At 64.5% G+C, this 55,572-nt stretch carries 53 protein-coding genes and 5 pseudogenes (1 of these 58 only partly in view); 27 read left to right on the top strand and 31 right to left on the bottom strand.

The genetic code is table 11. The annotated features are described in order from the left end of the window. Positions 1-239: 239 nt before the first annotated feature. Positions 240-494 carry a hypothetical protein gene (locus MPPM_RS26855; protein WP_041359208.1) on the top strand — a complete coding sequence of 85 codons (255 nt, stop codon included), beginning with the start codon at positions 240-242 and terminating at the stop codon, positions 492-494. Between the two features lie 16 nt (positions 495-510). Here MPPM_RS26855 and MPPM_RS26860 read toward each other — a convergent pair whose 3' ends face one another. Next, entirely contained in the window at positions 511-813 is a 303-nt protein-coding gene (locus MPPM_RS26860) for a hypothetical protein (RefSeq protein ID WP_041359206.1), read from the bottom strand. 256 nt (positions 814-1,069) lie between these two features. Next, positions 1,070-1,240, bottom strand: coding sequence for a hypothetical protein (locus MPPM_RS26865; RefSeq protein WP_197536996.1), 171 nt, complete (start codon positions 1,238-1,240; stop codon positions 1,070-1,072). 51 nt (positions 1,241-1,291) lie between these two features. On the opposite strand from MPPM_RS26865, the pseudogene MPPM_RS26870 reads away from it, so the two are divergent. The 5 genes and pseudogenes from MPPM_RS26870 to MPPM_RS28735 all read left to right on the top strand — a co-directional run. Beyond that, positions 1,292-1,608 (top strand): annotated as a pseudogene (locus MPPM_RS26870) (transposase); the annotation flags it as partial. Between the two features lie 87 nt (positions 1,609-1,695). Then, positions 1,696-2,787, top strand: a complete 1,092-nt coding sequence (locus MPPM_RS26875) for an IS630-like element ISMex18 family transposase (RefSeq protein ID WP_003597561.1) — start codon at positions 1,696-1,698, stop codon at positions 2,785-2,787. A 77-nt stretch (positions 2,788-2,864) separates the two neighbouring features. Further along, positions 2,865-3,956, top strand: a complete 1,092-nt coding sequence (locus MPPM_RS26880; protein WP_003597561.1) for an IS630-like element ISMex18 family transposase — start codon at positions 2,865-2,867, stop codon at positions 3,954-3,956. Continuing rightward, positions 3,953-4,807: pseudogene (locus tag MPPM_RS26885) on the top strand (IS3-like element ISMex5 family transposase); the annotation flags it as partial. The gene MPPM_RS26880 and the pseudogene MPPM_RS26885, both read left to right, overlap by 4 nt. 148 nt (positions 4,808-4,955) lie before the next feature. Next, positions 4,956-5,177 carry a hypothetical protein gene (locus MPPM_RS28735; protein ID WP_428829492.1) on the top strand — a complete coding sequence of 74 codons (222 nt, stop codon included), beginning with the start codon at positions 4,956-4,958 and terminating at the stop codon, positions 5,175-5,177. Positions 5,178-6,017: 840 nt separating this feature from the next. Here MPPM_RS28735 and MPPM_RS26900 read toward each other — a convergent pair. Further along, positions 6,018-7,457 carry an IS1182 family transposase gene (locus tag MPPM_RS26900; protein WP_096486419.1) on the bottom strand — a complete coding sequence of 480 codons (1,440 nt, stop codon included), beginning with the start codon at positions 7,455-7,457 and terminating at the stop codon, positions 6,018-6,020. Between the two features lie 248 nt (positions 7,458-7,705). Further along, on the bottom strand, positions 7,706-8,452 hold the full coding sequence (gene arsH / locus MPPM_RS26905; protein WP_012779298.1) for an arsenical resistance protein ArsH: 747 nt from the start codon (positions 8,450-8,452) through the stop codon (positions 7,706-7,708). Positions 8,453-8,502: 50 nt separating this feature from the next. On the opposite strand from arsH, the gene MPPM_RS26910 reads away from it, so the two are divergent. Genes MPPM_RS26910 through MPPM_RS26925 form a run of 4 tightly spaced genes read left to right on the top strand, consistent with a single transcriptional unit; the run spans position 8,503 to position 11,137 of the window. Further along, the gene (locus MPPM_RS26910) at positions 8,503-8,862 is read left to right on the top strand and encodes an ArsR/SmtB family transcription factor (RefSeq protein WP_173390193.1); all 360 of its coding nucleotides are present in this window, start codon (positions 8,503-8,505) and stop codon (positions 8,860-8,862) included. Next, positions 8,855-9,382 carry an arsenate reductase ArsC gene (locus MPPM_RS26915; protein ID WP_012779296.1) on the top strand — a complete coding sequence of 176 codons (528 nt, stop codon included), beginning with the start codon at positions 8,855-8,857 and terminating at the stop codon, positions 9,380-9,382. The genes MPPM_RS26910 and MPPM_RS26915 overlap by 8 nt, the downstream gene beginning before the upstream one ends. Then, complete coding sequence (gene arsC / locus MPPM_RS26920; protein WP_012779295.1) at positions 9,382-9,807, top strand: arsenate reductase (glutaredoxin); 426 nt, start codon at positions 9,382-9,384, stop codon at positions 9,805-9,807. Before MPPM_RS26915 ends, arsC begins: the two co-directional genes overlap by 1 nt. Before the next feature lie 34 nt (positions 9,808-9,841). Then, on the top strand, positions 9,842-11,137 hold the full coding sequence (locus MPPM_RS26925; RefSeq protein WP_012779294.1) for an arsenic transporter: 1,296 nt from the start codon (positions 9,842-9,844) through the stop codon (positions 11,135-11,137). A 152-nt stretch (positions 11,138-11,289) separates the two neighbouring features. Here the strand turns inward: MPPM_RS26925 and MPPM_RS26930 are convergent. Then, positions 11,290-12,219: pseudogene (locus MPPM_RS26930) on the bottom strand (endonuclease/exonuclease/phosphatase family protein); the annotation flags it as partial. 203 nt (positions 12,220-12,422) lie between these two features. On the opposite strand from MPPM_RS26930, the gene MPPM_RS26935 reads away from it, so the two are divergent. Then, positions 12,423-13,774 (top strand): IS3 family transposase gene (locus MPPM_RS26935; RefSeq protein ID WP_096488058.1). Its coding sequence is split into 2 segments (ribosomal slippage): positions 12,423-12,759 and positions 12,759-13,774, totalling 1,353 coding nucleotides; the frame shifts between segments, so codons are not numbered across the junction. A gap of 73 nt (positions 13,775-13,847) precedes the next feature. On the opposite strand, the pseudogene msrA reads toward MPPM_RS26935, so the two are convergent. The 4 genes and pseudogenes from msrA to MPPM_RS26955 all read right to left on the bottom strand — a co-directional run. Beyond that, positions 13,848-14,144, bottom strand: a pseudogene (gene msrA, locus MPPM_RS26940) (peptide-methionine (S)-S-oxide reductase MsrA); the annotation flags it as partial. After that, positions 14,141-14,608: a peptide-methionine (R)-S-oxide reductase MsrB gene (gene msrB, locus MPPM_RS26945; protein WP_096488060.1), complete on the bottom strand. Its 468-nt coding sequence runs from the start codon at positions 14,606-14,608 to the stop codon at positions 14,141-14,143. The pseudogene msrA and the gene msrB, both read right to left, overlap by 4 nt. Before the next feature lie 248 nt (positions 14,609-14,856). Next, complete coding sequence (locus MPPM_RS26950) at positions 14,857-16,293, bottom strand: dihydrolipoyl dehydrogenase (protein WP_096488069.1); 1,437 nt, start codon at positions 16,291-16,293, stop codon at positions 14,857-14,859. 367 nt (positions 16,294-16,660) lie between these two features. Further along, positions 16,661-17,203 carry a carboxymuconolactone decarboxylase family protein gene (locus MPPM_RS26955; protein WP_096488061.1) on the bottom strand — a complete coding sequence of 181 codons (543 nt, stop codon included), beginning with the start codon at positions 17,201-17,203 and terminating at the stop codon, positions 16,661-16,663. 215 nt (positions 17,204-17,418) lie between these two features. Between MPPM_RS26955 and MPPM_RS26960 the strand changes: the two are divergent. From MPPM_RS26960 to MPPM_RS26975, 4 genes and pseudogenes are all read left to right on the top strand, one after another. Next, positions 17,419-18,503 (top strand): annotated as a pseudogene (locus MPPM_RS26960) (IS5 family transposase). A gap of 56 nt (positions 18,504-18,559) precedes the next feature. Beyond that, on the top strand, positions 18,560-18,847 hold the full coding sequence (locus tag MPPM_RS26965) for a hypothetical protein (RefSeq protein ID WP_096488070.1): 288 nt from the start codon (positions 18,560-18,562) through the stop codon (positions 18,845-18,847). Between the two features lie 133 nt (positions 18,848-18,980). After that, on the top strand, positions 18,981-20,003 hold the full coding sequence (locus tag MPPM_RS26970; RefSeq protein WP_096488062.1) for an IS481 family transposase: 1,023 nt from the start codon (positions 18,981-18,983) through the stop codon (positions 20,001-20,003). 594 nt (positions 20,004-20,597) lie between these two features. After that, on the top strand, positions 20,598-21,455 hold the full coding sequence (locus MPPM_RS26975) for an IS5 family transposase (RefSeq protein WP_096488063.1): 858 nt from the start codon (positions 20,598-20,600) through the stop codon (positions 21,453-21,455). Positions 21,456-21,614: 159 nt separating this feature from the next. On the opposite strand, the gene MPPM_RS26980 is transcribed toward MPPM_RS26975, so the two are convergent. The 3 genes from MPPM_RS26980 to MPPM_RS28325 form a co-directional block, all read right to left on the bottom strand. Then, on the bottom strand, positions 21,615-22,166 hold the full coding sequence (locus MPPM_RS26980; protein ID WP_096488064.1) for a carboxymuconolactone decarboxylase family protein: 552 nt from the start codon (positions 22,164-22,166) through the stop codon (positions 21,615-21,617). A gap of 44 nt (positions 22,167-22,210) precedes the next feature. Then, on the bottom strand, positions 22,211-22,738 hold the full coding sequence (locus MPPM_RS26985) for a YkgB family protein (RefSeq protein WP_096488065.1): 528 nt from the start codon (positions 22,736-22,738) through the stop codon (positions 22,211-22,213). Positions 22,739-22,814: 76 nt separating this feature from the next. After that, a complete protein-coding gene (locus tag MPPM_RS28325; protein ID WP_157914320.1) occupies positions 22,815-23,129 on the bottom strand; it encodes a hypothetical protein in 315 nt (104 codons plus the stop codon). A gap of 243 nt (positions 23,130-23,372) precedes the next feature. Between MPPM_RS28325 and MPPM_RS26990 the strand changes: the two genes are divergently transcribed. After that, on the top strand, positions 23,373-23,828 hold the full coding sequence (locus MPPM_RS26990) for a MarR family winged helix-turn-helix transcriptional regulator (protein WP_096488071.1): 456 nt from the start codon (positions 23,373-23,375) through the stop codon (positions 23,826-23,828). Positions 23,829-24,045: 217 nt separating this feature from the next. On the opposite strand, the gene tnpC is transcribed toward MPPM_RS26990, so the two are convergent. The 4 genes from tnpC to MPPM_RS27005 all read right to left on the bottom strand — a co-directional run bounded on the left by tnpC (position 24,046) and on the right by MPPM_RS27005 (position 30,014). Beyond that, entirely contained in the window at positions 24,046-25,326 is a 1,281-nt protein-coding gene (tnpC, locus tag MPPM_RS26995; RefSeq protein ID WP_096488066.1) for an IS66 family transposase, read from the bottom strand. 74 nt (positions 25,327-25,400) lie between these two features. Continuing rightward, a complete protein-coding gene (locus MPPM_RS28330) occupies positions 25,401-25,556 on the bottom strand; it encodes a hypothetical protein (protein ID WP_244573602.1) in 156 nt (51 codons plus the stop codon). A 784-nt stretch (positions 25,557-26,340) separates the two neighbouring features. After that, positions 26,341-29,694 carry a MobF family relaxase gene (gene mobF, locus MPPM_RS27000; protein ID WP_012779291.1) on the bottom strand — a complete coding sequence of 1,118 codons (3,354 nt, stop codon included), beginning with the start codon at positions 29,692-29,694 and terminating at the stop codon, positions 26,341-26,343. Positions 29,695-29,714: 20 nt separating this feature from the next. After that, a complete protein-coding gene (locus tag MPPM_RS27005; RefSeq protein WP_012779290.1) occupies positions 29,715-30,014 on the bottom strand; it encodes a hypothetical protein in 300 nt (99 codons plus the stop codon). A 284-nt stretch (positions 30,015-30,298) separates the two neighbouring features. Between MPPM_RS27005 and MPPM_RS27010 the strand changes: the two genes are divergently transcribed. The 5 genes from MPPM_RS27010 to MPPM_RS27030 all read left to right on the top strand — a co-directional run bounded on the left by MPPM_RS27010 (position 30,299) and on the right by MPPM_RS27030 (position 35,087). Further along, on the top strand, positions 30,299-30,736 hold the full coding sequence (locus MPPM_RS27010; protein WP_012779289.1) for a hypothetical protein: 438 nt from the start codon (positions 30,299-30,301) through the stop codon (positions 30,734-30,736). Between the two features lie 50 nt (positions 30,737-30,786). Next, entirely contained in the window at positions 30,787-31,617 is an 831-nt protein-coding gene (locus MPPM_RS27015) for a nucleotide-binding protein (RefSeq protein WP_012779288.1), read from the top strand. Between the two features lie 20 nt (positions 31,618-31,637). Further along, complete coding sequence (locus tag MPPM_RS27020; RefSeq protein WP_041359201.1) at positions 31,638-32,441, top strand: hypothetical protein; 804 nt, start codon at positions 31,638-31,640, stop codon at positions 32,439-32,441. A 163-nt stretch (positions 32,442-32,604) separates the two neighbouring features. Next, positions 32,605-33,684: an SAVED domain-containing protein gene (locus tag MPPM_RS27025; RefSeq protein WP_012779286.1), complete on the top strand. Its 1,080-nt coding sequence runs from the start codon at positions 32,605-32,607 to the stop codon at positions 33,682-33,684. Positions 33,685-33,704: 20 nt separating this feature from the next. Next, on the top strand, positions 33,705-35,087 hold the full coding sequence (locus MPPM_RS27030) for a nucleotide-binding domain-containing protein (protein ID WP_244414154.1): 1,383 nt from the start codon (positions 33,705-33,707) through the stop codon (positions 35,085-35,087). A 2-nt stretch (positions 35,088-35,089) separates the two neighbouring features. Here the strand turns inward: MPPM_RS27030 and MPPM_RS27035 are convergent, their stop codons facing one another. Continuing rightward, entirely contained in the window at positions 35,090-35,425 is a 336-nt protein-coding gene (locus MPPM_RS27035; protein ID WP_050983445.1) for a DUF4113 domain-containing protein, read from the bottom strand. A 150-nt stretch (positions 35,426-35,575) separates the two neighbouring features. Between MPPM_RS27035 and istA the strand changes: the two genes are divergently transcribed. Beyond that, on the top strand, positions 35,576-36,799 hold the full coding sequence (gene istA, locus MPPM_RS27040; protein ID WP_432419869.1) for an IS21 family transposase: 1,224 nt from the start codon (positions 35,576-35,578) through the stop codon (positions 36,797-36,799). Here istA and MPPM_RS27045 read toward each other — a convergent pair. Next, entirely contained in the window at positions 36,780-38,003 is a 1,224-nt protein-coding gene (locus tag MPPM_RS27045; protein WP_044663225.1) for an IS256-like element ISSpwi2 family transposase, read from the bottom strand. The genes istA and MPPM_RS27045 overlap by 20 nt on opposite strands. A 200-nt stretch (positions 38,004-38,203) precedes the next feature. On the opposite strand from MPPM_RS27045, the gene istB reads away from it, so the two are divergent. Then, the gene (gene istB, locus MPPM_RS27050) at positions 38,204-39,022 is read left to right on the top strand and encodes an IS21-like element helper ATPase IstB (RefSeq protein ID WP_096488067.1); all 819 of its coding nucleotides are present in this window, start codon (positions 38,204-38,206) and stop codon (positions 39,020-39,022) included. Here istB and MPPM_RS27055 read toward each other — a convergent pair. From MPPM_RS27055 to MPPM_RS27100, 9 genes are all read right to left on the bottom strand, one after another. Further along, complete coding sequence (locus tag MPPM_RS27055) at positions 38,980-39,459, bottom strand: DNA polymerase Y subunit UmuC family protein (RefSeq protein ID WP_197705085.1); 480 nt, start codon at positions 39,457-39,459, stop codon at positions 38,980-38,982. The two genes, istB and MPPM_RS27055, sit on opposite strands and share 43 nt — an antisense overlap. A 1,029-nt stretch (positions 39,460-40,488) precedes the next feature. Beyond that, positions 40,489-41,757 carry an IS256-like element ISMex3 family transposase gene (locus MPPM_RS27060; RefSeq protein WP_009867550.1) on the bottom strand — a complete coding sequence of 423 codons (1,269 nt, stop codon included), beginning with the start codon at positions 41,755-41,757 and terminating at the stop codon, positions 40,489-40,491. Between the two features lie 209 nt (positions 41,758-41,966). Then, positions 41,967-42,977 carry a hypothetical protein gene (locus MPPM_RS27065; RefSeq protein ID WP_017482500.1) on the bottom strand — a complete coding sequence of 337 codons (1,011 nt, stop codon included), beginning with the start codon at positions 42,975-42,977 and terminating at the stop codon, positions 41,967-41,969. Positions 42,978-43,151: 174 nt separating this feature from the next. Further along, positions 43,152-43,451, bottom strand: coding sequence for a ribbon-helix-helix domain-containing protein (locus MPPM_RS27070; RefSeq protein ID WP_041359198.1), 300 nt, complete (start codon positions 43,449-43,451; stop codon positions 43,152-43,154). Next, positions 43,423-44,079, bottom strand: a complete 657-nt coding sequence (locus MPPM_RS27075) for a nucleotide-binding protein (protein ID WP_012779281.1) — start codon at positions 44,077-44,079, stop codon at positions 43,423-43,425. Before MPPM_RS27075 ends, MPPM_RS27070 begins: the two co-directional genes overlap by 29 nt. 553 nt (positions 44,080-44,632) lie before the next feature. Beyond that, positions 44,633-45,409: a DUF3800 domain-containing protein gene (locus MPPM_RS27080; protein ID WP_012779280.1), complete on the bottom strand. Its 777-nt coding sequence runs from the start codon at positions 45,407-45,409 to the stop codon at positions 44,633-44,635. 360 nt (positions 45,410-45,769) lie between these two features. Next, positions 45,770-46,435 carry a hypothetical protein gene (locus MPPM_RS27090; protein WP_041359196.1) on the bottom strand — a complete coding sequence of 222 codons (666 nt, stop codon included), beginning with the start codon at positions 46,433-46,435 and terminating at the stop codon, positions 45,770-45,772. A gap of 170 nt (positions 46,436-46,605) precedes the next feature. Further along, positions 46,606-47,046, bottom strand: a complete 441-nt coding sequence (locus MPPM_RS27095; protein ID WP_012779277.1) for a hypothetical protein — start codon at positions 47,044-47,046, stop codon at positions 46,606-46,608. A 4-nt stretch (positions 47,047-47,050) separates the two neighbouring features. Continuing rightward, positions 47,051-47,635, bottom strand: a complete 585-nt coding sequence (locus MPPM_RS27100) for a recombinase family protein (protein WP_041359194.1) — start codon at positions 47,633-47,635, stop codon at positions 47,051-47,053. Between the two features lie 214 nt (positions 47,636-47,849). Here MPPM_RS27100 and MPPM_RS27105 point away from each other — a divergent pair, with 214 nt between their 5' ends. Beyond that, positions 47,850-49,289 carry an IS1182 family transposase gene (locus MPPM_RS27105; RefSeq protein WP_096486419.1) on the top strand — a complete coding sequence of 480 codons (1,440 nt, stop codon included), beginning with the start codon at positions 47,850-47,852 and terminating at the stop codon, positions 49,287-49,289. A 238-nt stretch (positions 49,290-49,527) separates the two neighbouring features. Continuing rightward, positions 49,528-50,439 (top strand): homoserine kinase, encoded by a 912-nt coding sequence (locus tag MPPM_RS27110; protein WP_012779275.1) that lies wholly within the window; start codon positions 49,528-49,530, stop codon positions 50,437-50,439. A gap of 266 nt (positions 50,440-50,705) precedes the next feature. Here MPPM_RS27110 and MPPM_RS27115 read toward each other — a convergent pair whose 3' ends face one another. Then, positions 50,706-51,302: a DUF2380 domain-containing protein gene (locus tag MPPM_RS27115; protein WP_012779274.1), complete on the bottom strand. Its 597-nt coding sequence runs from the start codon at positions 51,300-51,302 to the stop codon at positions 50,706-50,708. After that, positions 51,302-51,763, bottom strand: coding sequence for a cupin domain-containing protein (locus MPPM_RS27120; RefSeq protein ID WP_012779273.1), 462 nt, complete (start codon positions 51,761-51,763; stop codon positions 51,302-51,304). The genes MPPM_RS27115 and MPPM_RS27120 overlap by 1 nt, the downstream gene beginning before the upstream one ends. A gap of 184 nt (positions 51,764-51,947) precedes the next feature. Here MPPM_RS27120 and MPPM_RS27125 point away from each other — a divergent pair, with 184 nt between their 5' ends. Together MPPM_RS27125 and MPPM_RS28335 are read left to right on the top strand one after the other, a co-directional pair. Further along, positions 51,948-52,913, top strand: a complete 966-nt coding sequence (locus MPPM_RS27125) for an AraC family transcriptional regulator (protein WP_244414150.1) — start codon at positions 51,948-51,950, stop codon at positions 52,911-52,913. 366 nt (positions 52,914-53,279) lie between these two features. After that, the gene (locus tag MPPM_RS28335) at positions 53,280-53,666 is read left to right on the top strand and encodes a hypothetical protein (RefSeq protein WP_133091956.1); all 387 of its coding nucleotides are present in this window, start codon (positions 53,280-53,282) and stop codon (positions 53,664-53,666) included. 172 nt (positions 53,667-53,838) lie between these two features. On the opposite strand, the gene MPPM_RS27130 is transcribed toward MPPM_RS28335, so the two are convergent. Together MPPM_RS27130 and MPPM_RS27135 are read right to left on the bottom strand one after the other, a co-directional pair. Continuing rightward, entirely contained in the window at positions 53,839-55,014 is a 1,176-nt protein-coding gene (locus MPPM_RS27130) for an acetate/propionate family kinase (protein ID WP_012779271.1), read from the bottom strand. After that, positions 55,011-55,572: the 3' portion of a bifunctional enoyl-CoA hydratase/phosphate acetyltransferase gene (locus tag MPPM_RS27135; protein ID WP_041359192.1), read on the bottom strand. It continues 848 nt past the right edge of the window; only the last 562 of its 1,410 coding nucleotides appear in the window; its start codon lies off the right edge, out of view; the stop codon is at positions 55,011-55,013. Before MPPM_RS27135 ends, MPPM_RS27130 begins: the two co-directional genes overlap by 4 nt.

Genomic DNA, 55,572 nt, shown 5'->3' on the forward strand with positions numbered 1-55,572 from the left:
GAAGCCGTCCGCGCAACAAAAAACCCCGCGCCGATGAAGGCACGGGGTAAGAGAGAACTGGGTATGCTCCTTGGGAGGAGTGATGCGCACGGTGCATAATGAATGCCAAGCTGCAACAGGCTCAGGTCTCATTTCCTAGCGTAATTCCAAAATAGTGTGCGCCACCACACCTGCGTGAAAAGAATTTTAAGCTGGCAAAGTATACTAGACGCGGAAGAACATGCGCCTATGACAGGGGCATGACGCCCGTGAGCCGCTGCCTTCACAAGGTTGATCATCTCTCCGCCGTGCCGGACAGCACCGTCGCGGAGCGCATCAACGCCGCACTTGATGAGTTGGAAGGGGCCTACCGCAAACCCTGCGAGCGCATCGTGGCGCTGGAAATGGTTCTGCACGAGGTCCGTCAGAACCGAAGGATCGGCGGCACGCCCTTCGCCCGCTTTGTCCATGTGAGCGTCGAGCGTCGTCAGGAGAAGCTGTCGCGCTGCGCCTGACGACGCTCGCAAGCTATCAGTGGGCGGGCTGCTCCGCTGCCCCTGCCTTCCGGTCCTTCTTTTTCTTGCGCAGTTTGGTGGCCTTCACCGGCTCGTCATCGTCTGGCGCACGCTCAGTGATGGCAAAGCCGTGCAGGTCCCGAAGGTGCTCGGAGGCATCGCCATGGCTCTCAGTCAGCGCGTAGAAGGCCGCGCGGACGACTTCCTTCTTGGTCGCCTCCGGGTGCTGCTCGCGGACAGCGGCGAGGAGCGCCTTGGGTTTCATGCCGCTGGCGGCGACGCCGCGCAGGGTGTTCGCGAGTTCTTCAATCGAGGCCATATCGCACCTGTTGCCCCTTGTGCCGATCCGCGGGGTTGGTCTTCGATGGCCCTCTGTAGCATGACAAACAAATGACGGTCTGCCCCTGCGGATTGTGGCGGGAGAGGCACGCTCTTGTGTGGTCTGTTCCTCTATGAGGGCGCCAGTTCCTTTGTGAGACCGGGAACCTACTTGCGGCGCGTTGCGGCCTCTGCCGCACGCGTCGTTTTCATACGCCAAGCCTCTCCGTACCCGCCCTTTCCGGGACTGCGAGCGGTCAGCAGTCAAGGTTCTTGAGCGGGTCGGGCTTCTGTCCGTCCGGCAGGATCTCTTTGATGTGCCGGTGCACCAGCTCGGCCGAGAAGGGCTTGCCGATGAAGCGGGCCCCCTCCGGCATGTCGTCGGGCCCCGGCTTGACGTTGCCGGAGGCAATATGATCCGCCCCCACTGAAGTGGTCCGCCCTGAGGTATGGCTTTTGAGCCAGATGAGGACGGACAGATGGGAACGAAGCGGCACAAGCCGGAAGACGTGGTCGCCAAGCTGCGGCAGGTGGATGTTCTGGTCTCGCAGGGCCAGAGCGTGGCGGAGGCGATCCGGGCCATCGGCGTGACGGAAGTGACCTACTATCGCTGGCGCAAGGAGTACGGCGGCCTGAAGAGCGATCAGGTTCGACGGATGAAGGACTTGGAGGTTGAGAACCAGCGGCTGCGCAAGGCGATTGCGGATCTCACCCTCGACAAGCTGATCCTGCAGGAGGCCGCTCGGGGAAACTGACCAGCCCCGCGCGCCGACGCGCCTGCATCGCGCATGTCATGAACGTCCTAGTGGCCTGAGTTGGAAGTTTCCTTGCGGTTTTGGCGCGCGAGCACCATGTGGCGGCCTTCTACGAGGAGGTCGCTACGATGGCCCGTGGTCCCAAGCCAGCGCACCTTGATCTGACCGGGGATGAGCGCACGCGGCTGCAAGGCCTGGTGCGCCGTCGCAATGTCGGCCAGGCTCTCGCCCAGCGTGCGCGCATCGTGCTGGCCTGCGCTGAGCCGGGTTCGACCAACAGCGGCATCGCTCGTGCGCTCGGCGTCAGCCGCATGAGCGTCACGACATGGCGCGCCCGTTTCCTGGCGCACCGCCTCGACGGTCTCGTCGACCTGCCCCGGTCCGGCGCTCCGCGCCAGGTCGCGGATACCGAGATCGAACAGATGATCACGCGCACCCTGGAGAGCCAGCCGGAGAACGCCACCCACTGGTCGACACGCGCCATGGCCCGGCGGGTCGGCATGAGCCAGACCATGGTCTCGCGGATCTGGCGTGCCTTCGGGCTGCAGCCGCACAAGATCGAGGCCTTCAAACTGTCGACCGACCCGGCTTTCGTCGACAAGGTCCGGGATGTCGTCGGCCTCTACATGGCCCCACCGCACCGCGCCGTGGTGCTGTGTGTCGATGAGAAGCCGCAGATCCAGGCGCTGACCGGCACCGCGCCGGTGATGCCGATGCGCCCCGGCCAGCCCGAGCGCCAGACCCACGACTACCGACGGGCTGGTACGACCGACCTGTTCGCGGCGCTCGACGTACAGGCCGGTCGCGTCATCGGCCATTGCGCACGGCGTCATCGCTCCATCGAGTTCCGCGCCTTTCTCGATCAGGTCGAGGCCGATGTGCCGAAGGATCTCGATGTGCACCTGGTTCTCGACAACGCGGCCACACACAAGACCAAGCTCATCCACGACTGGCTGCTGAAGCGTCCGCGCTGGCACCTGCACTTCACGCCGACCTCGGCCTCTTGGCTCAACCTCGTCGAGGGCTGGTTCGCGCTGCTGACGCGGCGCCAGCTTCAACGCGGCGTGTTCGAGACCACGGGCGATCTTGAAGCCGCCATCCACGCCTACATCGACCAGACCAACGCCGAGCCGAAGCCGTTCGTCTGGACCAAGTCAGCCGACGCCATCCTCGCCAGCATCAAACGCTTCTGCCAACGAACTTCCAACTCAGACCACTAGTGGCCTGAGTTGGAAGTTTCCTTGCGGTTTTGGCGCGCGAGCACCATGTGGCGGCCTTCTACGAGGAGGTCGCTACGATGGCCCGTGGTCCCAAGCCAGCGCACCTTGATCTGACCGGGGATGAGCGCACGCGGCTGCAAGGCCTGGTGCGCCGTCGCAATGTCGGCCAGGCTCTCGCCCAGCGTGCGCGCATCGTGCTGGCCTGCGCTGAGCCGGGTTCGACCAACAGCGGCATCGCTCGTGCGCTCGGCGTCAGCCGCATGAGCGTCACGACATGGCGCGCCCGTTTCCTGGCGCACCGCCTCGACGGTCTCGTCGACCTGCCCCGGTCCGGCGCTCCGCGCCAGGTCGCGGATACCGAGATCGAACAGATGATCACGCGCACCCTGGAGAGCCAGCCGGAGAACGCCACCCACTGGTCGACACGCGCCATGGCCCGGCGGGTCGGCATGAGCCAGACCATGGTCTCGCGGATCTGGCGTGCCTTCGGGCTGCAGCCGCACAAGATCGAGGCCTTCAAACTGTCGACCGACCCGGCTTTCGTCGACAAGGTCCGGGATGTCGTCGGCCTCTACATGGCCCCACCGCACCGCGCCGTGGTGCTGTGTGTCGATGAGAAGCCGCAGATCCAGGCGCTGACCGGCACCGCGCCGGTGATGCCGATGCGCCCCGGCCAGCCCGAGCGCCAGACCCACGACTACCGACGGGCTGGTACGACCGACCTGTTCGCGGCGCTCGACGTACAGGCCGGTCGCGTCATCGGCCATTGCGCACGGCGTCATCGCTCCATCGAGTTCCGCGCCTTTCTCGATCAGGTCGAGGCCGATGTGCCGAAGGATCTCGATGTGCACCTGGTTCTCGACAACGCGGCCACACACAAGACCAAGCTCATCCACGACTGGCTGCTGAAGCGTCCGCGCTGGCACCTGCACTTCACGCCGACCTCGGCCTCTTGGCTCAACCTCGTCGAGGGCTGGTTCGCGCTGCTGACGCGGCGCCAGCTTCAACGCGGCGTGTTCGAGACCACGGGCGATCTTGAAGCCGCCATCCACGCCTACATCGACCAGACCAACGCCGAGCCGAAGCCGTTCGTCTGGACCAAGTCAGCCGACGCCATCCTCGCCAGCATCAAACGCTTCTGCCAACGAACTTCCAACTCAGACCACTAGACGTCTCCGAGCGCCGCGCCTGTCGGGCGCTCGGGCAGCATCGCTCGACGCAGCGCAAGGTGCCGCGGGGAAGAGAGGATGAGGCCGCGCTGACAGCCGACCTCGTGGAACTGGCTCGCCAGTACGGGCGCTACGGCTACCGGAAGATCGGTGCATTGCTGAAGGCGGCGGGCTGGTTCGTCAACGACAAGCGGGTCGAACGGATCTGGCGGCGCGAGGGGCTGAAGGTCCCGTCTCGGCAGCCCAAGCGCGGCCGCATCTGGGACGGGGATGGTTCCTGCCTGCGATTGCAGGCGGAGCGTCGCGATCACGTCTGGTCCTACGACTTTGTCGAAGCCCGCACGCACGAGGGCCGCAAGTTCCGGATGCTGAACGTGGTCGATGAGTTCACGCGGGAGTGCCTGGCGATCCGCGTCGCACGCAAGCTGAAGGCGGCGGACGTGATCGACGTGCTGTCCGACCTGTTCATCCTGCGCGGCGTGCCCGGCCATATTCGCTACGGTCCGGAGTTCATCGCCAAGTCCGTGCAGGCCTGGATCACCGGTGTCGGCGCCAGAACAGCCTACATCGCACCCGGCTCGCCATGGGAGAACGGTTACGTCGAGAGCTTCAACGCACGACTACGGGACGAGCTTTTGAACGGTGAGATCTTCTACACGCTCAAGGAGGCGCAGATCGTGATCGAGAGTTGGCGTCTACACTACAACAGCGTGCGCCCGCACGCCTCGCTCGGCTACCGACCACCGGCCCCGGAGGTGTTCGTGCCGGCCTTCACCGCTTGGCCGGCTGCGCTCACCCGGTCGGCTCCGCCGGCCAAGCGACCCGTGGAGCAAAGGCCGACCCTGCACTAACTTAGAACTTGGACCACCGCGTGGGGGCCGATCAGCCTTCTCTTGGAAGACAAACGGCATTGTAGCAGACTTCATCCTGCCAGGAGATGAAGCACATGCGCTCCGCGTGTCGTTCGATCGGCCCTGCATCGTTCGTCTATTAGATGAAATGTCCTTGAGTACTGAGGACGACGACGCACCAAGCGAAGGTTTGATACCCGAGAACTTTGCTTACCGAGTGGAGGGTGCACAGTTCGCCCGTATTCAATCGGATGCATGGAAGGAAATCTACAAGCCGGTCTCGCACTATCTGTTTGTGACGGGCTGGGGATGTATGGACGTTTTAAGCGGCGGTGTGCCCGTGTTTTTGCTGGTAGACCGGCCGGGCTAAACATCCGCAGTGGGTCGGTTGCAGCTGCACCCCGATGCAAGGAAAACCGTCCTTCTTCTCACATGCATGATCGCACAACCAGAAGACCGCTCGGGGTTGGAAGCAGTCATCGCAATAAAGTTACGGTAAGTTCGGGCTATAAGGCGCTGATGCAGCTTGTCTCAAACCTCCCGCCCAGGTCTGCCGCTTTGATGCTGGCCTGTCTGAGCCTTCTAGCAACGGTGGTCCATTCCTCTGCATTGGATACGGCGACACCCTACCGTGCCAAGCGCCTGTTCTACGGATGCTGGACGCGAACCACCACGTATCCCAAGCGCACGCGTTGGCCGACCTCAACCTCGACGTGGTGCTTCGAACGTGGCCGGATGCTCGGCGGCCTGTCGTTCGATGCAGGTGATGGTTGGGATTACTGCGAACGCTGGCATGTGCGTGGACAGCGCCTCGCGGCTCCCAGTGCATATGACGACGAGAGGGAATGTACCTACGCTTTCTCGGGGGATCGACGGACGCTGATCCTCAAAGATTGCACTGGGGCTGGGGATTGGCAGCGAGATGACGCCAGCACCGAGACCAACAGAGGTTCATGGAAATGCCGAATGCAGGGGCGCCCTGAGGCCAACGAGCAGCCGTAGCGCGCGATCGCCTCACGACCGCTATGGGTCCAGGCCGTGTCAAAACTCTGGGATTGGGACTTTGCGGTCGGGTGACGTCCCGGTCTCTTGAGAATGGGCTGTTCATCGCGTCGAACGGGTTTTTGCGGTCGGGAGACGACCAGTTTTTGATTGAAAGCGCCTCCTGGACGGTTTCCCGGCCTCTTCGGCGAGCGATCCATGCTCCCGCTCAGGTGGGGATCGCCGCCAGGAGCTTCCGGCTTCCCAGGATGTTGAGAACCCGCGTCAGATTGTAGGCGAGGACATGGAGCGCCATCTCGGTCGAGACGCGCGGCAGGGTCTTGGTGAGGAAGTGCGTGGCCCCCATCCGCGCCTTCAGCGTACCGAAAGGATGCTCGACCGTCTCACGCCGGACCCGCATGGCCAGCGGATCGGCGTCCAATCGGCGCTGCACCGTCTCCAGCACATCCTCGTGCTCCCAACGTGTCACCCGGCGCTCCTTGCCCGTCGTGCATTCCGCCTTCATCGGGCAGGCCGAGCACACGTTCGTCCAGTACCGATGCAGCGTCAGGCCGTTCTCCACCGTGGTGCATCGGTGGGGCAGCGTCTCGCCCGCCGGGCACAGGTAGGCATTCTCCTGAGGGCGATAGAGAAAATCCTCCTTGCCGAAGCGGCCGGCGGCCTTGGCGCCCGAGGTCATCGGCCGGGGCAGCGTGACCGAGATGCCGGCGCGTTCGCAAGCCAGAATCTGTTCACCGGAATAATAGCCCCGGTCGGCCACCGCATCGAGCGTGTCCGTCTCCAGAGCCTGCTTGGCCCGTACTGCCATACCACGGAGCTGCGCCCGGTCCGAGCCGGCATTGGTCACCGCGTGCGCCACGATCAGATGATGCTCGGTCTCGACCGCCACCTGGACGTTGTAGCCCACCACGCCCGACCCGCGCCCGCTGGTTGCCATCGATCGCGCGTCGGGATCGGTCAGCGAGATCTGCCGGTCGGGCGCCGCCTTCATCTGCTCCTCCAGGCCGGCCAACCGCTCCATCTCCTGCCCGAGGCGGGCGATCTTCTCCTTCAGCCGCACCACCTTGGCGGCCAGTTCGGGTGTGGGATCCTGACGATCGGCCGTGTCGAGCTGCGAGAGGTAGCGCGACACGCTCTCCTCGATCTGCTGGCGGCGCCGGTCGAGCTTGCCTTGCGTGAAGTTGCGGTCGCGGTTGTTGACCGCCTTGAACTTCGAGCCGTCGATCGCGACGCGTGTGCCGGTCAGCAGGCCCATCTCGCGGCACAAACCGACGAAGCGGGCACAGACGCGCCCGATGGCCGGTCCGTTCTGACGGCGGAACTCAGCAATGGTCTTGTGATCGGGCGACAGCTGACCCGTCAGCCACATGACCTCGACGTTGCGGCCCGCTTCACGCTCCAGACGCCGGCTCGACGGGACCCGGTTGAGGTATCCGTAGACGTAGAGCTTCAGGAGAGCGGCCGGATGGTAGCCCGGTCGCCCCGTCCGTGCCGCATCGACGCCCGCGAAGCCGAGCGCCCCAAGATCCAGCGCATCCACGAAGGCATCGACCACGCGGACCGGATTGTCCTCGGCGATCCAGTCTTCAAGACACGGCGGAAACAGCGTCGTCTGATCACGCTCGGCACCGACAACAAACCGTCCCATGCCAGCCTCCGGTCGACCCGGAGAAAGATACCATCATGGGAGTTTTGACACAGCCAGGGTCGATAGCAGCGGCCCCCGGCTGTAAGGAAAACGGTCGTTTTTCTCACATGCATGATCACACCTGAGACCCGGAACCCACTCACGGCGCGTCGTGGCCTCTGCCGCACGCGCCGTTTTCATGTCTCAGGCGCAGCCGCCGGACGCTCTTTCTAAGCTGATGTCGGCTGCCACGACCCCGCTCCGATCGATTACCGCTTCACGAAGCCGATGTCGGCGGCCACAGCCTTGAGCCGGTCCGGTTCCCGCTCTCTCCGTTCGCTGTAGCGGTCGACGAGGTAGTCGGCCCGCTCGCGGGTCAGCAGCGTGAACTTCATCAGCTCCTCGCACACGTCCACCACGCGCTCGTAGAGCGGCCCCGGCTTCATCCGGCCGGCGTCGTCAAACTCCTTGTAGGCCATCGGCACCGACGACTGGTTCGGGATCGCGATCATCCGCATCCAGCGGCCGAGCACGCGAAGGGCGTTCACCGCGTTGAAGCTCTGCGAGCCGCCGGACACCTGCATCACAGCCAAGGTGCGGCCCTGGGTCGGGCGCACGCTGCCCTCAGACAGCGGCAGCCAGTCGATCTGGCTCTTCATCACGCCAGTGAGGTTGCCGTGCCGCTCCGGCGAGACCCAGACCTGGCCTTCGGACCAGATCGAAAGCTGCCGCAGTTCCTGCACCTTCGGATGGTCCGCCGTCGTGTCGTCGGGCAGCGGTAGGCCGTGGGCGTCATAGATGCGCACCTCGCCGCCCATGGCTTCCAGCAGGCGGGCGGCCTCGTAGGCGAGAAAGCGGCTGAACGAACGCTCGCGCAAGCTGCCGTAGAGGATCAGGAAGCGGGGCGCGTGGGTGAACGGCTGCGCCGGGTGCAGCCGTTCCGCTGTTGGCACCTCGAAATGCGTCTCTGAGAGGTTCGGCATTCCATCGTTGAACGGCTGCTGGGGCTTGTCCAAGGCAGAGCTTTCATCTACTTTTCAATAATAATTGAGATACTGAATCAATGATGGACAGCCCGCAAGCCGTGGCGGCGTTCGCCGCCCTCGGACAGGAATACCGCCTGAGCATCGTGCGCGCCCTCGTCACCGCCGGGCCGGACGGCCTGGCGGCCGGCGTGCTGGCCGGCGAGGTCGGCGTGTCCAGCACCAACCTATCCTTCCACGTCAAGGAACTGAGCCGTGCCGGGCTGATCCAGTCCCGGCGGGACGGGCGCTCGATCATCTACAGTGCGACTTATCCGGCGCTGTCCGACCTGATCGCCTTCCTGATGCGCGACTGCTGCCAGGGACGGCCGGAGGTCTGCACCCCGGCGGTGGAAGCCCTGGTGGCCTGCTGCACCCCCACCGGAGACGTCGCCCATGCCTGATCGCGTCTACAACGTGCTGTTTCTGTGCACCGGCAACTCGGCCCGCTCGATCCTGGCCGAGGCCATGCTGAACAAGGACGGGCAGGGGCGCTTCCGGGCGTTCTCCGCCGGCAGCCAGCCCAAGGGGCAGCCGCACCCGCTGGCGCTGCAAACCCTGCAGGAAACCGACTACCCCACCGACGGCCTGCGCTCGAAGAGCTGGGACGAGTTCGCCGCGCCGGGGGCGCCGCAGCTCGATTTCGTGTTCACCGTCTGTGACAACGCGGCCGGCGAGGCATGCCCCTTGTGGCCGGGCCAGCCGGTGACGGCGCATTGGGGCATCGAGGACCCGGCCGCCGCCGAGGGCTCGGAGATCGAGCGCAAGCGGGCCTTTGTGACCGCGCAGCGCTATCTCAAGAACCGTATCGCGGCCTTCGTTGCCTTGCCGCTCGGCAGCCTCGACCAGGTGGCGCTGTCGTCCAAGGTCCGCGAGATCGGCCAGCAGGCCGGCGCCACCTCGCCCCGGCCGGAGGTCGCATGATGGACGTGGTGATCTACCACAACCCGGCCTGCGGCACGTCGCGCAACACGCTGGCGATGATCCGTAACGCCGGCATCGAGCCGCACGTGATCGAGTACCTGAAAACCCCGCCCACGCGGGCGCTGCTGGTGCAGCTCCTCGCCCGCGCCGGTCTGGCGGTGCGCGATGTGCTCCGGGAAAAGGGCACGCCCTACGCGGAGCTGGGTCTGGGCGATCCGGCGCTGACCGATGACCAGCTGCTCGACGCGATCGAGGCGCATCCGATCCTGCTCAACCGCCCGCTGGTGGTCACGCCCAAGGGCGTCGCACTGTGCCGGCCGTCCGAGGCCGTGCTGGATCTCCTGCCGGCGCAACAGGGCGAGTTCGTGAAGGAGGACGGCGAGCGGGTCGTGGACGAGCACGGCCGACGCGTGGCCACCGCCTGAGCCTCAATCCAACCGATAAAAAGAAACGATCCCGATGCTCGCGCTTGCCATTTTCCTCGTCACCCTCGTTCTCGTCATCTGGCAGCCCAAGGGTCTCGGGATCGGGTGGAGCGCCCTGGCCGGCGCGGCCGTCGCCCTCGCCACGGGGGTGATCCATCCCGGCGATATTCCGGTGGTCTGGCATATCGTCTGGGACGCCACGTTCACGTTCGTGGCGCTGATCATCATCTCGCTGCTGCTCGATGAGGCCGGGTTCTTCCACTGGGCGGCCCTGCACATCGCCCGCTGGGGCGGCGGCCGGGGCCGGCTGCTCTTTCCGCTGGTGATCCTGCTTGGGGCCGCCATCGCGGCGGTGTTCGCCAACGACGGCGCGGCGCTGCTGCTGACCCCCATCGTCCTGGCGATCCTGCTGCGCCTCAAGTTCCCCCCGGCGGCAGCGCTGGCGTTCATCGTCGCCTGCGGGTTCGTGGCCGACTCGACCTCCCTGCCGCTGGTGATCTCCAACCTCGTGAACATCGTCTCGGCCAACTACTTCGACGTGACGTTCGGGCGCTACGCCGCCGTGATGGTGCCGGTGAACCTGGTCTCGCTCCTCGCCACGCTGGTGGTGCTGTGGGCGTATTTCCGGCACGACGTGCCGGCGACCTACCCGGTCGGCGAGCTGGAACCGCCTCGAGACGCGATCCGCGATCCGGTGGTGTTCAAGGCGGCCTTTCCGCTGCTCGGCGTGCTGCTGCTCGCCTACTTCATCACCGCGCCGTTCGGCGTGCCGGTCTCGGTCGTCACCTGTGCCGGCGCGGCGGTGCTGCTCGGCCTGGCGCTGCGCGGGCGGGTCATTCCGATCCGCAAGGTGCTGACCGGCGCGCCCTGGCAGATCGTGCTGTTCAGCCTCGGCATGTACCTCGTGGTCTACGGGCTCAGGAACGCCGGCCTGACCGACGAGCTGGCCAAGGGCCTGGTCTGGTTGGGCGGGCAGGGGCCGTGGGTTGCCACTGTCGGCACCGGTTTTGCGGCGGCCATCCTGTCCTCGGTGATGAACAACATGCCGAGCGTGCTGATCGGAGCGCTGTCGATCCAGCAGGCCCCGGATCTCACACCTTTGACCCGCGAGCTAATGGTCTACGCCAACGTGATCGGCTGCGATCTCGGCCCGAAGTTCACGCCGATCGGCAGCCTGGCGACCCTGCTCTGGCTGCACGTGCTGGCCAGCAAGGGCCAGCGCATCACGTGGGGCCAGTACATGAAGGTCGGCCTGGTCATCACGCCGCCGGTGCTGCTGGTCTCGCTGCTGGCGCTGGCGGCCTGGCTGCCCGTGCTCGGGACGCAGTAGCCTGGTGGGCCGGGACAGGCTCTGGCCGGTGTCTCGGCCCTAGGCGTGGTGCAGATCCTTGCCTGGGGCTCCTCGTTCTACCTGCTCGGCGTCCTCGCCGCGCCGATCGCACGGGAAGGCTTGACCCAGGGTCAAAGCTGCCTCCACAGCCGTCATCGTACCGCCTCGATCGCCTCCCGGGCGTCGCGATGATCCTCTGTTGACGCCTCAGGTGTCTCCTGCTTGGCCGAAGCATGCGGAGCCCGGCACAGCTCAACCCAGATCGGGAAATGGTCGGATCCCACGTCGCCCAGGCGCTCCATGCCGCTGAGCAGGAAATGCTCGCTGTAGAACACGTGGTCGAGGGGCCAGCGCGCGAACGGATACCGAGCGTGGAAGGTGGAGAACAGACCCCGTCCCTGACGGGGGTCGAGCAATCCGCTGATGTTCTGGAAGAGCGCGTTGGTACGCGACCAAGCCACGTCGTTCAGGTCGCCCGCTACGATCGTCGGCCCCCTCGTCTCGGCGACCTCGCGCGCAACCATCACCAGTTCGGCGTCCCGCGGCGCGCTGCTGTGCCCGGGGTGGGGAGGACGTGGATGCAATCCGTGGAAGGTTACGTGCTCGCCATCAGGCAGGACGATCGCCGTGCGGAGCGAGGGGACATCCTCCTGCAGCAGGTGCCGGACCGTGGCATCGCGGAGCGGGAAGCGTGAGTAGAACAGGAGGCCGTAGGTATTGTCCTGCGGCTGCTCGACCCGTTCGGGGTATCGGTCCCGCATGGGAGCCATCGCCTCTCGCCAGCTCTCGTCCGTCTCCAGCAACAGAACGAGGTCGGGTGACCTCGAAGCGACGAGGTTCAGGGCTGCGCCGTAGTCTCGGTTCGACTGGAGTACGTTGAGGACAAGAAGGCTCATCCGTTCGCCGGGATCGCACGTTCGCGCAGCCTTCGCCTGAGTAGCCCAGATCGGGGTGAACGGCAGGATATGGCTCGCCTGCAAAACAAGGGCCCCTACCATCACTAAGGCTAGGATCAGCACGCCTGCGTCACGTTCGAGCGACAGGAGCCCGACGATACAGGCGAGCAGCGCGATCGCGAACTGGAACGTAATTACCCAGGGGGTGGGCTCGGTCGCGGCGTGACGCCGGCGAAGCTCCGACCCGGGGCGCCGCGGCGCCTCTTGCCTGTATCTGATTTCGCTGATTCCCTCGTGAGATGAGTGTCCGCCGTCAGCACCCGTGAGACAGAGTGAGGCCCTTCACGAACGGAGGATGGCTGGTTCATCGTAGCCCCCCAGGAGCGAAGATGAAGCAGACATCCGGGCCGGCGCGGAAGCCGGCAGACGCGGTGATCAAGGACATCCGCCGCGCCACCCGCCGGCAGGTCTCGGCCGAGGAGAAGATCCGCATCGTGCTGGAGGGCCTGCGCGGCGAGGACAGCATCGCCGAGCTGTGCCGGCGCGCAGGCATCGCCACCTCGATGTACTACGGCTGGTCCAAGGAGTTCCTGGAGGCGGGCAAGAAGCGGCTGGCCGGCGACACGGCCCGCGCTGCCACCTCGGACGAGGTCAAGGACCTGCGCCGCGAGGCCAGCGCCCTCAAGGAGGTGGTGGCCGATCTCACGCTGGAGAACCGCCTGCTCAAAAAAAGCATGAGCGGGGCTGGGGAAGACGAGGCATGAGGTACCCGGCCCCTGAGAAGCTGGAGATTATCCAGCTGGTTGAGCAGTCCCCCTTGCCGGTGCGCGCGACCCTGGAGAAACTCGGCATCCCGCGCGCCACCTTCTACCGCTGGTACGACCTCTACCAGCAAGGGGGACCCGAAGCGCTGGCTGACCGCCCCTCTCGGCCAAGCCGGGTCTGGAACCGCCTGCCCGCTGAGGTTCGCGAGCAGATCATCGCTCTGGCGTTGGACCAGCCGGAGCTGTCCCCGCGCGAGCTGGCGGTGCGCTTCACCGATGAGCGGCGCTACTTCGTCTCGGAAGCCACCGTCTACCGTCTGCTCAAGGCGCACGACCTGATCACCAGCCCGGCCTACATCGTTGTCAAAGCGGCCGACGAGTTCCAGGACAAGACCACGGCTCCCAACCAGCTCTGGCAGACGGACTTCACCTACCTGAAGGTAGTCGGCTGGGGCTGGTACTATCTCTCGACGGTGCTCGACGACTTCTCCCGCTTCATCGTGGCCTGGAAGCTGTGTGCCACGATGCAGGCCAGCGACGTCACCGCCACGCTCGAGATGGCGCTGCGCGCCGCCGGGCTCGATCAGGTGCAGGTGGTGCACCGGCCGCGGCTGCTGACCGACACCGGATCGAGCTACGTCGCTGGTGATCTGGCCGACTGGCTTGGCCGCCGCGGTATGACCCACATCCGCGGTGCGCCGCGCCATCCCCAAACCCAGGGCAAGATCGAGCGTTGGCATCAGACGCTGAAGAACCGCATCCTGCTCGACCACGCCTACCTGCCCGGCGAGTTGGAGGCGCGGGTCGCGGCCTTCGTCGAGCACTACAACCACGTCCGGGCTCACGAGAGCTTGGACAATCTCACCCCCGCCGACGTCTACTTCGGCCGGGACGAGGCCGTCCTGCGCGAGCGGGAGCGGATCAAGCGCCAGACCCTCACCGATCGTCGCTTGCGCCACCACGCGCAAGCTGCCTAACCTCTCAACCCAGGTGGACCAGAGCCTCCGTTCCTGAGGCCCGCAGCCTGTCTCAAATCATCTGACGACGGACAGTGTAGAAGATTTCTGAACGATACGACGATCCAAGGTCGTTGCCCTGGCGGTTCTTCGTCGTCGGGTCGTGGATCTGGAAGAAGTATTCGATCAGGTCTCGGTAGCTCGTATTTTCCGAATCGAAGAAGATCTCGATCGCCTCCGCGTGCCCTTCATGATTGCGATAAGTCGCGTTCGGCACGTCGCCGCCGGTGTATCCAACGCGCGTCTGCGTCACGCCCGGGAGCTTGCGGAAGAGGTCCTGCATGCCCCAGAAGCAGCCGCAGGCGAAGACGGCCTGTTCCGTCCCGCTCATTGCTCCGTCCCCCCGGCTTCGCCGCGGACCAGGGGCACGAGATCGCCGTAGCCTTGGGCCTCCATCTCCTCCAGCGGCACGAAGCGGAGCGAGGCGGAGTTGATGCAGTAGCGCATCCCGCCCTTGTCGCTCGGACCATCCGGGAACACGTGGCCCAGATGGCTGTCGCCGTGCTTGGAGCGGACCTCCACTCGGCGCATGCCGTGGCTGTCGTCGGACTTCTCAACCACGTGCTCGGCCATGATCGGCCTGGTGAAGCTTGGCCAGCCGCTGTGCGACTCGAATTTGTCGCTCGACGCAAAGAGCGGCTCACCGGACACCACGTCCACGTAGATACCGACGCGCTTCTCGTTCACGTATTCGCCGGTGAACGGCCGCTCGGTGCCGTCCTCCTGGGTGACCCGGTACTGTTCAGGGCTGAGTCGCCTCAAGGCTTCGTTGGATCTCTGATACTGCGTAGGCATCACTTCATGTCTCCGTCGTCAGAAAAACACTAACAAACGACTCCAGGCCGTCCGGAACGACTGCTCTCGATCGAGGTCGGACCGGTCGCGTTCAGGCCAGGTCGCCACGGCTAGAACGCGGAAGGCGCGCGAAAGGCGCCAGCCGATCGCGCCCGTCGCGTTTGGCGTCGAACCGCCGCGGAGCGCGCCGTCGTCAAGGTCCGGTCCGTCGACCTGCGCCGGAGTTCCAAGGCGCCGGTCCGGCCGGCTCACCCCCCAGGTCCACAGTCGATGCAGCGCGGGGGTGGTGCGGGCCCCATGCCGAGTTCGTAGTCGAGACTGCGCAGGGCCGAACGAACGCCTTCCTCCAATACGGGATGGTAGAAGGGCCGCTCGAGCATCTCGCCCACGGTCAGCTCCGATTGGCGCGCCCAGGCGAGCAGGTGCGCGAGGTGCTCGGCGCGCGGTCCGATCATCTCGGCGCCCAGAAACCGGCCAGTGTCGCACTCGCCGTAGACCCGCAGCAGTCCCTTGTTGACGCCCATGACGCGGGCCCGGCCCTGGTCGCTCCAGTTGACCGCGCCGGCGCGGAACTTGACGCCCTTGGCGACGAGGTCCGCATGACGTTCGCCGACCATCATCAGCTGCGGATTGCTGAACACCACCGAGAGGCCCGCACTCTTAGTGAAGCGCCGCACGTCGGGATAATGGGCCGCATTCCAGCCGGCGACGAAACCCTCGTCGGCGGCCTCGTGCAGCAGCGGCACGGTGCTTGTCGCATCCCCCGCGATGAAGATGGTCGACTGGCCGCAGCGCCCGCTCATGGGATCGTGGACCGGCACGCCGCGCGCGTCGAGCTCAAGCGAGGTGTTCTCGAGCGCCAGCCGGTCGACATTGGGCCGGCGCCCGGTCGCGACCACCCCCACGTTGAACGTCTCGGTCCGGCTCTCGCCGCCCGCTTTGTAGGCGACTTCGATGCCGGTCTCGGTGCGGCCGAGCCGCTCGAAATCGGCGTCGGCGTGGAACGGGAACTCGGCCTCGAAGATCCCGCGCGCCGCCGCGATCACCTCGGGATCGCTGAGCGGGCCCACTATGCCGCCCTTGCCGAACAGGGTGACGCGCACGCCGAGCCGATGCAGCGCTTGGCCGAGTTCCAGCCCGATCACCCCGCCGCCGAAGACCGCCGCCGATCCGGGCAGATCCTGCCACGAGAAGATGTCGTCGTTGGTCAGCAGCCGGTCGCCGAACGCCTCGAACGGCGGTGGGATGGCGGGTCGCGATCCGGTGGCTACGATCACTCGTTCGGCGGCCACCGTGCGGCCGTCGCTGAGCTTCAGCAGGTCGTCGGCGGCGAACTCGGCATATTCTCGGACGCGGTGGGCGTGGAACCAGTTCTCGACCGCGTCGACGACGAAGCCGACGAAGCGGTCGCGCTCGTCGCGCACGCGCTTCATTACCGCGCGCCCGTCGATCCGCGGTGCGCCGAAATGGATGCCGAAACGGTCGGCGTGCCGGCCGTGATGGGCGGCGTCGGCGGCGGCGATCAGCAGTTTGGACGGCATGCAGCCGACCCGCGCGCAGGTGGTGCCGTAGGGCCCGCCCTCGATGAGCAGCACCGAGTCGGTGATTCGCGACACCTCGCGATAGGCGCGCATGCCGGCGGTACCGGCGCCGATGATGGCCACGTCCACTTGGATATCGGGCATCATTCTCTCACTCGATTGCGGCAGCGCACGACGCAGGTTGGGTTCGAATCGTCATGGGGATGCCCACGCGCTTCTCCTGCGCCTAGGCGACGAACCGACGACGTGCGAAAAAACAAGCGTTGCCCAGCCGGAGGGGTTCCGCCCGCCGTCTGCATTTCGCAGACCATGGGCCGCATGCAGCGCGAGCGTGTAGCAGGCGGCCAGCAGAACTGGCGCCTTACGAGCCTCCTGCTCCATCTCGACGTTCCTACACTCGGTGACACGCTACGCAGCGCCCCCGTGCGGGAAGCGGCCCGCCGGACCGGCGAGGGTCTGACGGGCCATATTCTACGACGCTTCGGCGGCGGGAGGCGTCGCGACGAGGCGGTCAGGCCGCCAAAGGCAGGGCGGCCGGGAAGTCGACGTCCGTGCCGGCGAGGTGGTTAGCGTAGTTGGTCAGCAGGTTGACCACCACGTTGGCCAGCACCTCCAGGATCGGCTCGTCGTCCAGTCCGGCGGCGCGGGCGGCGGACAGATCAGCGTCCTCTGCCAGGCCGCGGCGCTTCACGACGTCGACTGCCAGCGCGGCCAGCGCGCCGGCGCGGTCGCCGCCGCCGACCCCGCGACGCGCCGCCGTTACGGCTTCCGCACTCACGCCCAGGCTCTTCGCGACCATGCTGTGGGCGGCGAGGCAGTAGCCGCATTCGTTGGCCTCGGCGACGGCGAGCGCGACCAGTTCCTGCTCCTGGCGGGTCAGACGCTTGGGCGCGACCGCCTCCGAAAGGGCGAGATGGGCGTTGAGCGCCACGGGCGAACGGGCGAGCGTCGCAATCACGTTGGGAACCTTGCCCATCTTCCTCTTGACGGCCGCGAGTTGCGGCGCGACGTCGGCGGACGGCTGCTGAGTGTCTATCGGTTGGATGCGGAGCATGTGAGTCTCCGGGATTTCCGAGCGAGCCTCCTGGAGTTGCCCCCAACAGACCGGACACGGGGCTGGTCGCATCTGAGCAGGGATGAACTCGCCGGGCGAGTGATCAGCCCCCACGGGGTGGCCCGAGTGGAATGTTAGCAGGATGCTGAAAAACCCCGTGGCATGCGGGACGGCGGCGTGATTCACTCCCGACGGAGCCGTTGTCGGGGGCGGGAATGCGGGGATCAGACACACGCTCTGGATCGCTGTTCTCCTACGTGGACCTGGAGACGCGCGTCAGAGCCAACCACCCGCTCCGCACCATCCGGCAGATCACCGATGACGCCCTGCAAGCCATCAGTGGTGTGTTCGCGCCGCTCTACTCGCGCGTCGGACGACCTTCGGTCCCACCCGAAATGCTGCTCAGGGCCATGCTTCTGCAGGCGTTCTACTCCATCCGCTCAGAGCGGCAGCTGATGGAGCGGCTGGAGTTCGACCTCCTGTTCCGCTGGTTCGTGGGTCTGGGCATCGATGAGGCGGTGTGGGATGCCTCCGTGTTCGCCAAGAACCGGGACCGGCTGCTCGAAGGCGACGTCGCGGCCAAGTTCCTGGCTGCCGTGCTCAGTCAGCCCAAGGTGACGCGCCTGCTCTCCACCGAGCACTTCAGCGTGGATGGCACCCTGATCGAAGCATGGGCTTCGATGAAGAGCTTCAAGCCGAAGTCCGACAGGGATGCGGACGCACCGCCCACCGGTGGACGCAACGCGGACGTCGATTTCCGCGGGCAGAAGCGCTCGAACGACACACACCAGAGCACGACCGACCCGGAGGCGCGGCTCTACCGCAAGGCGTCCGGGATGGAAGCCAAGCTGTGCTTCATGGGCCATCTCCTGATGGAGAACCGCGTGGGCCCGCTCGTCGGCACCTGCCTGACGAGCGCTGACGGCCACGCGGAGCGGATCGCGGCCTTGGCGATGATCGAGCCGCGAGCCGACCGGCCCCAGGCCATCTCAGTCGGGGCAGACAAGGCCTATGACGCCGAGGATTTCGTCAATGAGCTGAGGTCCATGAACGTGCGCCCGCACGTGGCCCAGAACACGAACGGCCGGCGCTCGGCCATCGACCGACGCGCCATGCGGGCTATGCCATGAGCCAGAAACTGCGCAAGCGCATTGAGGAAGGGTTCGGCTGGATCAAGACGGTGGCGGGCCGACGCAAGACCCGCTTTCGCGGCAAGGACCGGGTTGGGTGGGACTTCACCTTCGCGGCGGCGGCCTACAACTTGATCCGGTTGCCGAAGCTGCTGGGAGCCCTGGCGTGACGCGTCGCGCGTCCGGGCTGGCCAAGGCCTTCCAGGGCCGGTGGCGGATTGTCGAGATGGACCTGTGGGACAACGACTATCTTGACCTGCTTGAGCCGGCCTACATCACCTTCGCGGGCGAGCACGATGGCCGCTTTGTGTTCGGCGCAGTCCAAGGTAGCCTCGACGTGCGCTACGGGTCGCGCGACGGCTCGGCTTGCGCTGAGTTCTCCTGGGAAGGCTTGAACGACGCTGATCCTGCCTGCGGGCGCGGTTGGGTGATGCTGGGCACCGCGGGCCGGCTCGTCGGGCACATCTTCATCCACAACAGCGACGATTCGGGCTTCGTCGCGGAGCCAGACTGAGTTTTTCAGCACCCTGCTGTTGTTTGGTAGTGGAACGTTGTTGGGACCGAGTGCGTTGGGCAATTGGGGAGCATGCCTGGCGCTTTGACGGTTGCCGTGGCCGTGGCCGTGGCTCCCGCCGGAGGGCCCGCTGATGCTCGCCATCCACCCCCAGGCTCGCACCACCCCGGCGGTCCGCGCCGAGATCGCCCGCTCCCATGAGAGCTCCGGCGTGCTGGCGAAGCGCTACGGCGTCTCCACCGAGGCCATCCGCAAATGGCGCAAGCGTGGCCCCGCCGATTGCCAGGATCGCTCCGCCCGGCCGCATAAGCTGCCGTGGAAAGCCAGCGATGAGGAGCGCGCCATCGTGTGCGCGCTCCGCCGCAGCACAGGCTTCCCGCTCGACGATCTCACCTTTGTGGTCAGCCACTTCCTGCCCCACCTGAACCGGGACGCGGTCTACCGCATCCTCAAGGCCGAGGGCCTCAACCGCCTGCCGCCCGCCCAGCGTACGCGCAAACCACACAGCAGCTTCAAGGACTACGAGGTCGGCTTCATCCACGTCGATGTAAAGCACCTGCCCAAGCTGCAGGATCGCGACCGTGTCTCGCGCAAGCGCTACCTGTACGTCGCGATCGACCGCGCCTCGCGCTACGTGCACCTGGCGGTGAAAGACGACGAGACCACCGCCTCGGCCGTCGCCTTCCTTGACGAGGCGCTCGGCGCCTTTCCCTTCAAGGTCACGCACGTGCTGAGCGACCGTGGCTCGTGCTTCACGGCCGACGCCTTCGAGGCCGCCTGCAAGCGGCACAGCGTGCAGCACCGCATGACCAAGCCCTACACGCCGAAGACCAACGGCATGGTCGAGCGGTTCAATGGCCGGGTGCAGCGCGAGGTGCTCGGCATCACGCTCTACAGACACCAGGATCTTGAGACGCTGCTGACTGGCTTCAACATCGCCTACAACGGCCGCCGTCAGCGCGTCCTGAAAGGCCGCTCACCCGACATGGTCCTGCGCGAGCGGCTGAAGGCGAAGCCTGAGCTCGCCAAGCCCGTCACCAAACCGCCGGACCCGGATGCACTCCCGAAAGCCCTCAAGGTAGTCGCACGCGCCAAGGAGGTCTCGCATCCATACACGCGACATCGTTTCAACCTTGCCGTCCGCGTTCCCGGCTGATCTGGCATCCTGATTGCTGCTTCTGCTGTGGAGCTGTGGGCAGCGCGGCACGCGCTGTCCACCAGATCCCCAGCCAGTGCGGAGCCGGTAAAGAGTTGGCGACGGCCATTCTGGGATGATTGAAGTTCCACGCCCGGACCGGCAACGCCGATCTCGTCCGCCGGCGCTGTGGCAGCGGCCGGTAGAGCAGAGCCACCGGCCCAGGTGAAACGATCTCGCCAGACCCTACACCTAACTTCTCAACCCAGGTGGATCAGAGCCTCCGCTCCTGAGCTCGACTTTGGCCAATCGCCACTTACCAGAGAGGGGCACCACCCTGCACGCCTGAGCGCGCCAATGGTGTTTTGTACGCTCACCCAGTGCATGGCACATCGTGAAAAGTCCGGGGTGAGGGCTCACCAGCCAGCCCTAAGCTTTTCCTCCTCGTTACCGTAACCAGGCCAATTTGCCTTGGTCTGCCATGGGAATGAGCTCGCTTGCCAACTCGGCTCCTGACTGCTCGTGTAACGCGAGGCAGTTGCCGCGGATTGGCCAAAGTCGAGCTGAGAATCCGTTGGGAAAGGGTGACATAAGTATTTTTGAAGGTTATGCGGAATGGCATCTCGTCGTGAATGGCTTGATGGCTCGGCCGTGGCTTGGACCAAAGAGAACAGACCGCGGTACGATCGCCGCAACCAGAGATATCCGAGTGATCTGACGGCGGACGAATGGCGCGAGTTGGAGCCTCTTCTGCCCGTCGCTCAGGGGATCGGTCGACCACGAACCTACAGCCTTCAGGAAATCCTCAATGGCATCCGCTACGTGCAGCGCTATGGCATCCCCTGGGACGCTATGCCCAAAGATCTCCCGCCCTCCAGCATTTGCTATGAGTACTTGCGAGTGCTGGTCGATGGGGGGCATCTGGAGCGCATCAACCATCGTCTTCTGATGCAGGATCGCGAGAAAAACGGGCGCGAGGCCAGCCCCACTCTTGCGATCGTCGATGCCCAATCGGTCAAGTGCGACGCCCCGCAAGGCGAGCGCGGCTACGACGCGGGCAAAAGCGTGCTTGGCCGCAAGCGACACGTGGCGGTGGACAGTGGCGGACGCCTGCTGGCCGTCATGGTGACGCCAGCCGACGTGCGGGATCAGGATGGTGGCCTCAAGCTGGTCAAGCGCTTGGTGCGTCTTTATCCCTGGGTCGAGACGGTCATGGTCGATGGCGGATACAAGACGCGGTTCATCGATGCCGTTCAGTCCGGCTTGAAGCGCGTCGTCGAAGTGGTTCTTCGGCCGAAAGGGTCGAAAGGCTTTGTTCTTCTACCGAAGCGATGGCGCGTCGAGCAAAGTATTGGCGTTCTCACGGGCTCGCGCCGTCTCAAGACTGATTACGAGACTTTGCTTCACATCTCGGCGGGTGCGATGCTGTTTGCCTCTATCGGTCGGCTTCTCGCATCAATCACTATGGGTTAACTCCTTCCTAACGGACTCTGAGGCCCGCAGCCTGTCTCAAATTATCTGACGACGGACAACACCCGCCTCGATACGCCGCCTTCACGCCCAGCGCGTCACCCAATCTCCTGCATAGCTCCGCAGCCAAAGCCAACACACAGGCTTTGGCTGCGGCCGACGTCAATCCGCGATGCGCTTGGCCGATCCCGCATGCGGGAAGTCGACCTCAGTCTTGAACACCTCGTTGACGTAGTTTGTCAGCACGTTCGCCGCCACGTGCAACACGATCTCAACGGTCTGCGCATCCGTGTAGCCGGCTGCGCGCAAGGCCGCGACGTCGGCCTCCGTCACATCAGCGCGGGTCACCGCGACTTTGCGGGCGAAAGTGACCGCCGCGTCGGCACGGGCATCGGTCGACCGGCCTTCTCGGTTGGCCGCGATCTCCGCTTCTTCGAGCTTGTGGCGCTTGGCGAGCGCTGTGTGAGCTGCGTTGCAGTAATCGCAGCCATTGACGTTCGCGATCGCCAGAGCGATCCGCTCACGCGTCGCAGCGTCGAGTGTACCGCGTGCGAGCGCCCCGGAGAAGGCGAGCACGCCTTCAAGGCCGGCTGGGCTCTGCGCCAGAACCTTGTAGAGGTTCGGCACGACGCCGAGTTTCTTACCTACGCCGTCGAGTAGGTCCTTGGCATTACCGGTCGCCGTGACCGGATCGACGGAAGCGATACGTTGCATAGTCAATCTCCTGATGATCGAGCAGTGACACGAAGCAGTGCAAGTCAGCTGCGGCCGAGGCGGATCGCCTTGAGAGAGTCGATGGCGATCCAAAGCGAAATGGCGAGCAGGCCCACGTCCTTGAGCAGGAACTGACCGATAGGAACCGAGATGGCGGGGAAGCCGATCTCCGGGGCAGCAACTCCGGGCGTCGAGGCCATGAAGCTCAGCGTCGTCGTGAAGAGGCCGGCTGAGAGGAAGCCTCCGAGCGCCGACAGCGCAGGATTGACGAGCCGCGCGGCGATGAGAGCGCCGATGCTGAGTTCCAGCACGCCCAGGAGCGTTGAGAAGCCGCGCACGCTGAAGATGCTGTAGAACCAGCTCAACAGCGGGCTGTTGCTGACCAGCGGAACCAGCCCTTCCGCCTCGTACGCGGTGAACTTCATGCCGCCGAACCAGGCGTAGATGATCACGAGGGAGCCGTAGAGCGCCACACGGGTCAGGCGATCTGCGTGGCCATCGAACGCAACCAGCACATCGGTGACTCTGCCCGGGTAGCCGCTTCGGCCCAACGTTTGGGAATGCAGAGGCATGGATTTTCTCCGTGGAGGAAGCTGTCGTGGTGGAGATGACGCACACCTCCACCGGTTGAGCGGAGGAGGATGACCGTTACCGCGCCGGAACTTCGATGCGAGCACCCCAGACGTTGATGGTCCGGGTAGCCGTCGTCTGAGCTTCTGACGCCGTGATCGGAGGCCGTTCCGACGAGGAGGTGTAAGCGGTCCCTCGCCCCTTACTGCGCAGCGGAACAGCACCTTCACCGCTGCGCGAGGTGCTGGGCGCGCCGACTGGATGGCCGGCCTCCGGCCGGATGAACTCATGTCCCCAAGCAGCGAAGGTGCGGCTTTCCTGGGCGGCGGCCGGCAGCGTGGTGGCGGCGAGAGCGGAGGCGATCGCGAACGCGACGGTGGTCGGTGTGGACATGGTGGTCTCCTTTTTGCGTGAGCGGCCGTCGGCGCTGGGTTGTCAGGAGCAGAGTGCGATGCAGCTCACCCGGTAGGTTTGATATAAAACCAGTGAGACCGGCCGCATGTGCGTTGGCGCACATGGTGTGATATCAAACAAGCAGGAGGCTGGGACCCGCGGTGAGTGCCGCTCGCACGAGCGCTTGCTGAACCCATATGCATGAACCGGGTGCCGCTTCCTGTTTGGAACCACGACGTGTCCATGCCCTACAGAATGACCCCCGACACGGCTGCAGCCATCGAGCGGGCCTGTATCTGTGTTGCCGTTCAGCGCGCTGCACGCGTGATCGGGCGCGAGTTCGATGCAGTATTCCGTAGCGTCGGGCTGTCAAACTGGCAGTTTACACTGCTCACCGTCCTTGCACTCGGCGATCCGCCGACCATGCGTGAGTTGGCCGAGGAGCTTGCCCTCGACAAGAGCACTCTCACGGCCAACGTCAAATTGCTTGAGAAGCGCGGATTGATCGCGACCGAGTCCGACACCCATGACCGACGTGCTCGGCGCGTGCGTCTGACGGAGTCGGGCCGCGCTCTCCTCGATGCGACCATTCCGCTGTGGGAGAAAGCGCAGGCCAATTGTGTGGGTCGCGTGGGCATTGCGCAGGCTGGCTCGCTGCGGCGGACACTTGCGACGCTGTCGAGCCGTGGTCGTGAATGAACACGAACTCTGCAATCCACTTTTGATGAAATAAAAGAGGCGTTACCTCGCTGATATGCTGCGAGACATTGTAGTTTCTAAGTTTTTGTATGCTCCTACCATCATAACCGGCAAGTGAAGTCCGAAATGCGAAGAAAAATTTGTAATTACCCAGGGGGTCTGGCGCGGTGCACGAGCCGCCTGATCGTGTCGACGACGAGGCGAACGGCGGAAGCGATCAGGCGCGGATGGTCTTGAGGAGGGTGGCGAAGGTTTCGGCGCCCGTGAGGCGAGCGGTATCGACGACCGTGCGCACATCCGCTTCGCCTGCGGCCGCCCACATGGCCCGATAGCCGTTCGTCACCTTCCGCTGCACCACCGCCGGGCGTAGCGCCCGCTCACACCCGTTGTTCGTGACCGCCACGCGGCCGGGATGGTCGAGGAAGACCAGGAGCTGATCGTGGGCTCGCCCGATCTTGGCTTGCAGAGCGCGGGTCAGATCGCAGCGGCTTTGGGCGGACAGGATGTCGGACAGCTGCCGCTCCAGCGCCCGGCGCTTGGCCGCTAGCGTCGAGGCCGCCAAGTCGCTGACGCGCTCGGCCAGGCTGAACACCGACCCGAGCCACAGCTGCAGGCGCAGCGGCACCGGGTCGTCACTCACCTCGACCGCGTAGGTGACGTCGCGCGCCAGATGCGCCAGGCAGGTCTGGTGGCGCTCGCCGTGCCCCTGCTGGGCGGTGTAGCGGTCCGAGATCCACACGGCAGGCCGGTGCCCGTCCATCATCGCGTGCACCACCGCGGCGGCCCGCGTCGGGGCGGCGTGATGCACCACCGCCTCGTCCGAGCGGAAGACCCAGTGGTACGAGGTGCTGCCCTCGATGCGCACGCCCGTCTCGTCCGAGGCCACCACCGCGGCTCGGCGCAGCGCCGAGACCGCGGCTTCACGGCCTTCCACGAACCGACCCTGCGCCCGACGCAGCAGGTTCATCAGCCCGCCCTGGCTCAGAGTGAGCCCGAACAGGTCGGCCATCACCGCCTGCAGCCGCTCGTAGGAGAGGGCCTGAAAGGTTTTCAGGTAGGTCGCCACCGCGTGCAGGCGCGGCCCGAACGGCGTGCTGGCCGCTTCCTTCGGCACGGGGGCAACAACTCGAGTTCCGCAGGACGGGCAGCGCACCGCGAGCCGCTGATGCTGGGTGACGAGCGGCATCACCGCGGGCAACTCGATCTGCTCGCACACGCTGACGATCTCGGCCGGCAGGTCCGCCGCTAGGGCGCCCCCGCAGCAGGGGCACTGACCCGGGCGGTGGGCGACGACCTCGTCCGGATCGGGGCTGAGCGTGCGGCTATGCCCCTCGTGACCAGGCTTGGCGCCGCCGGGCTTGGCCTGCTCGCGCCGCTCCTTGCGATCGGTCGAGGGCGGCTTGGAGGAGGTGCGCGAGGTCTTCTCCGGGCGCTGCAGCCGCAGCACCAGCTCGATCAGCTCCTCCTTGCTCAAACGCTCAAGATCGCTGCGGCCCATCTCACGAGGGAACCAGCGAAATCAGCTCTCGGCAAGAGGCCCCCGTGCGCCCCGCCCCCAGCGCCCCACCGGCGTCACGCCAATGCCGGCCGCACCCCTGGGTAATTACACTGGAACCGTGGGAAGTCGAGTGTGCGGATGAAGCCGAGGTTCGTCGGGACGAGGGGAAGTAAGCTCGCCGCGATCAGCATCACCGCGAATGCCTTCAGGACGATGGGTAGATAGCTCAAGTCCACTCCCATCTTCGAGCTTCGGGGCGTTCGTCCCGGCCACTGGATCCGTCAACCGTCGAGGACGACGCGCAGCTTCTCCGCCAGTTAGCCGATCTCGAACGGCTTCGGCCGTAAGTGCGTTCCGGCATGTGGCGGGCAAAGCCTTGCATTGCTCATGCTGCCATCAGTTCCGTAAGCGCCCCTTATGTGAAGGATGACGAACAAGAACTGGCTCTGATTGCGACATGTTACCGAGGCTGAACTGCCCCCCTCCGAAGAGGGAGGGAGACAATTTAGCCGCAATACGATTGCAGTATTAAAATATAATTCTTCAGTAAGTTCTATATAACATCTCTATTACTTAGTAGTATGATCCTATCTAATTCGTTACTCGGCGTGAGAACACTAGATCCATCAGAGAAAATGATTTTGCTGATTTGTATTTGATCTACATGAACACCTTTCTCCAGTGTATAATAAGCTTTACCTGTATCATAAGCGATTTTTATCTTATCTAAGCTGATATAAATACTTGATTTGTATATAAAGTGCTTGATTTTAGTGTCCAAGTCTTCAACGTAGTCTCTTTTTATGTTATTAAATCCGTCCTCCATGCTAAATGAATATACGTCTACCCCAATCAGCCTTGTCATCTCGCCTCTCCAATCGATGGCTGGAGCGTCCGCTCCAGGAGGAGGTTTGTGCACGGCTGACAAGCTGTCAAATTTATAGGTATATATACTTATTATCCCAGATATCTCCGATAATTGGGCCCATTTTTATATAAATTCATTCTATAGGATTATATTCTATGTCGCAAGGGCTCGGTCTTCGACCGTTTGACAGCGGACGAGCTAACCGGCTCGTCTATTGGTGGCATCCGAGCTTGCGACACGTTCATAGCGTCTTTGGCAGAGTCGCCGCGTGGGAGCGCCACCTGCAGCGTTGCGGCGATACCCTGGGCCTGGCGCCTCAGCCCCTGCCCCAGGATGGCCGTCAATCGCCTGAACCGATCCCTCCATCTCAATGCGTCGAGCGCGCGCGAGATCGCCCGTTCCGATCCGTTTGGACGCGGGATCGGGTAGTAAGCCGGCGCACGCAGACGCTCGCCTATGCGCTGCCGCAACGCCTGGGCGACCAGCGATGGTTCACGGTCAGGAAGTGGGGCGATCCCGGCGATGGCCTCTCGCCAAGCGCCCTCATGCCTCAGCCCCATCCTGCCGCCGGGCGGCACGGGGACGTCGTACGACCGGACCGGCGCGCCACACCAGCCGCGCAGATCGGATCCGGCGAAATCGGCGATGTTTGTCTTGCCGCCGCTGCTCGCGCTCTCCGCCAGATAGGCTTGTCGGATCTCGCTGTGGCCGAGTGGGGTGAGCTCTGCCCGGGCAGCGCCTCGGCCGCTCGTCAGGCCCCGTTCCTCTGGTCGGATGCCAGAGCGCGCCGCCTCCAGCCGCTCCCGGATCCGGTCGGTGTCGACGAACAGCCGCGAGCTGCGCCGGTGCCGGGTCATCGCCACGTAGGTCGCCTCCGCCCCGGTGCCACGCAGGTCAGCCACGAACGCCTCATCCACCGTCACGCCCTGCGACGCATGGGTGGTCATGGCGTAGCTGTGCTGCAGCCGCGGCACCCGCGGCTCACCCGGTTCCCGGAACCCGACCAGCGCGCTCGCCCGGACGCTCAGCCGCGCCCCGCTTTTCGCGAGCCGCAGCGTCAGCATCGGGTCGTCCGGGTCCCCTGAAAGCGCCTCGATCCGGGCGAGGTCGGCGTTGCGGATCATCTGCCCCTCGACCTCGACACTCTCCCCGAACATCACCTCGTCGCCGACCGTCAGCGACACGGGTTCCGCTTGGCTGCCGCCGCGCGGGATCGCGGCGATCTCCACGTCTGCTCCCTCCGGCAGCAGCCCATCCTGCTTGAGCCGGTCCCGGATCCGGGCGTTCAGCGCGCGCACGTCCTTGTTCCAGCCAGTCAGCACCGCCCGCGTCCGCTCCGCTCCTTCGGGGTCGCGGCGGCTCACGGCATAAGCGTCAACCAACGCCTGGATCGTTGCCTCGCGGTCCCCTCCCCAGGTGATCGCGCCGCCGCGGTCGTAGGCTTCCAGCGCGCGTGCGGTCCGGCCGGCGGCGAAATCGATGCTCGCTGCCCGCATCCACGCTCCCTCCGACTCGCTGCGCCCGCGCTGCCGCTGGATCTCGTCCATCCGGGCAGCCCCCAGCGCCCGGACCAGCAGCCGCATCGGCGCGCCCGCCACGACCGGCGCGAGCTGGCGCGTGTCGCCACTCAACACCAGCTTGGCCCCGGCCGCGCCCGTCGCCTCAACCAGCGCGGCGAGATCGCGCGTGCCGATCATCCCGGCTTCGTCGGCGATCACGGTCGTCTCTGGTCCCAGCGTGATCTCGCCCTTGTCGATCCGGCCGAGGAATCCGGTCACAGCCCGCGCCATCGCCTCGGCGGTCGCCGTGTCGGTCCGGATCACGTCCACCGCCTTCCACGATGGCGCGATCACCCAGACCTCGCCGCCGCAGGCCCGCACCGCTTCCGCGACGCTGGCCATCGCGTAAGATTTTCCCGAGCCGGCGCTACCCTCGATCACGCTGACCCCGTCCCGGTTCAGCGCGTGCCGCACCGCCGCCCGCTGCTCCGCGCGCAGGCTCGGCCGTTCCAACAGCACCCGCCTCACCACCGCCTCCGGCACGAACGCGCGCTCGTCCTGCCGGCCGTAGGCCCGGCGCAGCATTCCCCGCTCGGCCTCGATCATCTCAGGGGTCGCGTACACCGCCTCGCCCTCGGCCGTGCGCCCGACCGCGACCACACCCCCGTCCCGGCACAGCCGCTCGACCTCATCCAAGACCGCATCGGCCCCGGCCTCGCATTGCAGCGCCTCCGCGACCCGGCGCACGAGGTCGCGCTCCTCCACCACTGCCTGCATCGCCAGCGCCCCGGTAAGGCCGGCCTCGGCCAAGCGCTGCCGCCGCTCGGCCGCCGGGCCCACCCGCGCCTCCCGGATCCCGTCCGCGGCGATCCGCACGCCCTCGAACACCGCCCCACGCGCCCAGCCGGCCTGCACAAGCTGGCGCTCCCACTCCGCCTCCAAAGCGGCCAGCGGCATCTCCCGATTTTTGCGCGCCCGGGTATCGAACGCGGCCGCCTGCGCCGCGGCCCGGTCCTTGGACGTTTCGAACCCCCGCTCCCGCGCCACCCGCTCGATCGCCGCGCGCCGCTTGGAGAACAGCTCCAGCACCGGCTCGGCCACACCGGCGATCTCGAAGTTGCGCCCGGCTCGCACCGCCTCGTAGCCGAGCCCTGACCGCAGGCCGCTGGCCAGCTCGCTCCGATACAGCGCCGCAATCCCACCGGCGTTCTTCAGGATCGCGCGGTTGTCGAGGCCGCCGGTCGAGCCGTCGGCCCGGACGCACAGGTTGAGCAGCACCGCGTGGCTGTGCAGCTGCGGATCCTGTGCTCGCGAGGTGAAGTGCCGGTACACTGCCGCGCTCACCCCCGCGGCCGGCGCGTGGTGCCGGCCCTGTGCCCCGGTCCGTGTCACGATCAGGCCGGCCGCGTGCGCGTAGTCCAGCGCCCGGTGCACTGCCCGATCGTGCGCCGCCAGGATCCGGGCGCGCTCCTCCGGGCCGGCGAAGGCGGCCAGCACGCTTACGCTCTTTGGCGCGGCGAACTGCAGGTCGTAGCCGACGCTACGCCCGCCGTTGGCCGAGGCCCGCACCAGCGGCTCCAGGCTCTCCGGATCGCGCCCAGCCGCGAGGTCGCGCAGCACCCGCCCATCGACGTCGCCCCCATCCGGGCAGAGGCGGAATGGGTCGCCGAACCGGCCCGGGCCGACCTCGGATCCGGAGCCGCGCGTCCACCACACCCCGTTGGCCTCGCCCGCGCCGTTGTCGGTATAGTACGCGACTTGGTCGCGGCCCTCGGTATGACCCTGGCGCAGCGTCGCCAGCGCCCGGTCGAACGCCGCCGTGTACGCCGCTTCGTAGGCCGCGCTGCCCTCCGCAGCCGCCGCGTCCGCGATCTTGCGGGCGTAGGCCGCGGCGGTGTCGTCAAGCGGGCTGTCGGGCGGGCTCAAGCCTGCCTCGCGCCGGATCTGCCGCGCCATCGACTCGTAGTACTCGACGCTTGTGATCCGCGTGCAGGTCATCATCGCCTGGAACTCGCTCCGGACTAGACCTGTCCTGCATCATCGCTTGCCCGGGCCTCCGCTCGGTACAGGTCGACGATGAAGTCCGCGATCACCTGGATCTGGTCGCGCATCTCCGCAGCGCTCGCACGGGCCTCGCGGGCGCTTGCTCCCGCCGCCTCGGCGAGCTCGGCCAGCTGCGCCACCGTCTCGGACGGCCCGAGTGCGGCGATGAGCGCTTCCTCGACGAACAGGTATGGCGCGATCCCGCGTGCCCGGGCCGCCGCCTCGACCGCTACCCAGAGGGCCTCGTCCAAGGCGACACGGACGGGACGGCGGGCCATGCGCGGGCTCCTGGCAGCAATGATATAAAGAGAAACAGTAGCTTAGACGCAAGCTTGGCCGTCGGCCAGCACCATCGGTGCGTAATGTGTCTCAAATTTTCTTGGTAAGCCTGCACTTATCCACAGGCATGACGATGCTATCGTTGGCGCAAGCGCGGCCGTAGTATCATGATATCTCTCTGGGATCACAGGCCGAAGCGGTTCACAGCTCTGTGCGAGCACGGTCGTCGTCTTTGAAGAGGCGAAGGCCCCGGCGGCCGGACCTAATGACAGGTGCGAGGGCGATGACCGAGGCCGCCGAACCCGATCCCCACGACGAGCTGCGCGCCTTCCTGCGCGAGCAGGTCCGGCTCACTCCGAGCCGCAAACCCTCTGGCTACGCCTCGGTCAAGGCTGTGCTCCCGGAGATCAAGGCGCTGAAGGCCAAGCGCCGGACCGACGCCGAGATCCAGGAGATGCTCGCCCGGATGGGGGTCACGCTCGGCCTCGCCACGCTGAGGCAGTACATTCAGAACGCCTCGCGCGAGCTCGCCGGCCACAAGCCAGCGCGACGCCGCGGCAAAGCCGTCGCACACCCACCCGCCACGACCTCACCGGCACCCGCGCAACACCAGTCCACTCTGGTGCACCCGCCGGCAGCCGCGCGCGAGCCGCTGCCGGCGGGGGGGCGCGCCTCTGCCGCTCGGACGGTCGGGCATCGGCTGAGCACCAAAGACCTGTAGGGCCCGGAAGAGGGCTCGAGCGCCGGATCGGCAGGGATCGGAAAGACACCATGGCACGGGCACAGCAGACGCGCGCGCCGGCGGCTTCGCGGCAGAAGCGCGTCGTCCTGATCACCTCGGAGAAGGGCGGCGTCGGCAAGAGCGTCACCGCCCGCACCCTGATCGAGCACCTGCGCGCGAGCGGTACCCGCGTCGCTGCCTACGATGCCGACGGCGGCGTCGGAGCGCTCCTGCGCGTCCTGGGCAGCCGTGACCCGGATGGCGAGCTCCTGGCGGAGCAGGATCCGGCGGCCGGGGTCGGGTACTACAACATCCGCGCCGACGACGAGCGCCCCACCCTGCTCAACTGCGCCGCCTCGGGCGAGCCGCTGATCGTCCACGACCTCGCTGGCGGCAGCCTCGCCGACCTCGCCCGCATCTCCGACATGGGCGAGGGCCTCGACGATCTGCTCGCGGCATTCGCAGGCCAGGGCTACCGCCCCGTCGTCCTGCACCTGATTTCATCCGAGGTCGCCGCCACCCAGTCTGTCGCCCGCTGGCTCGAACTCGCCGGCGACAGGGTCGATCACGTCGCGATCCGCAACACCCGCTGGGGCAAGGCCGAGGCGGACTTTCCGTTCTGGCATGGCTACGTCGACGGACGCGGCGAGAGCCGCGGCGGCAAGGTCCGCCGCCGCCTGCTGGACGAGCTCGGCGGCCTGGAGATCAGCCTGCCGGCGCTACCGGGCGGAACCTTCGCCAAGATCGACGCCGACGCCCTGCCGTTCAGGGTTGCCGCCGACGCGCCGCGCCTGACCATCGCCGAGCGCTCGCACGTAACGCGCTACTTGCGCGAGTCGGCAGTCGCCTTCGAGCCCCTACGTCCGCTCCTCGGCCTCTGAGGGGTGAAGGCCGACCCGTGATGCATCCCAACGCCAAGCTTAATTTTGACCGGGCAGCCCAGGCGCTGGGCCTCGATGCGGCGACCCGGGATCTGGCGTGGCGGCGGATGATGGATATCGGCCTCACGCCCGACGATCCCACCGTGGTCTACCTCGCGGTCGGCGGATTGCTGGAGCAGGCCGCCCGGACCATCCCGGCAGCGCTCGATACCGTACCCGAACGTGTCGAGCAGGCCGCGGCCCGTGCGGTCGGCCCGGTCGCCGACGCTGCCAGCGTTCGGGTCGAAGCAGCTCACGCGGCGTTGGCCGAGCGCACTGGTGCGGCGGTTGCCGAGGCTGCGGCGGCGCATCTCACCCGGATCGAGCGGACCCGTATGCGTGAGGCCGGCTTCTGGGCGGCAGCGCTCGTCCTAGTCTGTGCCTTCCTATGCGGCGGCGCGGGCTACTGGCTCGGACGCGGAGATACGCAAGACCTGGATGCGAAGTGGGCCCGCTTGACCCAGCGGGCTGACGCCGGGGCGTGGCTCGCCCTGGTGGCGGCCAATCCCGACCTGCGCGGCCAGATGAACCAGTCCTGTAACCCGACACAGCTCAAGCTGGATGCCGCCTCGAAGCGGCGGTACTGCGAGCTCCCACTCTGGACAGAGGGGTCAGTCGCGCCGGTCGGTGGGGTCCCCGAGGTGCTTTACCTGAACCTGCGCGAGTGGCTCATCGCCTGGGGGCCGGCTTGGCTGATGCTCGGGGCTGGGCTCGCAGCGCTTCTCGGCCGCCGCCTGCTGCGCGGGGTGGCTGTATGGCGACCGGTAGCTTGGCTGCTGGATTGAGCCTCGCCACACTCTGATTGACCGCTCCATGGGAAGTTTCATGTGTGGCCGCGGAACAAATCAGGTACAAAACGCATGATCGGTGTTAAGCTTGAAGGCAGACCATTCCCTGCTCATGGGGAAGCGAAAACAGGCAACCAACTGACGGCGGGAATAGTCCGATATGATGAAGCTGATCCGCCGTATCCGCGGCAAAGAAGAGCCCAACGATCCGCTTCCTGGCACTTCATACCGCGTAACAGGCGGCGCGCTGGTCCTCGCCGGTCTTGCGGTTATCTCGCCTGGCGTCAAGGATGCGCTACTTGCACTCGCTAATAATACTTACAACCTCGGCCTGTCACTGGATGCGCCTTGGTGGATCGGTTTGCCTCTGGTCAGCCTCGGCCTGCTTCTCTTTATCTTGGGCTTTGTGACGGACCGTTCTGGAACCAACAAAGGACAATTTGTAGCTATCCGCCATCAGTCATTCCAACCCTTGGCGGCCAACTTGCCGAAAGAAGCAATGCCACGGCGTATGCAGCGGCGGAAAATTCAAGTTTACGATTGCGATCTTTCTTCGTTCATGAACAGCCAGCCTGTTGATCCTGCTGGTGCTGTGCGGCTTCAGGAAAAACTTGCGCAGCACATCGCAGGTGTAAGGCGCAGCGATCACGACGCTGCGCTCGGTTACTATGGCATCGTTCATATTCCTTTCCAGTTCTTAGCTGGATGCAGCATCTCAACCTATCCAGAAGTCGCTCTTTTTGAGCTGAACCGCAATACCAACCAATGGCATGAACTAAATACAGGGGATGGAACTAATCTAAAGCCGAAACTCATCCGCAGCATCGACCCAGCGAACCCTACTGCTGCAGTCATACGGATCGAGATCAGCTACCCCATCTCTCCTGCCGAGCCGGCGAAGCTCATCCAAGGTCCCTACCGTGAATACGCCCTGCGTATTGAAGCTCCTGGCATCGACAAAATCTCTCATTACGGCCAGGTTCATACAGTTTCTAAGCTTTTTCGAGAAGCACTTGATGAAATTCACAATGAACTCGGCAATGCACCCATCGTTCACGTTTTCTATTCTGGTCCGGTTAGCCTTGGGTTTAGCCTGGGTCGCCAGATCAGCCGGACAATCCATAACCGAGTTTTTGTTTACAACTACACATCGCAATCAAATCCAGCTTATGCATGGGGCATTGACGTCACGCGCGATAGTCCTCCGCACGAAATGGTCGTTTGGACGCGTCTTGTTTAGCTCTGAGGTGCTTTATGTGGATGTATGACATTTCGAGCGATCTTCAAACTTTTTATGATACGCATGTGCGCCTCGGAAAAGTGCTGAGAGACGACTTGGCGGCGAAGCGTGATCTCAATCTCAACCGGCTTTACGGAGGACTTGATGATCTTGCAGCAGAAAGTGGCTTTTCACGTCCCCATCCGTACACCTGGCACAACCAGGGCAGTTACGCGATGCACACACTCAATCAAGATCCTGCAGATCTTAACGATTACGACATCGATGTTGGGCTTATGTTCAACAAAGACGACTTGCCATCAGATTCACAGAAAGCACGTCAACGCATAGCAGACGCACTAACGAAGAGATGCACCAATTTCACCCAAGCACCTGCTGCAAAGAAAAACGCGGTGCGCGTGGCGTATGCTGACGGCTATCATATCGATTTTGCGGTCTATCGTACCTACACGGATGCAACGGGGACCCTCCGCACCGAACATGCAAGTACGGAGTGGAAGCCCCGCGACCCGACCGCGATCAACAAGTGGTTCAGCGATTGCGTTACAAATAAAATCCCCACAGCTTGGCCAGCTATAGGCTACTATCCTAAAGTTAAGGACGGGCAATTCCGTCGTATCGTACGTTTCCTGAAGTGGTTTTCCAGGTCACGTCCCTCATGGAGCTTGCCCGGCGGCTTGATAATTTCGGCTCTTGTTGCGGAGGTTTACGCCTCAGATAGCAACCGTGATGATCGCGCACTCTATGACACCATCGTAGCCCTCGCCAACCGCCTGAACGGCAACACCAAGGTTTACAATCCTGTCACCCAGGCCGAGTTCACCGAGAACAGTGAAATACAAAGCCAAGTAAATCGCCTTAAAACCCAAATCAACATGGCGGTAGCCAAGCTCGCACCGCTTTTCGACCAGCAGAATTGCACGCGAGACAAGGCTAGATCTGCCTGGGATTGGGTTTTCAATCACCAGTTCTGGGCGGGCAAAGAGAAGGTTCAGAAGGCTGCACTGGACGAGGAGCTTAATGCGTCAGCCCTCGCACCATACTATGTTAAGATTAAGTGTGAGCTATCCGGAACATATGGTGGAAAAACCTACCGGGAATACGCCAGTGGCGGAGGCGTTTTGCAGAAAAACACGTATCTTAAATTCACGGTCCTGGGCACGAATGTGCCGTCGCCGTATCTGATTACATGGGAGACTAGGAACAGCGGCGACGAGGCCTCCGATGACAATGCTCTTTTGAGTATTACCCAGCCAAGCCACGGTTATTCGTATTGGACTGGTACCGCATACAAAGGCAATCATCAGATGGTGTGTAAAATTACTCGAAACGGCATTGTTGTAGCTCAAACATCCCACTTGGTACGCGTTGCGGCAGGCAAGTGGTGGAGCCGTTCTAGATAAGCCTAAACTCGTAGCAGCTCGCCCCACCGCGTCGTGTACCGCTGTGAAAGGTACTCCGCCCGCAGTTTCCAGGGGCGATCCTGCCCGCTGCACGCGTAGCGCACGCGATCCCGCCCGTAGCGGGCGTTGAGAGCGTCCATCGCCTGCATCAGGGCTGACCGCTCGGCACGATCCGGCCGCAGGAACAGTGAGCCCTGCTCGGCCTCTGCCGGGTGCAGATCGAGCAGGAGGATGCCGCATTTCTTGTAGCGGAACCCCGGCTTGTAGATCCCCCGCAGGCCCCATAGGGCCGCGCGGATCAACCGGGCGGTGTCGCTGGTGCCGATCGTCAGCCGCACGTGCCGGGTTGCGTATTACTGGGCGTCCTCCGGCTTGTGCCGGTTGGTGGTGAGCATCACCACCACGGCGGCGGTTGCCAGGTGTCAGGCGACACGGCAAACTGACCCCCTGACGACATGAGGAACTGCCCCCCTCATTGGGAGGTCAGGATGGTTAGGACGGACGGAGGAGTTTCTCTGCGGTTGAACGCACCGCGGGGGGACGAGATGAAGACGCCGGACGATGTGTCGGCGATGGCGCGTCTGAAGGGGCTCGGCTGGGGCTCGAAGCGGATCGCGGCGGAGCTTGGGTGTTCACGCAACACGGTGAAGCGATGGCTTCAGTATGGGGATTGGCGTCCCTGCGTGACGCCGTCTCGGTCGAAGAAGTTGGACGGGCTTTCCGATTGGCTGGCCGATCGCTTCCGGCGTCACGCCGGCAACGCTGACGTCCTTCGGCAGGAACTGGCGGCCGAGAAGGCGATCCATGTCAGCCTGCGCACCGTCGAGCGTGCGGTGGCGCCGCTGCGTCGGGAGCTTGTGGCGGAAGCCCGTGCCACGGTCCGGTTCGAGACGCGGCCGGGAGAGCAGTTGCAGATCGACTTCGGCGAGCGTCGCGTCGAGATCTGTGGGGTCCAGACCAAGGTGTTCTTCTTCGTGGCGACGCTGGGCTACTCGCGCCGGCTGCATGTACGCGCCTTCGGGCACGAGAAGCAGGACAGTTGGTTCACCGGGATGGAGAGCGCGTTCCAGGCCTTCGGTGGGGTGCCGCGCGAGGTGCTTCTCGACAATGCCCGAGCGCTGATCCTGCACCACGATCCGTCGAGCCGGGAGGTCGTGCTTCATCCACGGCTGCATGCCTTCGCTCGGCATTGGGGCTTCCGGGTTCGGGCCTGCGCGCCGTACCGGGCCCGAACCAAGGGCAAGGACGAACGCGGCGTCGGCTACGTGAAGAAGAATGCGATCGCCGGTCGCCGCTTCGAGAGCTGGGCCGCGATGGAGGCGCATCTCGACGCGTGGACGCGGGACGTGGCGGATCTGCGCGTCCACGGCACGACGGGGGAGGCACCGCGGCATCGCTTCGATCGTGACGAAGGCGGCGCGTTGAAGCCGCTGGCAGGCCTGCCGCCCTTCACGACGGCACGGGATCTCGTGCGCTGCGTCGGGGCGGATTGCGCCGTGGCGGTCGACGGCAACGCCTACTCGGTTCCGTGGCGTCTGATCGGCGAGCGCGTCCGGGTCACGGTCGGAAGCGAGATCGTTCGGGTGCATCATGGCGGCCACGAGATTGCGGTCCATGCCGAGCTCAAGGGGCGCCACGGCCGGGTCGTCGAGGGACTGTCAGGATTTCCGTGTGTGGCCGGGCGGTTGATCATCAGGCCGCCATGGCTCTGATGAAACGTTCGCCGAAGATCACGGCAAATTGCGCCTTCGCCATGGTCCACTCACGTGGTGGCATCTTCCACTCTTTCTCCGACCGATTCAAGATCAGGTAGAGCAGCTTGGTGGCGGCCTCGTCGCTGGGGAAGTGTCCCCTGGCCCTGACAGCCCGCCTGAGCTTCGAGTTCAAAGCTTCGATGGCGTTCGTAGTGTAGATGATCCGGCGGACCTCGTCGGGGAACGCAAAAAACGGGATCACCTCGCCCCAGGCGCGCCGCCAGCTCTGGCCGATGGCGGGATAGCGCTGCCCCCAAGGGCCAGCCTCAAATGCTGTCAGCGCCTTTTCGGCGGCATCTGCGTCGGTGGCACGGTAAATCTCCTTGAGCGCGCTGGCGAGGTTCTTTCGGTCCTTCCAGGAGACGAAGTCCATCGAGTTGCGCAGCAGGTGAACGATGCAGGTCTGGACGATCGCATCGGGGAACACTGCGGTGATCGCATCGGGAAAGCCCTTCAGGCCGTCAACGACGGCCAGCAGGATGTCTTCAACGCCACGGTTGCGAAGCTCGTTCATCACCCGAAGCCAGAACTTGGCACCCTCATTCTGCTCGAGCCACAAGCCGAGCACCTCCTTTGCGCCGTCGGCGCGGACGCCCAGCGCAATGTGGATCGCCTTGTTGCGCACCATGCCCTCGTCGCGGATCTTGACCCGGATCGCGTCGAAGAAGACCAGCGGGTAAACCGGATCGAGCGGCCGCTGCTGCCAAGTGGCGACCTCATCGAGCACGGCGTCGGTCACCGTGCTAATCAAATCGGGTGAGACGTCGATGCCGTATAGATCGTGCAGGTGCCTGGTGATCTCGCGGGTGCTCATGCCGCGCGCGTACATCGACACGATCTTGTCGTCGAAGCCGGGAAAGCGGCGTTGATACTTGGCGATCAACTGCGGGTCGAAGCTCGACTGGCGATCGCGCGGCACGTCGATCGCCAACTTGCCGGTGTCGGTCATTACCGTCTTCCGACCGTAGCCGTTGCGCATGTTGCCGGCGCCGTCTTCGCCAGCGAGGTGGTGATCCATCTCCGCATTCAGGGCACGCTCTGTCAGCGCCTTCTTCAGCGAATCGAGCAGACCGCCCTGCTCGAAGGCGGCACTGGCAGTGCCGCCCGCCAAAAGCTGATCGAGAAGCTCATTCGGTATGGCAGGTTCTTTGCGTCGTGACATAGTGGGACTCCTTGTTGCCCATTATGCCCGGCCACACACGGAAATCCTGACAGTCCCGTCGTCGACGACCGACACCTAGCCGGCCTGGTCGGCACCAGGGAGCGCCCTGTCAGTGTCGTTTCGTCCGCACCGCTCCCGGCCATCTCGGCGCTGCTGCGTCCGTTGGCGGAGTACGAGGCCGTCGCGGGGGGGTCGTTCTGATGGACGCGCACGACCACCTCACCGCACTGCTGGACCGCCTGAAGCTGACCGTGCTCCGTGATCAGCTCGACAGCCTGATCGACGAGGCGGGGCGCCGGGACCTGACGATCCGCGAGGCGCTGACCTTGTTTTGCGAGCGCGAGGTCGCTCGCCGGGATCAGCGGCGGATCGACATGAGCTTTGGTCTTGCGCGTTTCCCGTTCGTGCGCGACCTCACGGGCTTCGATTACGGGGCGCAGCCGTCGCTGGACAAGGCACAGATCCGCGAAATCGCCACCGGACGCTTCATCGCCAACGGCGAGGCAGTTCTCCTCCTCGGGCCGCCGGGCGTCGGCAAGACACATCTGGCGGTCGCACTCGGCCGGGAAGCCATCGTGGCGGGCTACACGGTGCTGTTCACGCCCGCGACGACGTTGGTGGCGCAGCTCGCAAAGGCTCATGGGGAAGGCCGGCTCGAGGAGCGGCTCACCCATTACGCCAAACCAAAGCTCCTGATCATCGACGAACTCGGCTACCTGCCCTTCGAGCCCGATGCCGCGCACCTGTTCTTCCAGCTCGTGAGCCGTCGTTACGAGCGCGGCGCCATGCTCATCACGTCGAACCGGGCTGTGGGCGAATGGGGCAGCGTCTTCGGCGATCCGGTGGTGGCGACGGCAATCCTGGATCGCCTGCTCCACCACAGTCACGTGATCACAATCCGGGGCGACAGCTACCGGCTTCGCGAAAAGCGTCGCAGTGGTCTTCTGCAGAAGACCACTGCGACGCTCAGCCCGCATCAGTCGGACAAGGCAAACGGCACCGGGGTCAGTTCCTCGTGACGCAAAGGGGTCAGTTCCGGATGTCGCTGGACACCAGGCCCTGCGCGCATCTTCTGCGCCGCATACGAGGTGTAGGCGGTCAACGCCTCGGCCAGCTCATCAAAGCCCTCCACGGCCCGGGCAAAGCTGCGTGAGCAGCAGATGGTTTTGCTGTCGGGGCTGTCCTGTTCGAGGTCAAGGCACGGGGTGCCCTGTAGCTCCATCACCGTCCGTTGCAGGACGACGTTGAACCGCTCGCGGATGCGCGTGGGGTTGGCGTCCCGGAGCTTGAGCGGGGAGGTGATGCTAAGGGCTGCCAGGGGCGGCGCCAGGCCGCGGCCGATGCCCCACACGTCGCCTAGCTCCATCTTGGCCAAGGCGGCCGTCTGGCTGGCCTCGTCAGGCAGGTAGCACACCCCTCCGCTGAGGGGGTCCTTCTTAGCGGTGCGGTTCGCCACCTTCGCCAGGGTCTTCGTGGTGCTGATCCCGACGCACACGGGGATTTCGCATCGCCCTGACACAGTTCTTTGACGGCGAAGCAGATCCCCGCACTCGCGCCAAGCTTGGCCTATCCTGAGGTTGGCGATCGGGCGCGCGCCACTTACGGCATACCGTTTATGGTTTATGGCACGCGCGGGGCTTAAGAAGGATGGGAACACACGCCCCAAAACGGCGGAATTCCTACACTTTTACGGGAAACCACGCCCCAAAAGTGCCGGCAGCGGTTCGTCCTCTCCCCCACCGAACCCGTCGTTTTGGGAGCTCTTTAAGCGGTCACCTGCGACCGCATAGATCTCACTGCGCTATGCGCAGTGGCAAGACCTCTCAGGACGGCGTCAGGGCCAGTTTCGGGGATACAGGCTCACCCAGTCGGTTGTGCAGCCCAGAAGCCCTCCAGAAGTCGTGCTGCTGCCTGTGCCACTCACCTTCTCGGCAGCAAGAATCGTCCGCCCATCGGGCGGACCCCTATGAGAGTTAGCCGGCGAAGGCGGCTTCCGGTTTGGGTGGGGGAGCGGGTTTTTGGCGGAGCCAAAAAGGGGCGGGCTTTCCTCTTGCGCGAACCTCTCCAGGGTTTTTGCACTGCTGGTCCACATGTCGTGGTGAAGCCCGAAGTGCACCCGCTATGTCTGTTAAGGTCTCTTTAAGTATCTATAAAAGAGGTCTATACGAAAATTCACCATTGGTAACAGTAACTTAGATGCGGTTTTTGGGGCGTGGTTTCCGCCATTCTGGGGCGTGGTTTCCGGGTTTTGGGGCGTCACTTCCGGATTTTTGGGGCGTGGTTTCACTTATCCACAGGCGGCCGCGTGACCGGGCCTGAGCAGACTTTTGGGGCGTTCTTTCCGGGACAGCAGGCACGCTGACGGGTCTTAGGGCGCTGTTGGCCCAGTCTGATCGTCTCAGATTTTCTGCGCAAAGCGTTCTGGTGCTTTTGGGGCGTCACTTCCGGGTCGGGAGCTATGCAGGATTTTAGGTGACGGAGGCGGTCAGGCGGCGCGGTGATCTGGGCTCGCGGTGACCTCGGTCCCGTCGCGGAAGATGACGCCGGCCACGACCTTCGGCAACTGGTTTTCGCCCTTCAACCGTCGCCAGGTTTTCGAGGCTGCCATCACCAGCTTGAACACCATCAGCTTGGCGGTCGTGGCCGAGAGTGCACCTTTGGTCCGCACGGTCCGATGCCGCACCGTGGCGAACACGCTCTCGATCGGGTTCGAGCTGCGCAGGTGGTCCCAGTGCTCGGCCGGGAAGTCGTAGAACGCCAGCAGCGCCTCCCGGTCCTTGGTCAGGCAGGTGGCGGCGCGCGGGTACTTGGCCCCGTACTTCTCGACGAAGACAGCCAGCGCCGCCTCGGCCGCCGCCCGGGTCGGCGCACCGTGGATCTCACGCAGATCCACCTTCATCGCGCCCTGAACGGACTTCGGCACCTTGTCGAGGACGTTGGCCGCTTTGTGAACCCAACACCGTTGGTGAGCGGTGCCCGGAAAGACCTCGTCCAGGGCCTGCCAGAAGCCGAGTGCGCCGTCGCCGACCGCGATCTCGGGCGCGATCGACAGCCCACGCCGCTTCACGTCGACGAGCAGCTCGCGCCAGCTCTGGGCGCTCTCGCGCACGCCCACCTGGAAGCCGACGAGTTCTTTCCGGCCCTCGGGCGTCGCCCCGATCAGCACGAGCATGCACTCGGCCTGGTCCTCCATCCGGGCCTGCAGGTAGACGCCGTCGGCCCAGACATAGACGTAGCGGCGTGCGGAGAGATCGCGGCCCTGCCAGCGGGCATACTCGTCCGCCCAGGCCGCGGTCAGCCGGGCAATGACGGCCGGCGAGAGGTTCGGAGCATCCCGACCCAGAAGGGCGGCCAGCGCCTCCTGGAAGTCGCCGGTCGAGACACCGCGTAGGTACAGGACCGGCAGTAACGCATCCAGGCTGCGGGTGCGCCGCGCCCACTTCGGCAGGAGCGTCGAGGTGAACCGAACCCGGTCCTCAGATCCGCTCGCGCCGCGATCTCGGACACGAACCCGCGCCACCGGCACCGGGCCGATGCCGGTCTGGATCGCCCGCTCCGGGCCATGGCCGTGCCGCACCAGCCGCGCGCGTCCGTCCGGAAGCCGCAGATCCTGCATCGCGCTCAGGAACGCGTCCGCCTCCATCTCAACAGCTTGGGCGAGCAGGCGGCGGGCCCCGGCGCGCAGCACCTCGGTCAGGGGATCGTCGAGGTCTTCGGGCTGACGAAGCCGGACGATGTTGGTAGGTGTCTCCATGGCGTATCGCTCTCGCTGAGAGGTTCTGGCAGGCTTCGACACCCGCCTCGATACGCCGCCTTCAACACACCGTCGTCACCCAATCTCCCGCATAGCTCCCGGGTCGGTTCTAGCAGGCTCAATGACTTAGCTCATACCTACCCTTTGATGCGAAACGTTCTGCATCAATCCGCATCAGTAATTTGGGGCGTTCTTTCCGCCTCAACCCTTTATGCATCAACGCCTTGAGCGTTCTGCGCAGCTTTCTGCAGCTCGAGCTCAAACTGCCGGGGTGCCGCGTGGGTGTAGCTGTAACGGCGCGACTTCGCCCGGCCGGACCCCGTCACCTCCTCAGTGAAGGCCGACAGGCCGCCGGCACCGACCATGTCCTTGAAGGCCTCCCGGCACTCCTTGCGGAACTGGGCGCGCGTCGCACTGGTCGCGGTATCCGACCAGAGCTCGCGTCCGGCCAGCTGAGCCAGCCGCTCCTCGTCGATGTAGGTGTGCTCGGGCTGGCTGTCGATAAATGGCCAGAACACCTTGGCGTGGTCGGACTTGAGGCGGAACTGCACGTCGGCGTTGATGCTGACCAGGTGCGCCTTCTCGATCATCTCGAGAACGCGGGCGCCGTAGGTTACGGTCACCGCACTGTCGAGCTGCGCGCCTTCCCACGTGAGGTCGGTGATCAGCGAGGAAGCCGAGCCGGCGCCGTCGGGCAGCATGTTGCGGTTCCGCTTGGCCTTGATCGCCTCGAGCTCCTTGAGAGAGCGGCCTTCGTGGATCAGCACGCTGACTTGCTGGATCTCCTGGAACACGTGCACCAGGCTCAGGAGGTTGTTGACGTGCTCCGTGCGCCCCATCGCCTTGATCAGCGTCCGCCAAGTCGTGCGGGTCTGATAGTAGGAGAGCACGGGCGAGATGAACGTCCCGCGCCGGTAGGCCGGGTTGTCGGTTCTGACCTTCTCACGCGGCAGGCGGAACAGCGCATAGATCGCGTCCCGGTGCTGGCTGCCGAGTTCCCTGCCTTTCACCTCGACCACCGAGTAGCCGGGCACCTCGTAGATGCGCACAAAGTTGCTGTCGGTGATCAGGTCCTTCTTGCGCGGCGCAAAGGCCGACGTACGCGCCAGGTGCTGCGGCATGGTCGACGGGTTGCGCCGGCCGCGACGGTTCTTGAGGGTGCGCTCCTTGCGGGCAAGGCGCTGTTCTTCCTCAGGTGTAAGCGGGCGGGTGGGCGGCATGGACATCCTGGCCGGAGCCTAGCGCCGACTGGGAATCAACGCACCAGAAACGGGAACACACGCCCCAAAAATGTGCAAGTTTTTTTAAGCGCCGACGAAGGATCACCCGGAAATCTGTGCTTTCACAGCACCTTGGATTTTATGGCAAACCATAAATAGCTTGCCATAAATGGCTTAGGACTTGGCCTCGAACTCCTTGAGGGACGGCTGGCCGTACTTCGCCAGCATCAGGTCGATGCCCTCGCGGATGAAGCTGTTGAGGTCGCGGTCGTGCTCGATGCACATCATGCGCAGGCGCTTCTTGCAGGCCGTCGGCACGTAGGCGACCACCTGCTCGTAGTTCTTGGCTTTGGGCGCCGGTGCGCCCACAGGGTTTGCCGGGTGCTGCACGATCGTGGCGGTCTCGGCGGTTGGCTCCTGCGGCAGCGCACCGCCCAGGGCGGCTTCAAGCGACGCGGGTCTGTTTCTGGCCATGCGGCTTTCCTTCCATGCGGTTGAGCGTCCAGGTCAGCAGCTCGCGGATCTCGCCGGCGGCCTTGCTGTTCGGATCGCGTTCGGTAACCCCCTGCCCTGTCGCCAACGCGTCCATATGGTCGGCGCGCAGGGCGAGCGGCGTGCTGGCCACGGCACCGGTCAGCTGCAGGACGCGGAAGGCATCCGTCGTGCGGATCGAGCGGCCCGGCGGGCACTGGTTGAGGACGTAGGAGAACGGTTTGCCTAGGCGGTGAATGGCGCTGACCGTCGGCGCCGACGCCTCGATATCGGCCACGCTCGGCCGGGCGGGGATCAGGCATAGGTCGGCCAGCTGTATCGCTGCCGTGACACCGGGCGTGTCGGCACCCGGCGTGTCGATGATCACCAGCTGAACCCCCTGCTTCCGGAGCAGCGGCATCGCCGCCTCAAGCTGGTTGACGCTCAGGGCGTTGACCTCAGGTCCGGTCTCGGCCTCGCGGCGGCTGTACCACTTCTTGGTGGTACCCTGCGGGTCGATGTCGATGATTGAGGTTCTGAGGCCCTGCTCCTCGGCAGCTACCGCCAGCGAGAACGCCAGGGTGCTTTTGCCGGTGCCGCCCTTCTGGGAGACGATTGCGAGTACGTGCATGGGCGCATCCTTCCGGACGGTAAGGATAGGTGGCAAGTGGTTAATGGTTTGCCGCACGAGGTATACCGTTTGCCATGTGCCCTTTGCCATTTATGGCATGCCATAGCCATGCCATAAATGGCAGCACGAAAACGCCGCCCTCAAGGCGGCGCACCGCGCGGGATCACCATCGCGGCAACGCCGCAGGAACGAGGGTTCCACTGGAAGGCTGGCGACCGTACCCGTGGGGTCTGGCATCGTGCAGCGCGCGCCGGGGATGAACCGGACGCCACCTCGTGACCCTTCCTTATGCAGGCTGGGGCAAGGGCAGCTGACAGGGGGTTGCGACAGAGTGTGGTGAGCAGCCTGTGGCTGAGATCAGCCGGCAAAACCGATGTCTGCGCAGCGACTCAGGCAAAGCCATTTATGGCTTGCCATAAGCCGCAAGCTGGCGGCGAGGGCGATTTCCCTTGAAAAGATAGGGCCACTGGCCCATACTGGTCTCAAGTGGATCGGGAATTCTCGATCGGCGTCGGGCCTCGGTGAACTCACCGGGGCTTTTCGCTTTTTGGGCTTACGGGAAGAGCTTGAGGCCGTAGCCGGGGATGCGTCCGGTCGGGCTCTGTCGGAACTTCCGTTCGACCACCTCATAGGCCCGGTTGGGCTGGTCAGGTTTCAGCACGTGACGACCGACCGGATAGGCAACCAGGTCCGCCAGCTGCAGCCCAGGCGAGTTGTGCTTTTTGTCGACAAAGCGGATGTCGAGGTTGGGCAAGGCCCCAACCCGGTTTGCGCCGTCGCAGATCCGCCGGAACTCCAGCTCTAGCTTGTCATCCTCGGCTTTGCCGCGGCACTCGACCAGGAGATGCGTCTGCCGGTCGGTCTGGCCGCGCTCCTGGAGGAACATCTGCAGACGCTCGATGCAGAAGGCGAGGGCGATCTCGTAGGGATCGTTGGGCTGGGCGTAGCGACGGACCAGCTGCTCCTTGTTGATGACCGCCGCGATCAGCGTGAACTCCGCCTCCTGCATCACCGCGGTAATGCGCTCCTGGAAGGCCGCGCGGATTTCCGGAACCAGCAGCTGGGCGAAGTCACCCTTGGATTTGCGGATCTCGTGGCTGTGCAGGACCACCGCGTCGTGGCCCCAGAAATCGAACTTTAGCTGGTGGATGAGGGGGACGATATGCTGGACGTAGGCGTCCTTGCGGCAGATGCAAAACGCCAGGACGAAGACCGGGTACTCCGGGTTGATCGTTTTGAGGCCGTGGTCCCCGCTCTCATCGACAAACACGACATAGTCACTGAAGGCCATCAGCCGACGATACCGCGAAGCGTGGCCGTTGGCCAGCACGCGATGTCCCCATGCGCGGCTAAGTGCCGGTAGTTACTCGCGGCTTGACCTTCAACCTTGTACCACTTGTGGCAAAGGGCTTACCACAAGTGGCTTGTTGCCGGTCATGGCGACTGGATCTAACGCTTCTCTTTCACCGTGGTGTTGGGGCTCGCCTTGCCCTGCTTGGCCGTGACGTAGCGCCCAGTCACCGCGCTGCGGAAGCTGCTTCGGCTGCTGCTGCTCTTCTTTGCCATGGGACTTCTCCGTGCGGGACGATCCCGCACCACCCCAACGGCAGGCTGTCCCAGGCGTTGCCGCCGCATGCGGTTATCCACAAACCATTTGCCACAAATGGCAAAGATTGAAGTGCGAGAGTTACTAGCCCGGCGGGCCCCTGAGGGTATTACGCTCCTGGATCAAACCGGCGTACATGCGGTGAAACCGCTCCTCCTCATCACCTTGAAGAGCCGTATCGGCGATCGAAAAGGCCTGTCCACGGAAGACGTCGAGCAGGCGTAAGCGGTCGGCAGGCAGATCCGGCAGGGCGCGGCCAAGCAGCCACAAGCCAAGCTGGGCGGCCTCATCCCCGAGGGCAGGGGCCTCGGCAAAGTACGGGTAGACGTAGTGAAGGCCCCCGAGACCGTCCTCGATCGACAGGATGTTGTCGACCTTGACCGTCGAAGCCAGCGACAGGACCTCAAAGCGTGTCCGTTGGACCGGACCAAGCCGGAAAGGCTCGTTGGTCCCGCGACGATAGGGGTTCCACCACCCCAGAAAGCCCTCGCGGAGCAGCGGGTACAGCCGGTGCCGGTTCCGGTTGTCGGCCACCCTGCCTGTCGTCGCCTCGTGCAGATCTCGGGTGCCGAAGACGTGCGCCTTGGCATCCGCCCAGAATGGCCCATAGAAGTCACCGCCCTCATCAACGGGTCCGGCGGCACGGGCTCGATCCTGACGAATGATCTCCCGTAGAGCTCCCTGGCGACGGTTGGGACGGGCAAACCCGATCTTCAGCAGCTTGCGCAGCGAAATGCTTTCGAGTGGCAACGGGCCTCTCCACGGCAATTAAGCTGTACAACGTAAAGACGACTCTTACCCTGACAATTACTCTTACGCGTCATCCACCGCCTTTCCTGTTGAAAAGCGCACGGCGACCAGCCCCACGCCTTGCTTTCAGGCCGGCCGTCAGGGGTGGGTGGCCTGACAGCTTTGCTCGGTCAGTACCGAAACGGGTAGGGGCCCAGGAACAGGTCTCCGGACGCCCGTCTGGCGCGGTAGGTGAACCAGCGCTGGCGCAGGTGCTCGGTCCGGTCGTGCAGGATGTGGCAGCGCTGGCAGAGCGCCTTGAGGTTCTTCGGGTCGTTGTTGCCCGGATCGTGATCGAGATGGGCGCAGGCTAGGTAGACCCGGGTGGTCTCGATCACCGTCCCCGCCGGCAGGCATTCCAGCGGGGCCAGCTTGAGCGGACGCCCCTTGCTGCTGCGCCAAGTCTGCCCGGCGGCATCCCACCAGCGACCATCCCCCAGGTGAAACACCAGCTGACCATGGGGCCGGCCACAGCCTTCGCAGTAGCCCTTGGCACGCCCGAACCGGATCACGTCGGACAGCTGTGCCCAGTCGATGGGATAGAAGAAGCGGTTTTCCGGGCGGATCGGCATCGGCTCAGCCCTTCGCCTGCGCCTGGCTGCGCGCGCGTGCCTGCGGAAAGTAGAGGTAGAAGGTCTTGCGGCTGACGCCGAGGCGCTTGGCAATCTCGGCCACTGGGATGGTGCCGGCGGCGAGCATCGCGCGGCCCGCCTCTAGGTCGGCGTCGGTGATCTTGCGCGGACGGCCGCCCTTGCGGCCCCGCGCGACCGCCGCCTTGAGCCCGGCCAGGGTGCGCTCACGGTTCAGGTCGAGGAAGTACTCGGCGATCGTGCCGAGGAAGTTGAACATCATCCGCCCGGTGGCGGTCTCGGTGTCCACCTGCTCGGTCAGCGAGCGCAGCTTGACCCCGCGCTCCTGCAGCATGTGGGCGGTGTCGAGCATTTCGCGGAGGGAGCGGCCAAGGCGGTCGATCTTCCAGACCACCAGCTGATCCTCGGCGCGCAGAAAGTCGAGGGCAGCCTCGAGGGCCGGGCGCTTGGTGCCGGCGCGCCCGCTCTCCTTCTCCTCGAAGATCCGGATGCAGCCAGCGGCCTTCAGGGCATCGCGCTGCAGGTCCAAGTTCTGGTCCTCGGTGGAAACGCGTGCGTAGCCAATCAACATGTTACGATAGTCGCACAACAGCGTTTTCGTGACAATAGAAATAGTTACATATTTAGGTGACACAAACGGCCACGTTTGAGGGGCCCTCGGAGGGGTTTGGGCTGATTGTCACCTAAACGAACGTTTAAGTGACATCTACGGGCAGCCGCTTCCGACCCTGGCTGTGTCAAAACTCCCATGATGGTATCTTTCTCCGGGTCGACCGGAGGCTGGCATGGGACGGTTTGTTGTCGGTGCCGAGCGTGATCAGACGACGCTGTTTCCGCCGTGTCTTGAAGACTGGATCGCCGAGGACAATCCGGTCCGCGTGGTCGATGCCTTCGTGGATGCGCTGGATCTTGGGGCGCTCGGCTTCGCGGGCGTCGATGCGGCACGGACGGGGCGACCGGGCTACCATCCGGCCGCTCTCCTGAAGCTCTACGTCTACGGATACCTCAACCGGGTCCCGTCGAGCCGGCGTCTGGAGCGTGAAGCGGGCCGCAACGTCGAGGTCATGTGGCTGACGGGTCAGCTGTCGCCCGATCACAAGACCATTGCTGAGTTCCGCCGTCAGAACGGACCGGCCATCGGGCGCGTCTGTGCCCGCTTCGTCGGTTTGTGCCGCGAGATGGGCCTGCTGACCGGCACACGCGTCGCGATCGACGGCTCGAAGTTCAAGGCGGTCAACAACCGCGACCGCAACTTCACGCAAGGCAAGCTCGACCGGCGCCGCCAGCAGATCGAGGAGAGCGTGTCGCGCTACCTCTCGCAGCTCGACACGGCCGATCGTCAGGATCCCACACCCGAACTGGCCGCCAAGGTGGTGCGGCTGAAGGAGAAGATCGCCCGCCTCGGGCAGGAGATGGAGCGGTTGGCCGGCCTGGAGGAGCAGATGAAGGCGGCGCCCGACCGGCAGATCTCGCTGACCGATCCCGACGCGCGATCGATGGCAACCAGCGGGCGCGGGTCGGGCGTGGTGGGCTACAACGTCCAGGTGGCGGTCGAGACCGAGCATCATCTGATCGTGGCGCACGCGGTGACCAATGCCGGCTCGGACCGGGCGCAGCTCCGTGGTATGGCAGTACGGGCCAAGCAGGCTCTGGAGACGGACACGCTCGATGCGGTGGCCGACCGGGGCTATTATTCCGGTGAACAGATTCTGGCTTGCGAACGCGCCGGCATCTCGGTCACGCTGCCCCGGCCGATGACCTCGGGCGCCAAGGCCGCCGGCCGCTTCGGCAAGGAGGATTTTCTCTATCGCCCTCAGGAGAATGCCTACCTGTGCCCGGCGGGCGAGACGCTGCCCCACCGATGCACCACGGTGGAGAACGGCCTGACGCTGCATCGGTACTGGACGAACGTGTGCTCGGCCTGCCCGATGAAGGCGGAATGCACGACGGGCAAGGAGCGCCGGGTGACACGTTGGGAGCACGAGGATGTGCTGGAGACGGTGCAGCGCCGATTGGACGCCGATCCGCTGGCCATGCGGGTCCGGCGTGAGACGGTCGAGCATCCTTTCGGTACGCTGAAGGCGCGGATGGGGGCCACGCACTTCCTCACCAAGACCCTGCCGCGCGTCTCGACCGAGATGGCGCTCCATGTCCTCGCCTACAATCTGACGCGGGTTCTCAACATCCTGGGAAGCCGGAAGCTCCTGGCGGCGATCCCCACCTGAGCGGGAGCATGGATCGCTCGCCGAAGAGGCCGGGAAACCGTCCAGGAGGCGCTTTCAATCAAAAACTGGTCGTCTCCCGACCGCAAAAACCCGTTCGACGCGATGAACAGCCCATTCTCAAGAGACCGGGACGTCACCCGACCGCAAAGTCCCAATCCCAGAGTTTTGACACGGCCTGGACCCTGAGCAGACGCAGGCGGTGCTGCCCCGCCCGTGCCGCGCGTGGTAGGCCGAACCAATGAGCGACATCGACCTCCACGCCCTCTGCCAGCACTATGGGCGCGTGTTCACCGACTGCGCGTTGGTGGTCCCGGGCGCGAACCGAACCTATCGTCTCACCTCGGACGACAATACCTACTATCTGCGCCTCTACCGGCCCACGGGGCGATCCGCAGCCGAGATCGCGTTCGAGATGCGTCTGCTGCACGAGGCCCGGCAGACGCCGGGCATCGACGTGGCGCGACCGATCCCAACTGCCGATGGCGCGGATTGCGCGCGCTTGCTGTTTGACGGGGTAGATCGCGTCGTCGGCCTGTTCCACGCTCTCAACGGTCGGCCGATCGCCGCCGAGCCGGAAGACGTAGCGCTGTTCGGCTCGGCGCTGGCGCGGCTGCACGGGGCTCTCGCCGGGATTGAGGCCGGCAGTGCGCGTCCGCTTGATCCAGCAACGCTGTGCGCGCACTCCGACGTGTCGTTAGCGCGCATCTCCGGCAGCGAGACCGTGCGGCGTGCCCTGGATCGATGCCGGGTGGAGATGCTGGGCGATCCTGCGACGCACGATCTCCCGTCGGGAAACTGTCACGGGGACGCCCGACTGGCCAACGCCATCGCGCGGGACAGCACGATCGGCTTCTTCGACTTCGATGATTGCGGCCGCGGCCCCTACGTGCTCGATCTTGGGACTGCGGCTTGGCATTTCGTGCGCGGTGATCCGGCGAAGACGGCGGTGCTCATCGCCGCGCTGCTGGCGGGCTACGAACGCGTGCGCCCGCTGTCTGTGACGGAGCGGCGAGCCCTGCCGCATTTCGTCAAGCTAGCCGAAATGCGTGCGCTGCTGTTCCTGGCGGAGTTCTGCATCCTTGCGGACGATCTATGGCCGCACGTGCTCGACCACGCGACGGCCGTGCTGGATAGCGAGTTGAGGTTCTGACGCCGCACGGCTTACGCGATCGTCGGCTTTCCACCGAGGCTGTGTGAAAACGAAGACACGCTGCGAGACCGTAGAACAATCTTCTGCTTGACGAGGAGTCCAACTCGCAAGGCAGTCATGCTGATGGCGGCAATGCGTCCTTTTCGACGCTTCACACAGCGCCTTGGGGAATAACCTTCTGCCGCAACCGATACCTCTCACGTTTTCACACGGCCTCCACCCGTTGCGGACCGGCGAGGAAGGTGTCCTCCGCTGGAGGGACCTTCCTAGCGGGCTAATGCTACCGCATCGCGAATTTGCGCAACGAGAAACGTCTCTGCCCGCTGCCATGCTTCATCCGTGTCGCCACGGAAGTTGAGGTCGCGGGCGAGAACGTCCCGGCCGGTCCGGGCATCCACCAGCCTTGCCCAGAGTTGTAGGATCAGCGTGCTGCTCTTGTGCACGACACCGACGAAGATCAGCTCGGCTCCTTCCTCCCGCGCAGCGCGCAGCAAGCATTCGGCTTCGCCGGATGGACAGCTCCTCAGCAAGTGGTCGGCCGACACGGCCGTGGCCTGAAACAGGCCGGAGCGGGTCAGATCGATAGCGAGGCTGTCCGCCATACGGGCCAATCGGGCAGCGTGTTGGGCCGACTGGTCAGTCGGCTCGTTCGACGTGTCGAGCAATTTGAGGGGAAGCACGGACAGCGGGATCGGCCGACGTTCGGCCGAGCCGGCTGGAGACGGGGCAAGCGCTGCGAGCAGCAGTCCGATCGCACTGATCTGCGGAAGCAGTCGCTTGCCAGGCAGCATGCAAGCAAGGACATCCAGCCGCGCCATAGTGTTTCGGCCGATCATCGGGAGAAATGAGGATCCCTGGAGCATCAGGCGGCTCGCGATATTTGCGCCTCATAGAGCGCCTTGAACTCCGGAATGCCGAAGGTTGCTACGACCGCGTGGTGCTCGTCGAGGATCTCGTAGACGGGGCCGGCAATGTCCCGGTTCGTGAAATAGACGATCACGTCCTGATCACCGCCGCCTTCGGTGTGGGGCTCCCCTCCGGCACGGCCCGCCACATAGCTGCCGACTGGGCGGCTCTCCTTCAGTTCGCCATTTGGCCGGTAGATCCTCAATTCACCCTGCAGGACGAGCGTCCGGTAGGCCGCACCATGCCGATGCAGCGCGATCCGCTCGTTCGCCGCAAACTTGAACAGCAGGTCGACGATCCTTGCGTCCTCGTCGACGCTTAGGATGTGGTAGGCGGCGTGATCGAAGCCCTCGATGGTCTGCCACGTAATGTTGGTGTCATCGAATGGGAGCGTTGCCATGGCGTCCTCCGGATGCATCTTGGCCGCGTCCTGGCATGGGCGCCTGCGAGCTTGATGATCCCCCAGCGCGACCGTCCGTGCAGCCCGACAAGCTTAGAAGTAAGCGGGGTATGCAGTCCGCGCTTGCCATTTGGTGCCAACGCGTCGACCCTCTTCCGGGGGAATGCTTATGCCGTCGCAGGGCCTCACCAGAGCACGCACGATGGGGCCGATCGCCGAGGCGGTGACGGCAGCTGGTGGCTCGCTCAGGCGGGTGTTCGGCCGGGCCCAGATGCCGCTGACACTCCTGGACACCCCCGACCGGCTGATCCTCTTGCGCGACCAGCTCAAGCTCGTCGAGGCAGCGATCCGTGAGATCGGCGATCCAGCCCTTCCTGCCCGCCTCTCCATGCAAACCGGCATTGCCGGACTCGGGCCGATCGGCCTCCAAGTACAGTCCGCAGAAACGCTTCAGGCAGCAGTGGCTCGGGTCAGGAGCGTGATGCCGTGCTTGCTCCAGACAGCGACTTCAACAGGCCTGTATCGGCAGGGCGCACAAGCGTTCTACGGCTACGCGGTCACCGAGCGCATCGAGAGCGGACGTCAGGCGAACGAGATCCTGGCGCTCGGTTATCTGCTCGGTACGGTACGTCACTTTCTCGGACCGACTTGGAGACCAGCCCGGGGCGTGGTGACGGGAGCGAGCCTAGGGGCACGTGAGGAGATTGAGACTCTGCTCGGCTGCGAGATCACGCTTGGATCACGGGCCGGCCTGGTCTTCTCCTCGCATTGTCTCCTGATCCCGAACCCCAAGCGCTACGACCCGGTCACCACGGAAGCAGCCGACAACGAACCAATCGGTGATGATATCGCGGCTTGCGTGGCCCACATGATCGAGCTCGGCCTGGACGAGGCGCGCCCCTCCATCGACGGGATCGCCCGTCGCCTCGGCATGTCGCGTCGAACCCTCCAACGCCGGCTGGAGGAGGCGGGCACGCGCTATGCAGACATCCAGCGTGCCGTGCTGGTGCGCCGCGCCAAGGCGCTGCTGTCAGGAGAGGCGTTATCCATAGGTCGGATAGCGATCGAACTCGGGTATGCGGACGCAGCCCATTTTACGCGAGCATTTCTGGAATGGACCGGTGTGACGCCGAGCCAATGGCGTCGAAGCTTCAGCGAGCCATCTTGAAGCGTGGCTGATGTGAGCGCGGCACCAAGGACCGCTATCCACCCCGAGTGGTCTTCTGATTGTGCGATCATGCATGTGAGAAAAACGTTCGTTTTCCGTACAACGGTGATCGCACAATCAGAGGTCAACTCGAGATGAATTGCAGACCTTGGATGCAGCATAGATTGAGTAAACGACGTTGATGGATGTTAATCAGGGCGAGTCATCAAGGTCATCCACGCAGCGAAAGCTGGGTGTCCACACGATCTTTCGACCTTGGCGGCATCGTTATCTGGCACTTCTCCTTACATCATTCGGTCACGCAAGTGCGCCAATCTCCACAGGCACGCTGTCGAATATGTATCCCCGCACATGGAGAATATCCGCATGACATCAATTTCCAGCAATTACAGCAGACCAGCGGAAGAGAAGCGGTCATATGGATCGATAGAAGAGCATAAACAGACTGGTCCGACAGATGAAAGCGCGGCCAGCAAGCACACGTTTATTGCTCTAACCAATGCCGTCCGTGTTTTTGAGTTGTCGCTGGATCACATGCACGAAATCGGAGCGTATTTCGTCTCTGATGCAGGGGGTCGAACGTTCCATGTGAGGCGTATAAGCCAATCTGGCAGCCTGATCATATTCGAGGGTATGTTCGATGGCCACCCAATCCACCTGGTGAAACATTATACGCAGGTCAACATAGCTTTGACTGCTTTACCAAAAATAAGCGCGGAGCCAGTACGTATTGGATTTGTTGTGGGTAACTAATATTTTTCAAGAAATCTACAACGCTCCAAAAACTATGGCTGAAATGTAAATATTATAGACTTCTGCAGAAGCGGAGTGTTGGACGCCATGTTGCGCTACGTTGCCGTTAAAACAAACATGCTTTCGTCATAAGACAACCACATCAGGTTAGAGATACCTGACAGTAGTGGTTCTATGTGAAAGTTTTGACTGCCCGAGCGATAACAATTTCCTCATTCGTTGGTATGACGAGCACGTGGGTCCGGCTGAATGATCCGTTGATGCGCCGCTCGTTCGCCTTGTTGCGCTCGCGGTCGAGCTCGATCCCGATCCAGTCCAGCCCTTCGCAAACCCGTTCACGGATGTAGCGAGAATTCTCACCGATGCCACCGCAGAACACCAGGGCATCAATACCACCGAGTGCCGCGGCCAAGCCGCCGAGTTCCCGCCGGATACGGAAGACGAAATAGTCGATCGCTTCCATCGCCTCGGGCGTTGCAGCCGCCTCCAGCGTGCGCATATCGTTCGACAACCCCGAGAGGCCGAGGAGGCCGGACTTGCTGTAGAACAGCTCGCGCACCTCATCGATCGTCTTCCCCTCCTGCTGCACGAGGTAGAAGACGACACCCGGATCGATCTGACCGCAGCGTGTTCCCATCGGCAGGCCGTCAAGCGCCGTGAACCCCATGGTAGAGGCGATGGAGCGACCACCGAGCATAGCGCACATCGAGGCGCCATTGCCGAGATGCGCAACGACGACGCGACCGTCATAGAGCAACGGAGCAATGCGCTTCAGCTCGCCCGCGATGTACTCGTAGCTCAGCCCATGGAAGCCGTACCGACGCACACCCTTGTCGTAATACTCGCGCGGCAGGGCAAAAACGTCGTTCACCTTGGGCTGGTGCCGGTGGAATGCCGTGTCGAAGCAGGCAACCTGGATCGCTTCGGGAAAGGCCGTCAGTGCTGCCTCGATGCCGGCGATGTTGTGCGGTTGGTGGAGTGGGGCGAACGACGACAACGCGCGCAACTCATCGAGCATCGCGCGTGTGACCAGCACGGGCACGGCATAATGCGGTCCGCCATGAACAACGCGGTGCCCGACGGCCGTCACGTTCAACTCGCCGAGATGCTCCTGCAGGAACGTGAGCACGATATCGAGTGTACTCGTGGGAGCATCCGTCTCCCGAGCATCGAGATCACGGCTCTCGAACAGCTCGCCTCCGGCCTTCATCTTGATGCGCGGTCGGTCGCCGATCCGTTCGATCAGGCCGGTGGCGAGCTCCTCGGGCTCGCCCCGTGCGATATCGTAGACAGCGAATTTCAGTGAGGAGGAGCCTGCGTTGAGCGTCAGGGCAATCGATCGGCTCACTGCTGCGCAAGCTCCGCTACCGTGTTAGAGGAGACGCGCGCGTGATGTACCGCGGCGACCGCACAGGAGGCCAAGCGCGCCTTCTCGCCGTCGGCCCGCGACGTCATGATGATCGGCACCTTCGCGCCCATGACGAGCCCCGCCCCCTCAGCTTTCGAGATGTAGGTGAGCTGCTTGGCGAGCATGTTGCCGGCGTCGAGCCCCGGCACCACCAACACCTCGGCCTGACCAGCGACGACACTTGAGATGCCCTTGGTTCGCGCAGCCTTGAGGTCGAGCGCGTTGTCCATGGCCAGTGGCCCATCGACGATCCCACCCTTGATCTGACCGCGCTCAGCCATCTTGGACAGCAGCGCCGCATCAACGGAGGAAGGGATTGCCGGATTGACCGTCTCGACCGCCGAGAGAATACCGACCTTCGGCTCGGGGATCCCGAGTGAGACGGCGAGATCGATCGCGTTCTGCACGATATCGACCTTGGTCATGAGGTCCGGGGTGATGTTGATCGCGGCATCGGTGACGAGCAGCGGGTGGGTGAGCCCTGGAACGTCCATGACG

Source organism: Methylorubrum populi (genome assembly GCF_002355515.1).
In the GTDB taxonomy this organism is placed as follows: Bacteria; Pseudomonadota; Alphaproteobacteria; order Rhizobiales; family Beijerinckiaceae; genus Methylobacterium; species Methylobacterium populi_A.

What these genes read in the sequence shown, in the direction of transcription:
- MPPM_RS26855 (WP_041359208.1), top strand. Translation starts at nt 240, where the DNA reads ATGACGCCCGTGAGCCGCTGCCTTCACAAGGTTGATCATCTCTCCGCC.
- MPPM_RS26860 (WP_041359206.1), bottom strand. Translation starts at nt 813, where the DNA reads ATGGCCTCGATTGAAGAACTCGCGAACACCCTGCGCGGCGTCGCCGCC.
- MPPM_RS26875 (WP_003597561.1), top strand. Translation starts at nt 1,696, where the DNA reads ATGGCCCGTGGTCCCAAGCCAGCGCACCTTGATCTGACCGGGGATGAG.
- MPPM_RS26880 (WP_003597561.1), top strand. Translation starts at nt 2,865, where the DNA reads ATGGCCCGTGGTCCCAAGCCAGCGCACCTTGATCTGACCGGGGATGAG.
- MPPM_RS28735 (WP_428829492.1), top strand. Translation starts at nt 4,956, where the DNA reads ATGTCCTTGAGTACTGAGGACGACGACGCACCAAGCGAAGGTTTGATA.
- MPPM_RS26900 (WP_096486419.1), bottom strand. Translation starts at nt 7,457, where the DNA reads ATGGGACGGTTTGTTGTCGGTGCCGAGCGTGATCAGACGACGCTGTTT.
- MPPM_RS26910 (WP_173390193.1), top strand. Translation starts at nt 8,503, where the DNA reads ATGGACAGCCCGCAAGCCGTGGCGGCGTTCGCCGCCCTCGGACAGGAA.
- MPPM_RS26915 (WP_012779296.1), top strand. Translation starts at nt 8,855, where the DNA reads ATGCCTGATCGCGTCTACAACGTGCTGTTTCTGTGCACCGGCAACTCG.
- arsC (WP_012779295.1), top strand. Translation starts at nt 9,382, where the DNA reads ATGGACGTGGTGATCTACCACAACCCGGCCTGCGGCACGTCGCGCAAC.
- MPPM_RS26925 (WP_012779294.1), top strand. Translation starts at nt 9,842, where the DNA reads ATGCTCGCGCTTGCCATTTTCCTCGTCACCCTCGTTCTCGTCATCTGG.
- msrB (WP_096488060.1), bottom strand. Translation starts at nt 14,608, where the DNA reads ATGCCTACGCAGTATCAGAGATCCAACGAAGCCTTGAGGCGACTCAGC.
- MPPM_RS26950 (WP_096488069.1), bottom strand. Translation starts at nt 16,293, where the DNA reads ATGCCCGATATCCAAGTGGACGTGGCCATCATCGGCGCCGGTACCGCC.
- MPPM_RS26955 (WP_096488061.1), bottom strand. Translation starts at nt 17,203, where the DNA reads ATGCTCCGCATCCAACCGATAGACACTCAGCAGCCGTCCGCCGACGTC.
- MPPM_RS26965 (WP_096488070.1), top strand. Translation starts at nt 18,560, where the DNA reads ATGGACCTGTGGGACAACGACTATCTTGACCTGCTTGAGCCGGCCTAC.
- MPPM_RS26970 (WP_096488062.1), top strand. Translation starts at nt 18,981, where the DNA reads ATGCTCGCCATCCACCCCCAGGCTCGCACCACCCCGGCGGTCCGCGCC.
- MPPM_RS26975 (WP_096488063.1), top strand. Translation starts at nt 20,598, where the DNA reads ATGGCATCTCGTCGTGAATGGCTTGATGGCTCGGCCGTGGCTTGGACC.
- MPPM_RS26980 (WP_096488064.1), bottom strand. Translation starts at nt 22,166, where the DNA reads ATGCAACGTATCGCTTCCGTCGATCCGGTCACGGCGACCGGTAATGCC.
- MPPM_RS26985 (WP_096488065.1), bottom strand. Translation starts at nt 22,738, where the DNA reads ATGCCTCTGCATTCCCAAACGTTGGGCCGAAGCGGCTACCCGGGCAGA.
- MPPM_RS28325 (WP_157914320.1), bottom strand. Translation starts at nt 23,129, where the DNA reads ATGTCCACACCGACCACCGTCGCGTTCGCGATCGCCTCCGCTCTCGCC.
- MPPM_RS26990 (WP_096488071.1), top strand. Translation starts at nt 23,373, where the DNA reads ATGCCCTACAGAATGACCCCCGACACGGCTGCAGCCATCGAGCGGGCC.
- tnpC (WP_096488066.1), bottom strand. Translation starts at nt 25,326, where the DNA reads ATGGGCCGCAGCGATCTTGAGCGTTTGAGCAAGGAGGAGCTGATCGAG.
- mobF (WP_012779291.1), bottom strand. Translation starts at nt 29,694, where the DNA reads ATGATGACCTGCACGCGGATCACAAGCGTCGAGTACTACGAGTCGATG.
- MPPM_RS27005 (WP_012779290.1), bottom strand. Translation starts at nt 30,014, where the DNA reads ATGGCCCGCCGTCCCGTCCGTGTCGCCTTGGACGAGGCCCTCTGGGTA.
- MPPM_RS27010 (WP_012779289.1), top strand. Translation starts at nt 30,299, where the DNA reads ATGACCGAGGCCGCCGAACCCGATCCCCACGACGAGCTGCGCGCCTTC.
- MPPM_RS27015 (WP_012779288.1), top strand. Translation starts at nt 30,787, where the DNA reads ATGGCACGGGCACAGCAGACGCGCGCGCCGGCGGCTTCGCGGCAGAAG.
- MPPM_RS27020 (WP_041359201.1), top strand. Translation starts at nt 31,638, where the DNA reads ATGCATCCCAACGCCAAGCTTAATTTTGACCGGGCAGCCCAGGCGCTG.
- MPPM_RS27025 (WP_012779286.1), top strand. Translation starts at nt 32,605, where the DNA reads ATGATGAAGCTGATCCGCCGTATCCGCGGCAAAGAAGAGCCCAACGAT.
- MPPM_RS27030 (WP_244414154.1), top strand. Translation starts at nt 33,705, where the DNA reads ATGTATGACATTTCGAGCGATCTTCAAACTTTTTATGATACGCATGTG.
- istA (WP_432419869.1), top strand. Translation starts at nt 35,576, where the DNA reads ATGGTTAGGACGGACGGAGGAGTTTCTCTGCGGTTGAACGCACCGCGG.
- MPPM_RS27045 (WP_044663225.1), bottom strand. Translation starts at nt 38,003, where the DNA reads ATGTCACGACGCAAAGAACCTGCCATACCGAATGAGCTTCTCGATCAG.
- istB (WP_096488067.1), top strand. Translation starts at nt 38,204, where the DNA reads ATGGACGCGCACGACCACCTCACCGCACTGCTGGACCGCCTGAAGCTG.
- MPPM_RS27060 (WP_009867550.1), bottom strand. Translation starts at nt 41,757, where the DNA reads ATGGAGACACCTACCAACATCGTCCGGCTTCGTCAGCCCGAAGACCTC.
- MPPM_RS27065 (WP_017482500.1), bottom strand. Translation starts at nt 42,977, where the DNA reads ATGCCGCCCACCCGCCCGCTTACACCTGAGGAAGAACAGCGCCTTGCC.
- MPPM_RS27070 (WP_041359198.1), bottom strand. Translation starts at nt 43,451, where the DNA reads ATGGCCAGAAACAGACCCGCGTCGCTTGAAGCCGCCCTGGGCGGTGCG.
- MPPM_RS27075 (WP_012779281.1), bottom strand. Translation starts at nt 44,079, where the DNA reads ATGCACGTACTCGCAATCGTCTCCCAGAAGGGCGGCACCGGCAAAAGC.
- MPPM_RS27095 (WP_012779277.1), bottom strand. Translation starts at nt 47,046, where the DNA reads ATGCCGATCCGCCCGGAAAACCGCTTCTTCTATCCCATCGACTGGGCA.
- MPPM_RS27100 (WP_041359194.1), bottom strand. Translation starts at nt 47,635, where the DNA reads ATGTTGATTGGCTACGCACGCGTTTCCACCGAGGACCAGAACTTGGAC.
- MPPM_RS27105 (WP_096486419.1), top strand. Translation starts at nt 47,850, where the DNA reads ATGGGACGGTTTGTTGTCGGTGCCGAGCGTGATCAGACGACGCTGTTT.
- MPPM_RS27110 (WP_012779275.1), top strand. Translation starts at nt 49,528, where the DNA reads ATGAGCGACATCGACCTCCACGCCCTCTGCCAGCACTATGGGCGCGTG.
- MPPM_RS27115 (WP_012779274.1), bottom strand. Translation starts at nt 51,302, where the DNA reads ATGCTCCAGGGATCCTCATTTCTCCCGATGATCGGCCGAAACACTATG.
- MPPM_RS27120 (WP_012779273.1), bottom strand. Translation starts at nt 51,763, where the DNA reads ATGCATCCGGAGGACGCCATGGCAACGCTCCCATTCGATGACACCAAC.
- MPPM_RS27125 (WP_244414150.1), top strand. Translation starts at nt 51,948, where the DNA reads ATGGGGCCGATCGCCGAGGCGGTGACGGCAGCTGGTGGCTCGCTCAGG.
- MPPM_RS28335 (WP_133091956.1), top strand. Translation starts at nt 53,280, where the DNA reads ATGACATCAATTTCCAGCAATTACAGCAGACCAGCGGAAGAGAAGCGG.